51 protein-coding genes, 1 pseudogene and 1 riboswitch (1 of these 53 running past the window's edge) are annotated in these 57,671 nt (G+C 34.9%); of the genes and pseudogenes, 35 read left to right on the top strand and 17 right to left on the bottom strand.

What is annotated here, in order from left to right; all coding sequences use genetic code 11:
* The 5 genes in view from JR050_RS15585 to rfbA are tightly spaced (at most 40 nt apart) and all read right to left on the bottom strand, a layout consistent with a single transcriptional unit that may run on beyond the window.
* Positions 1–94 carry the start of a DegT/DnrJ/EryC1/StrS family aminotransferase gene (locus JR050_RS15585; RefSeq protein ID WP_204204449.1) on the bottom strand. 1,037 nt of this gene lie to the left of the window's left edge, so the window shows 94 of its 1,131 coding nt (coding positions 1–94); its start codon is at positions 92–94; its stop codon lies beyond the left edge, outside the window.
* A 1-nt stretch (position 95) separates the two neighbouring features.
* Positions 96–1,382, bottom strand: coding sequence for an ATP-grasp domain-containing protein (locus tag JR050_RS15580; protein WP_204204448.1), 1,287 nt, complete (start codon positions 1,380–1,382; stop codon positions 96–98).
* A gap of 40 nt (positions 1,383–1,422) precedes the next feature.
* Positions 1,423–3,417 (bottom strand): CDP-glycerol glycerophosphotransferase family protein, encoded by a 1,995-nt coding sequence (locus tag JR050_RS15575; protein ID WP_204204447.1) that lies wholly within the window; start codon positions 3,415–3,417, stop codon positions 1,423–1,425.
* Between the two features lie 14 nt (positions 3,418–3,431).
* Entirely contained in the window at positions 3,432–4,487 is a 1,056-nt protein-coding gene (gene rfbB / locus JR050_RS15570; protein WP_204204446.1) for a dTDP-glucose 4,6-dehydratase, read from the bottom strand.
* Positions 4,488–4,514: 27 nt separating this feature from the next.
* Positions 4,515–5,381 carry a glucose-1-phosphate thymidylyltransferase RfbA gene (gene rfbA, locus JR050_RS15565; protein WP_204204445.1) on the bottom strand — a complete coding sequence of 289 codons (867 nt, stop codon included), beginning with the start codon at positions 5,379–5,381 and terminating at the stop codon, positions 4,515–4,517.
* A 317-nt stretch (positions 5,382–5,698) separates the two neighbouring features.
* Between rfbA and JR050_RS15560 the strand changes: the two genes are divergently transcribed.
* From JR050_RS15560 to JR050_RS15530, 7 genes and pseudogenes are all read left to right on the top strand, one after another.
* Positions 5,699–10,234, top strand: a complete 4,536-nt coding sequence (locus JR050_RS15560; protein WP_204204444.1) for a PA14 domain-containing protein — start codon at positions 5,699–5,701, stop codon at positions 10,232–10,234.
* Between the two features lie 409 nt (positions 10,235–10,643).
* On the top strand, positions 10,644–11,033 hold the full coding sequence (gene tagD, locus JR050_RS15555; RefSeq protein ID WP_204204443.1) for a glycerol-3-phosphate cytidylyltransferase: 390 nt from the start codon (positions 10,644–10,646) through the stop codon (positions 11,031–11,033).
* A gap of 1 nt (position 11,034) precedes the next feature.
* Positions 11,035–12,222, top strand: coding sequence for a CDP-glycerol glycerophosphotransferase family protein (locus tag JR050_RS15550; protein WP_204204442.1), 1,188 nt, complete (start codon positions 11,035–11,037; stop codon positions 12,220–12,222).
* Positions 12,223–12,271: 49 nt separating this feature from the next.
* Positions 12,272–13,459: pseudogene (locus tag JR050_RS15545) on the top strand (CDP-glycerol glycerophosphotransferase family protein); the annotation flags it as partial.
* A 212-nt stretch (positions 13,460–13,671) separates the two neighbouring features.
* Positions 13,672–14,478, top strand: a complete 807-nt coding sequence (locus JR050_RS15540) for an ABC transporter permease (protein ID WP_204204440.1) — start codon at positions 13,672–13,674, stop codon at positions 14,476–14,478.
* A 15-nt stretch (positions 14,479–14,493) separates the two neighbouring features.
* Positions 14,494–15,294: a teichoic acids export ABC transporter ATP-binding subunit TagH gene (gene tagH / locus JR050_RS15535; protein WP_204204439.1), complete on the top strand. Its 801-nt coding sequence runs from the start codon at positions 14,494–14,496 to the stop codon at positions 15,292–15,294.
* A 221-nt stretch (positions 15,295–15,515) separates the two neighbouring features.
* Positions 15,516–15,653, top strand: coding sequence for a hypothetical protein (locus JR050_RS15530; RefSeq protein ID WP_204204438.1), 138 nt, complete (start codon positions 15,516–15,518; stop codon positions 15,651–15,653).
* 124 nt (positions 15,654–15,777) lie between these two features.
* Here the strand turns inward: JR050_RS15530 and JR050_RS15525 are convergent, their stop codons facing one another.
* The gene (locus JR050_RS15525; protein ID WP_239454432.1) at positions 15,778–17,898 is read right to left on the bottom strand and encodes a bifunctional glycosyltransferase/CDP-glycerol:glycerophosphate glycerophosphotransferase; all 2,121 of its coding nucleotides are present in this window, start codon (positions 17,896–17,898) and stop codon (positions 15,778–15,780) included.
* A gap of 174 nt (positions 17,899–18,072) precedes the next feature.
* Between JR050_RS15525 and JR050_RS15520 the strand changes: the two genes are divergently transcribed.
* The 3 genes from JR050_RS15520 to JR050_RS15510 all read left to right on the top strand — a co-directional run bounded on the left by JR050_RS15520 (position 18,073) and on the right by JR050_RS15510 (position 21,515).
* Entirely contained in the window at positions 18,073–19,674 is a 1,602-nt protein-coding gene (locus JR050_RS15520; protein WP_204204436.1) for an FAD-dependent oxidoreductase, read from the top strand.
* Between the two features lie 72 nt (positions 19,675–19,746).
* Positions 19,747–20,892 (top strand): non-hydrolyzing UDP-N-acetylglucosamine 2-epimerase, encoded by a 1,146-nt coding sequence (gene wecB, locus JR050_RS15515; protein ID WP_204204435.1) that lies wholly within the window; start codon positions 19,747–19,749, stop codon positions 20,890–20,892.
* 41 nt (positions 20,893–20,933) lie between these two features.
* Entirely contained in the window at positions 20,934–21,515 is a 582-nt protein-coding gene (locus tag JR050_RS15510; RefSeq protein ID WP_204204434.1) for a hypothetical protein, read from the top strand.
* 131 nt (positions 21,516–21,646) lie between these two features.
* On the opposite strand, the gene csaB is transcribed toward JR050_RS15510, so the two are convergent.
* The 6 genes from csaB to JR050_RS15480 all read right to left on the bottom strand — a co-directional run bounded on the left by csaB (position 21,647) and on the right by JR050_RS15480 (position 29,823).
* On the bottom strand, positions 21,647–22,765 hold the full coding sequence (csaB, locus tag JR050_RS15505) for a polysaccharide pyruvyl transferase CsaB (RefSeq protein ID WP_204204433.1): 1,119 nt from the start codon (positions 22,763–22,765) through the stop codon (positions 21,647–21,649).
* The gene (locus tag JR050_RS15500; RefSeq protein ID WP_204204432.1) at positions 22,762–24,642 is read right to left on the bottom strand and encodes a DUF5693 family protein; all 1,881 of its coding nucleotides are present in this window, start codon (positions 24,640–24,642) and stop codon (positions 22,762–22,764) included. Before JR050_RS15500 ends, csaB begins: the two co-directional genes overlap by 4 nt.
* Before the next feature lie 33 nt (positions 24,643–24,675).
* Entirely contained in the window at positions 24,676–25,722 is a 1,047-nt protein-coding gene (locus JR050_RS15495) for a glycosyltransferase family 4 protein (protein ID WP_204204431.1), read from the bottom strand.
* Between the two features lie 65 nt (positions 25,723–25,787).
* Positions 25,788–27,350 carry a putative polysaccharide biosynthesis protein gene (locus JR050_RS15490; protein ID WP_204204430.1) on the bottom strand — a complete coding sequence of 521 codons (1,563 nt, stop codon included), beginning with the start codon at positions 27,348–27,350 and terminating at the stop codon, positions 25,788–25,790.
* Complete coding sequence (locus JR050_RS15485) at positions 27,343–28,083, bottom strand: WecB/TagA/CpsF family glycosyltransferase (protein WP_204204429.1); 741 nt, start codon at positions 28,081–28,083, stop codon at positions 27,343–27,345. Before JR050_RS15485 ends, JR050_RS15490 begins: the two co-directional genes overlap by 8 nt.
* A gap of 105 nt (positions 28,084–28,188) precedes the next feature.
* A complete protein-coding gene (locus JR050_RS15480; RefSeq protein ID WP_239454441.1) occupies positions 28,189–29,823 on the bottom strand; it encodes a S8 family peptidase in 1,635 nt (544 codons plus the stop codon).
* Between the two features lie 218 nt (positions 29,824–30,041).
* On the opposite strand from JR050_RS15480, the gene JR050_RS15475 reads away from it, so the two are divergent.
* The 4 genes from JR050_RS15475 (at position 30,042) to JR050_RS15460 (ending at position 37,054) form a co-directional block, all read left to right on the top strand.
* On the top strand, positions 30,042–31,829 hold the full coding sequence (locus JR050_RS15475; RefSeq protein ID WP_204204427.1) for a glycosyl hydrolase family 18 protein: 1,788 nt from the start codon (positions 30,042–30,044) through the stop codon (positions 31,827–31,829).
* Between the two features lie 197 nt (positions 31,830–32,026).
* Positions 32,027–33,082, top strand: a complete 1,056-nt coding sequence (locus tag JR050_RS15470) for a glycosyltransferase family 4 protein (RefSeq protein ID WP_204204426.1) — start codon at positions 32,027–32,029, stop codon at positions 33,080–33,082.
* A gap of 175 nt (positions 33,083–33,257) precedes the next feature.
* A complete protein-coding gene (locus JR050_RS15465) occupies positions 33,258–35,120 on the top strand; it encodes an FAD-dependent oxidoreductase (protein ID WP_204204425.1) in 1,863 nt (620 codons plus the stop codon).
* A gap of 14 nt (positions 35,121–35,134) precedes the next feature.
* A complete protein-coding gene (locus JR050_RS15460) occupies positions 35,135–37,054 on the top strand; it encodes an LTA synthase family protein (RefSeq protein ID WP_204204424.1) in 1,920 nt (639 codons plus the stop codon).
* A 68-nt stretch (positions 37,055–37,122) separates the two neighbouring features.
* Here the strand turns inward: JR050_RS15460 and JR050_RS15455 are convergent, their stop codons facing one another.
* Positions 37,123–38,097 (bottom strand): LCP family protein, encoded by a 975-nt coding sequence (locus tag JR050_RS15455; protein ID WP_204204423.1) that lies wholly within the window; start codon positions 38,095–38,097, stop codon positions 37,123–37,125.
* Positions 38,098–38,139: 42 nt separating this feature from the next.
* Positions 38,140–38,772, bottom strand: coding sequence for a YigZ family protein (locus JR050_RS15450; protein WP_204204422.1), 633 nt, complete (start codon positions 38,770–38,772; stop codon positions 38,140–38,142).
* 315 nt (positions 38,773–39,087) lie between these two features.
* Between JR050_RS15450 and JR050_RS15445 the strand changes: the two genes are divergently transcribed.
* The 7 genes from JR050_RS15445 (at position 39,088) to JR050_RS15415 (ending at position 45,128) form a co-directional block, all read left to right on the top strand.
* A complete protein-coding gene (locus tag JR050_RS15445) occupies positions 39,088–40,236 on the top strand; it encodes a sensor histidine kinase (RefSeq protein ID WP_204204421.1) in 1,149 nt (382 codons plus the stop codon).
* 27 nt (positions 40,237–40,263) lie between these two features.
* A complete protein-coding gene (locus tag JR050_RS15440) occupies positions 40,264–40,950 on the top strand; it encodes a response regulator (protein ID WP_204204420.1) in 687 nt (228 codons plus the stop codon).
* Positions 40,951–41,148: 198 nt separating this feature from the next.
* On the top strand, positions 41,149–41,463 hold the full coding sequence (locus JR050_RS15435; RefSeq protein ID WP_204204419.1) for a helix-turn-helix domain-containing protein: 315 nt from the start codon (positions 41,149–41,151) through the stop codon (positions 41,461–41,463).
* A 261-nt stretch (positions 41,464–41,724) separates the two neighbouring features.
* Positions 41,725–42,960: an amyloid fiber anchoring/assembly protein TapA gene (tapA, locus tag JR050_RS15430; protein ID WP_204204418.1), complete on the top strand. Its 1,236-nt coding sequence runs from the start codon at positions 41,725–41,727 to the stop codon at positions 42,958–42,960.
* A 17-nt stretch (positions 42,961–42,977) separates the two neighbouring features.
* Positions 42,978–43,553, top strand: coding sequence for a signal peptidase I SipW (sipW, locus tag JR050_RS15425; protein WP_204204417.1), 576 nt, complete (start codon positions 42,978–42,980; stop codon positions 43,551–43,553).
* An 89-nt stretch (positions 43,554–43,642) separates the two neighbouring features.
* Positions 43,643–44,479: a TasA family protein gene (locus tag JR050_RS15420; protein WP_204204416.1), complete on the top strand. Its 837-nt coding sequence runs from the start codon at positions 43,643–43,645 to the stop codon at positions 44,477–44,479.
* Between the two features lie 70 nt (positions 44,480–44,549).
* Complete coding sequence (locus JR050_RS15415; protein WP_204204415.1) at positions 44,550–45,128, top strand: TasA family protein; 579 nt, start codon at positions 44,550–44,552, stop codon at positions 45,126–45,128.
* Positions 45,129–45,177: 49 nt separating this feature from the next.
* On the opposite strand, the gene JR050_RS15410 is transcribed toward JR050_RS15415, so the two are convergent.
* On the bottom strand, positions 45,178–45,762 hold the full coding sequence (locus JR050_RS15410; RefSeq protein WP_204204414.1) for a class D sortase: 585 nt from the start codon (positions 45,760–45,762) through the stop codon (positions 45,178–45,180).
* Between the two features lie 108 nt (positions 45,763–45,870).
* Between JR050_RS15410 and JR050_RS15405 the strand changes: the two genes are divergently transcribed.
* A complete protein-coding gene (locus JR050_RS15405) occupies positions 45,871–46,050 on the top strand; it encodes a hypothetical protein (RefSeq protein ID WP_204204413.1) in 180 nt (59 codons plus the stop codon).
* Positions 46,051–46,074: 24 nt separating this feature from the next.
* Here the strand turns inward: JR050_RS15405 and JR050_RS15400 are convergent, their stop codons facing one another.
* Complete coding sequence (locus tag JR050_RS15400; protein ID WP_204204412.1) at positions 46,075–46,404, bottom strand: helix-turn-helix domain-containing protein; 330 nt, start codon at positions 46,402–46,404, stop codon at positions 46,075–46,077.
* Positions 46,405–46,490: 86 nt separating this feature from the next.
* Entirely contained in the window at positions 46,491–46,616 is a 126-nt protein-coding gene (locus JR050_RS15395; RefSeq protein WP_239454431.1) for an anti-repressor SinI family protein, read from the bottom strand.
* Between the two features lie 29 nt (positions 46,617–46,645).
* Positions 46,646–46,739: riboswitch (cyclic di-GMP riboswitch) on the bottom strand.
* A gap of 419 nt (positions 46,740–47,158) precedes the next feature.
* Here JR050_RS15395 and JR050_RS15390 point away from each other — a divergent pair.
* The 13 genes from JR050_RS15390 (at position 47,159) to hag (ending at position 57,255) form a co-directional block, all read left to right on the top strand.
* Positions 47,159–48,004 (top strand): DegV family protein, encoded by an 846-nt coding sequence (locus JR050_RS15390; RefSeq protein ID WP_204204411.1) that lies wholly within the window; start codon positions 47,159–47,161, stop codon positions 48,002–48,004.
* A 336-nt stretch (positions 48,005–48,340) separates the two neighbouring features.
* The gene (locus JR050_RS15385; RefSeq protein ID WP_204204410.1) at positions 48,341–48,502 is read left to right on the top strand and encodes a hypothetical protein; all 162 of its coding nucleotides are present in this window, start codon (positions 48,341–48,343) and stop codon (positions 48,500–48,502) included.
* A gap of 13 nt (positions 48,503–48,515) precedes the next feature.
* A complete protein-coding gene (locus tag JR050_RS15380) occupies positions 48,516–50,009 on the top strand; it encodes an ATP-dependent helicase ComFA (RefSeq protein WP_204204409.1) in 1,494 nt (497 codons plus the stop codon).
* A gap of 1 nt (position 50,010) precedes the next feature.
* Positions 50,011–50,697, top strand: coding sequence for a ComFC family protein (locus JR050_RS15375; RefSeq protein ID WP_204204408.1), 687 nt, complete (start codon positions 50,011–50,013; stop codon positions 50,695–50,697).
* Between the two features lie 117 nt (positions 50,698–50,814).
* The gene (locus JR050_RS15370; RefSeq protein ID WP_204204407.1) at positions 50,815–51,207 is read left to right on the top strand and encodes a TIGR03826 family flagellar region protein; all 393 of its coding nucleotides are present in this window, start codon (positions 50,815–50,817) and stop codon (positions 51,205–51,207) included.
* A 93-nt stretch (positions 51,208–51,300) separates the two neighbouring features.
* Entirely contained in the window at positions 51,301–51,585 is a 285-nt protein-coding gene (flgM, locus tag JR050_RS15365) for a flagellar biosynthesis anti-sigma factor FlgM (protein WP_239454430.1), read from the top strand.
* Between the two features lie 74 nt (positions 51,586–51,659).
* A complete protein-coding gene (locus tag JR050_RS15360) occupies positions 51,660–52,157 on the top strand; it encodes a flagellar protein FlgN (protein WP_204204406.1) in 498 nt (165 codons plus the stop codon).
* A gap of 18 nt (positions 52,158–52,175) precedes the next feature.
* A complete protein-coding gene (gene flgK / locus JR050_RS15355; RefSeq protein WP_204204405.1) occupies positions 52,176–53,678 on the top strand; it encodes a flagellar hook-associated protein FlgK in 1,503 nt (500 codons plus the stop codon).
* Between the two features lie 11 nt (positions 53,679–53,689).
* The gene (gene flgL, locus JR050_RS15350; protein WP_204204404.1) at positions 53,690–54,766 is read left to right on the top strand and encodes a flagellar hook-associated protein FlgL; all 1,077 of its coding nucleotides are present in this window, start codon (positions 53,690–53,692) and stop codon (positions 54,764–54,766) included.
* Positions 54,767–54,835: 69 nt separating this feature from the next.
* Complete coding sequence (locus tag JR050_RS15345; RefSeq protein WP_204204403.1) at positions 54,836–55,396, top strand: DUF6470 family protein; 561 nt, start codon at positions 54,836–54,838, stop codon at positions 55,394–55,396.
* A 47-nt stretch (positions 55,397–55,443) separates the two neighbouring features.
* Positions 55,444–55,878 carry a flagellar assembly protein FliW gene (gene fliW / locus JR050_RS15340; RefSeq protein WP_204204535.1) on the top strand — a complete coding sequence of 145 codons (435 nt, stop codon included), beginning with the start codon at positions 55,444–55,446 and terminating at the stop codon, positions 55,876–55,878.
* 11 nt (positions 55,879–55,889) lie between these two features.
* On the top strand, positions 55,890–56,120 hold the full coding sequence (gene csrA, locus JR050_RS15335; RefSeq protein ID WP_204204402.1) for a carbon storage regulator CsrA: 231 nt from the start codon (positions 55,890–55,892) through the stop codon (positions 56,118–56,120).
* Positions 56,121–56,388: 268 nt separating this feature from the next.
* The gene (hag, locus tag JR050_RS15330; protein ID WP_204204401.1) at positions 56,389–57,255 is read left to right on the top strand and encodes a flagellin Hag; all 867 of its coding nucleotides are present in this window, start codon (positions 56,389–56,391) and stop codon (positions 57,253–57,255) included.
* Positions 57,256–57,671 lie beyond the last annotated feature (416 nt).

The raw sequence follows: 57,671 nt of genomic DNA, 5'->3' as shown, positions 1-57,671 counted from the left end.
TATCTTTTAAATGCTTTGTAAATTCATTGAAATCTGGAAGCTTAGGTTGTGTAACATTAATAAGTGAATCAAACTTTGTTGGTTTGTTGGTCATATTAATATCTCCAGTCTATTAGAGATTCAATTGAATCTAAATCAAACACCGGAATATTGGCGTTATCTTTAATTTTCTTTCTCTCAACAAATGAATCGTCAATAAAGATAGAAGGAACATCGTTTTTCAAGTACTTATACTTTTCATCGTCTTTTTTAATTTGAACGATTTCACTAAACATATTTGGGTCAATCTTTAATGACTTTAAAGTTTCTAAAATGACTTTTTCATGTTTCGTAATTAGAATTAGTTCTTTATCATTCGATAAGCATTGATATAGGAACATCATCGTTAGTGGGTTAACCTTCTCTTCTAATGTAACAGTATCATCGAAATCAACATACACACGTTCATATTCAATGTCTAGCTTGAAACGGTTAATTAATGCACGGTCGATTTCAATCGTGAAATCATTTTCGATAATATCAAGATCAAATCCCATTCTGTCTAGAATGCTAAGTTGAGGAAAATTAATTCCAACGTTACGATAAAGGCTCATAGTTCCAGCAATTCTAGGAGCAATCTCTAATAACTTAAACTCACCATTGATGTCTTCTTTAACTTGGAAGAACCAAACTCCTTGGAACTTAAGTTTTTCATTTATCTTTTCAGCAATTTTTTTAACAGGTTCATTGTACTTAGAGTTTACTGAGTTTACACTAATTCCACTCTTCACTCTTATTCGTTCTCTCATTCCAAGGAAGCGTAATTCTCCCTTACGATCTGTAAAGCAATCGATTGTGTATTCTTTACCAGGAAGATATTCTAACGTTAGCAATCCTTCACTTTTGCTTAAAATGAATTCTAGTTCTGTTCGATCTTTTGCTAACGCAATTCCTTTAGAACCTTGTCCGACATCTGGCTTAAGAAACACAGGAAATTCAGTTACTTCATCAGGATTTGTATACATGTGAGCAATGAAATCTTCCTCAGCAAAGTACTCATACGTCTTTTTCTTAGATCTGCATATTTCGCATGTTTCTTTAGCAGAAGTCATGACTTCCGCATGAATATTCTCGCTATGTTGAGCTAGTTTCAACACGGCACTATCGTGTGCTGGAAAGATATAATCAATCTTATATTCAGATACAATATTATTTAATTCCTCAATAAAGTTGTCTTCAGAAATATTTGGGAGACCTTCAATATAGTTTCTGTAAACGAACTTTCCATGATCTGCTACGCTGGATGCACCAAATAATTTCACGTTTTTCACATACTTTAGAGCATTGTGAATTTCTAACCCGATTTCCGAACCACAAGGAAAAACTAGTACATTCTTCTTCAATACAAACTCACACCTTTACGTTCCTTTTTCTAAACTTAAATTAATCAAATACCGTCTCAATTACACGTTTTGAGGCATTACCATCATCTAAATAACAATAAGTATTGTAGAAGTCCTCATACTTAGCCTGATATTGCTTCGAAACATTTTCAATATGGAGAATAGAGTCTAATAGATCTTGACTTGTTTTGATAATCGGACCAGGTAAATCCTGTTCCATATTTAGATAAAAACCTCTTATATTCTCACGATAGAGGTCATAATCATATGCATAAAATAAAATTGGCTTTCTCGAATTTGCATAATCAAAGAAGACTGAAGAATAATCTGTAATTAATATATCCGAGATTACATAAAGTTCCTGAATATCATCATACTTTGATAGTTCATAGACGAATGATTCGTACTTTTCATCTATATGTAGAGATTCTGCAACTAGATGATGCATACGTAAAATTAATACATAATCATCCTTAAGGTGTTGGTAGAATTGCTCTAAATCAAACTTTAAGTTAAATGAATGCTTCCAAGACCCAACCATCTCGTTGTCTCTCCAAGTTGGTGCATAGAGAATGACTTTTTTGTCAGATGGAATATTTAACTTGGACTTAATCGTTTTAATTTTTTCAGAAAGATCGTTTGCATAAAAGATATCATTTAATGGATAACCTTTTTCAATAATTTCTTTATCAAACTTAAAAGCTCTACCGAATATTTCACTAGAATATCGATTAGCAGATATTAAGTAATCCCAATTTCGAGATTCAATATAGAAGTTTTCCCGAGCTAATGTCTCTGGACCCTCAATCTCTATGTCAAATCCTAACTTTTTAAGTGGGGTACCATGCCATGTTTGTAAATACTGATTTCCTTCTCTCTTCCGATGGACAGGGAATAAGATATTGTTAACCCAATACTTTGCTTTTCCTAAATATCGGTAGTACTCCTCTCTTTCGCGATCTACTAGTATAGGGTCTCCAGGAATCTCGTCTGGATTATTCCCTATATATGACCACACGAACGTATAATCTCGAAATTTCTCGTTTCGTAACATTTCTTCATAGATATATTTAGGACTACCCGAATAATTTTTGCCAAAGAAGCTTTCAAAGAATACCATCTTAGAATCTAATGGTTCATCCTCACATGTATCATTGAAAATACTTTTCCCTTTTGCAATGTTATAGGTTTTCTCAAATTGGGCTTTATCGGTATACCATAAAGCTAAACTTTGAATCCCCATTGTTGCATAGAAGGCAAGTACATTTTCTTCATCTTCTATATTAAATAGATATCTTTGCTCTTCTCTTGGGAACTCCCGATATTCATTTAAGTTAACAAGCTCTCTTTGAATAACTGTATGATGTTCATCACGAACTTGTATAACAGTATCCCATCTTGAGTTCATTACTAAATCTTGTCTTATCTTCTTGATAGGAAGAATTCCAAAATATTCGTAGACATTATGTTCTAATGATTTTAAATCAAGTCTGTAACTATGACTTTTCTTGTTATCACGTCGGATAAATATAATCTCAAAGGAGTCTGGGACAATATTTTTGTTTGCGACCAATTGGCCCTGGATGGATACATTACCACCCAAAGCTTTAAGGTCAACAACTTTGTGGTGGAACAGAATTTCATCCACTTTTATTGAGAGGTTATTGTTTTTCGTCTGAATAACCTTTATCTTTAATGACTTATCTTCATAATCATTTTTGATAAGTTTTTTTCTATGTTTAGACCGCTGCTTCAGGTTTGATATCAAGAGAAAAGTCTTTAAGTAAACATCGAATGTTCCCATACTAGATACATCTTGTAGTTCGCTTATTTGTAAAGAAGCCGTTTGACCATTTACTTTTTTCTCAATTCTTCTGCCAGATTGACGATCCTTGAATACTACATACCTATTTATAAGAGGAAAGGGACGTAGTTTCCCAACAGATATGTTAATGTTGGTACTTGTAACGTTAACCTCGTTGATTGTATGTCTTAATAGATAGTTTTTTATTTTACTTTTTAAACCTCTAATCATCGCAATCCCTTCTCTTACTTGTTGTAGGTTTTATTGTAATATTCTTGGTATGTCTCATTTGTGATGTTTTCCATCCATTCTTTATTAGATAGATACCATTCAATCGTTTTGATAATACCATCTTCAAATTTTGTTTCAGGTTCCCAACCTAGTTCATTTGTAATTTTTGTAGGATCAATTCCGTATCTACGGTCATGGCCTTTACGATCTTTTACGTATTTAATAAGATCCTCAGTAATGTTGCCATTAACCTTCTCGTTTAAATAGTTAATAATCGTTTTAATAATTTGGATGTTTGTTCTTTCATTATGTCCACCAATATTATAAACTTCACCAAGTCTACCGTTATTAATGACCATATCAATTGCTTTACAGTGATCCTCTACATATAACCAATCTCTAATGTTTAAACCATCACCGTAAACAGGGATGTCTGTATTATTCAAGCAATTATTGATTACAAGAGGTATTAACTTTTCTGGGAATTGATAAGGTCCATAGTTATTTGAACATCTTGTAATATTAATCGGCATTTTGTATGTATCATGGTAAGCTTTTGCCATTAAGTCTGATGATGCTTTACTTGCTGAGTATGGACTATGAGGATCTAAAGGTGTATCCTCTGTGAAAAAGCCAGTTTCTCCTAGAGAACCGTATACCTCATCGGTAGAAACATGTAAAAATTTCTTTCCTTCTTTAAATTCATCATCACCTATTAGCCAGTTATGCTTTGCGATATTTAGAAGATTTGTCGTTCCAATCACATTTGTTTTTACGAATATCTCAGGGTCTGAGATACTTCTATCAACATGTGACTCAGCTGCAAAGTTTACAACGAAGTCAATTTCCTCTTCAGCAAATATGCGTTCAATAGCATCCTTGTTAGTAATATCCGCATTAACGAATCGGTAATTTGGGTTGTTTTCAACTTCTTTTAGATTTTCTAAATTACCAGCATACGTTAATAAATCAACGTTAATTATTTTTATATCGGAATATTTATTTAGCATATAATGAACGAAGTTTGAGCCGATAAATCCAGCTCCACCAGTAACTAAATATGTTTTCATCTGAACTCCCAACTTTCTTTATAAAATTTAAGAATTAGCAATTCTAGTTAAGTATTGCCCGTAATCTGTCTTTAACAATGGCTCTGCTAATTTTAATAATTGTTCCTTATTTATGTAGCCTTTTCGATAAGCAATTTCCTCGATACAAGAGATATATAGCCCTTGTCTGTTTTGCACGGCTTCTACGTAGTTTCCTGCCTCAAGTAAGCTGCTATGTGTGCCAGTATCTAACCAAGCCATTCCTCTTCCAAATATCTCAACCTTAAGTTGCCCTCTATTTAAATATTCTTCATTGATAGAAGTAATCTCTAATTCTCCGCGTGCAGAAGGCTTCACATTTTTAGCAATCTCAACAACATCATTATTATAGAAATAAAGACCTGGGACTGCATAGTTAGATTTAGGGTTTTCAGGTTTTTCTTCAATAGAAATAACGTTATTATTATCATCGAATTCAACAACACCATATGCATTTGGCTCTTTTACATAATAACCAAAGATCATGGCACCTTCTTTTAAACTGCCGGCTCTATTTAACGTTTCGGTCAATCCTTGCCCGTAAAAGATGTTATCGCCTAATACAAGTGCAACATTATCATCACCAATAAACTCTTCACCTAATATGAATGCTTCAGCAAGTCCTTTTGGTTCTTCTTGTACCTTGTATGTAAAGGAAAGTCCTAAGTCGCTTCCATCTTTTAGTAACTCCTGAAATTGTGGAATATCACGAGGTGTTGAGATGATTAATATTTCTCTAATTCCAGCTAACATTAATACTGAAAGTGGGTAATATACCATCGGTTTATCGTATATCGGTAAAAGCTGTTTGGAAACTGACTTCGTAATGGGATACAGTCTTGTTCCTGAACCGCCTGCTAAGATAATTCCTTTCATAAATACGTTCCCCTCCATTTGTATAAAGATATGCTAATTATAACTATACAACTAACATATTTTACATGAATGAACTAAAGATTACTATATATATTGACCTTTATTCGGTATTTTATGATAAATTGTAACAAATTCTAACACTTTGAAAACAAAATGTAATAAAAAATATTGTTGAACTTTAAGATTTTATAAACAAATATGTAGAAAATGGTTAATTCTTCTCATGAAAATTATGATATTATTACAAGTATACGAGCTTTCTCTACAAAGTAGAGTAAAGCCTAAATGAAAATTAGGGGGGGTATAAAATTAGTAGATTGATAGTTGCTGTTACTTCTGCTTTTTTTGTATTGTTTTTCTCAGAAGTAAGTACATCGGCAGAAACAAAACATTTTAACCAAAAGGCTGAGATTGTGGAATTTAACTGGGGGAATGGGGGGCCTGCCTGGGACTCTAATACAGTTGACAACTTTACTGTTGATTTTGACCAATCACAACATTTGGAAAATGGAAATTACTTTATCCAAACATTCGCGGATGACGGTGTTACGGTTGATGTAAATGGCAAAAGGGTTATTGATCGATGGGCATACTCCTATATTTCGAATATTAATCGAGCTCTTTTACCTAATGTAAGTGCAGGTACTCATAATATTCTTACAAAATATAGAGAGGGAGTAAAAAGTGCTGCCATCTATTCTCACGTAGTCCCTTTTGATAGCTGGCTAGCTTATTACTATCCAAACCTTACAACATCTAGTATTCCAGTTGCCGCTAAAATTATTCAAGGTACTCCAAATGGAGGATTAGAACAAAACTATGGTTCAGGCAGTCCGGTTCCTGAAAGAGTTGCAGCGGATAACTTCTCAGTCTCATTTACAACAGCCAAAAAGCTTGCGCCTGGGGACTATGTAATCCGTGCTGGTGCTGACGATGGAGTCCAAGTATATATTGATGGAAAACTTGTTATAAACAGATTTAACTACAGCGGCAGCTTTAAAGAAGATGCAGTTAAAGTGAAAATTAATAATAATGAGGTAAATGGTGAGAATCACTGGATAGAGGTTAGATACAAGGACGTATATTTTGACAGCAAAATTAACGTAGAAATCCAGCCGTATTCTGAAGTGATGAACATTACTTCAGCAGATGGTTGGGTGGGAGAAGTATTCCCCAAATCTGATTTTACTGGTAACTCCATCATCTTAGGTGGTAAATCTGCGATTATTCCTGTTGGTAATTTAGATTATAACTGGGGAGCAGGATCACCAAGCACTTCTATACCAAACGATTATTTTTCAGCACGTTTTTCAAGAAAATTAGAAATAGCCAATACGGGTATGTATTCCTTGAGCTTATGGGCTGATGATAATGTAAGGTTGTATGTTGATGGTAAAAAGGTAATTGATTCTTGGAAGTATGTACCTGGTGGTTATCGAAATGTTAAGCTTCCATTAACGAAGGGTACTCATGACATAAAAGTGGAGTATTACGAAAATATTCTGAATGCACGTGTTAAATTCGGTATATCGGAAATTCCAACGGACTTCAGTAAAGCCGAAAAATCTCTATATTATAACTGGGGATTAAGTGGACCTGTTTCGGGTAAATATGATAATTTCACTGCGAAATTTGATCAATCTCAAATGCTTGATGGCGGGGATTATTTAATTCAGACACTAGCAGATGATGGAATCATAGTTGAAGTAAACGGGGAAGAAAAGATTAATAGATGGAGTTATTCTCCCAATCTAGTTAATCGAGCATATCTTACTAATCTACAAGAGGGTAACCACAGTATAACAACTCTTTATAGAGAAGGATCGAAGACGGCCAGCTTATTATCTAATATCGTCCCTTTTGGTGATTGGCTTGCTTATTATTATCCGAATGAATCATTTGCTGGCATTCCTGTAGCCTCTAAAGTATTAGAAGGTAATGGCAGTTATAGTGGACTGAAAGAGTTCAACTGGCAGGAAAGTCCTGTACCTGGTGTGGTACCAAAAGACCATTTCACAGCAAAGTATGTCTCTGCAAAAAGAATTCCTGCTGGAGACTATGTGCTGAAAACAGGTGCAGACGATGGCTTGCAGGTGTATATTGATGGAAAACTTGTATTAGATCGCTTTACTCCAGTGGGTTACCGAGAGGACTCTGTTCAAGTGAACATTCGTGATCTTTTTGCGAATAAAACTGGGGAGAAGGATATTCATATTATCGAGGTGAAGTATAAGGAAGGGAAACTCTCTAGTAGAGTAAACGTTGACTTACTACCAGTCTCTGAAGTTAGAAATCTATCTGTCGAGGATGGATGGATAGGAGAAATCTATAATAATACGACCTTCTCCGGAAATCCTGTGTTTATAGGTGGGAAAACAACAGATAGTAAGATTCAGGATTTAAATTTAAATTGGGGGAATAACGCTCCAAGTCCGTTAGTAAGAAATGATTACTTTGCAACACGCTTTACGAGAAAAGTGAATATCACAGAACCTGGCTATTATGTGTTAAATGCGTGGGCTGATGATGGTGTTCGTGTTTATGTGGATGGTGAGAAGAAAATAGATTCATGGGACTATGAGTCTAATAATCTTCGGCAGGCTGGAATTAATTTGACACAGGGTGTACACGAAATAAAAGTAGAGCATTATGATGGAAAACTGGGTTCCCAAATCAAGTTTGCTCTTGAAAAAGGAAAAACAGTTTATAACTCAATCCAAAAAGAGGTTGCTTATAATTGGGGATTAGGAAGTCCACATGTTGAAGTACAACCGGATGATTTTACAGCTACATTTGACCAAAGTCAGTATTTAAATGCTGGAGATTATTTTATTCAGACATTTGCTGATGATGGAGTAACAGTAGATTTTAATAATAGTAGAGTTATAGATAGATGGAATTACTCGAGTGATTCTCTAGTTAATAAAGCTATTGTTAATGTTTCAGCAGGAGAGCAAAAAGTCATTACAAATTATAAAGAGGGCAATCAAAATGCACTAGTGTTCTCCCATGTTGTACCTTTTGGTGATTGGTTAGCCTACTATTACCAAAACCAGACTCTGTCTGGTACACCAATAGCGGCCAAAGTATTAAAGGCTGGAACGAATTACGGTGCATTAGTAGAGAATAACGGTTCAAATAGTCCAGTGCCTGGAAAGGTAGAGCCTGATAATTTCTCAGCAAGATATGTGACTACAAAGCGTATTGCTGCTGGAGATTATGTGCTTCGAACTGGAGCTGACGATGGCGTACAAGTATTCATTGATGGAGAATTGATAGTCGACCGATTCACAAACGGTGGATTTAGAGAAGACTCTGTTAAGGTAAGAATCGATAATATTAATAACAGCAATATCCATACAATCGAAGTGAGATATAAAGAAGCATCACAAGGTAGTAGAGTAGAAGCATTCTTACAACCGTATAGTGAGGCCAAAGATATATCTACAACAGATGGTTGGTATGCTGAATTTTATAACAATCGTACGCTAGATGGTAACCCTGTGATTATGGGTGGGAAACATGCACTAAAGCCTATTCAAACACTTGATTATTATTGGGGACAAGATGCTCCATCTCCTTTTATACAAAAGGATAATTTCAGTGCAAGATTTACGAAGAAAGTCAACATCACAGAACCTGGAGACTATGCGATAACTGTTCATGCAGATGACGGTGTTAGAGTAAAGGTCGATGGCGTACTAAAGATTGACTCTTGGCAATATGTTTCTGGTAAGAAACGTCAAATCACTTTAGATTTAACGTCTGGAGTGCATGAAATTGTTGTAGAGTATTACGATGGGGAATTGGCTGCATCTTTAAAGTTTGAGTTAGATAAAGTAGCTGCTACTTCCTATATTGAAGTAGACCTACGTAAAATATCTAACATCACAGCGCAGGATATCGTCGACTTCTTTAATCGTAAAAAACCTGAGAGTTTATTAAAAAATTATGCTCAAGACTTTATTGATGTTCAAAATAAAACTGGGGTAAATGCACAATATCTAGTTGCCCATGCAATTTGGGAAACTGGGTGGGGATCATCCACACTAACGAAATATAAGCGTAACTTCTTTGGTTATGGTGCATATGATTCTTGTCCATTTACTTGTGCTTATTACTTCCCTACTGGTTTTGACAGCATTAATTATGTAGCATATCAAGTAAAGACTGATTATTTAACTTCAAATGGAAAATATTATAACGGTCCGACTTTAACAGGAATGAATGTCAGATATGCTACTGATCAAAACTGGAAAAATGGTATTGCTAGTTTAATGGAACAAATAAAACCGTTTGATGCTCAATACTATGATAAAAAACCAGTATCAACAATTGCGCCACCTAAGCCACCTGCGTATAGTCGTGATATTCCAAGTGGACAACCTGTACCACCAAATATGTTTATTAACTATCCAGCAGGAATCAAAGCTATTGTGGTTAATACAGAAAACCTTAACTTCCGATCACTGCCTTATGCAACACCAGCAACACTGATTAAACAGATAAGTAAAGGAACAGAGGTTACTGTAATCGGACACAATGCTGACGTTAAGGGTGATTGGTATCGCGTCAACGTTGGTGGGACGTTAGGATGGTTAAGTGGAGATTACTTGGATGTACAAAACTTACTTAAAGTAAGTGTAAGTAGTGGAACCTTAAACATTAGAAGTACCCCTAATGGATCTGTGCTAAAAGCCGTAAATAATGGAACATACTTGAAAATTGTACTGGACAGCAGTAGTAAGTACGTCACAAAAACTGTTGATGGCCAAATTTGGTATAATGTAAATGTTCCAGGTATGAAAGAAACAGGTTGGGTTTCTGGGGAATTTGCATCAATTATTAAATAAATGTACGTAAAACAAAGCAAGCTGTCGAAATATATGATAGCTTGTTTTTTTATTTAATTAACAAATTGTTTAGTAACTTTTTTAAACGAAATTACGTTTAATATGTTGTGATTGGATATTTTAGGTTATGTTTACAATAAAATCATCTTGTTATAAATTATACAGATGCTAAAATGTAAATTGTTGTTCAACAAAATCCTACAGATTTTTACAAAAGAGCAACTATGTAATTGTAATTTTGTAGCATTCGTTTTATAATGAAAGTTGTATTTAATTCGACATGATACTAGATTGCTATTTTCATTGTATCACTAAATGTTAACTTACAGTTGAGACTATATTACACGATATTGAATCTAAACGAGGACTATACAGATTAAGATTATAAATGAAGGGAAGAGAGTATATAATGAAAAAGGTTATTACTTATGGAACTTTTGATTTACTACACTGGGGACACATTAACTTATTAAAAAGAGCTAAAGAGATGGGCGATTACCTAATCGTTGCGATTTCTTCTGATGAGTTCAATGCTCTTAAGAATAAGAAGTCTTATCACAGCTTCGAGAATCGTAAAATGATTTTGGAGTCAATTCGTTATGTAGATGAAGTAATTGCAGAAGATAACTGGGAACAAAAAATCACGGATGTACAAAAGCATGATGTTGATGTATTTGTAATGGGCGACGATTGGAAAGGTCACTTTGATTTCCTAAAAGATTACTGTGAAGTTGTATATTTACCACGTACAATTGGTATTTCTACAACTAAAATTAAGAAAGATTTACTTTCAGTTTAATATGGTGAGAGAATTGATAATTGGACTGTATTTGATTTTTTTCAAACTACAGTTCAATTTTTTTAAATTGTTTCCATTACAGGACAAAGTGACCTTTGTTGTTTCATTCAAACAAAATAACCTTTATATTTATGAGGAACTAAAGAGAAGAGACGTAGCAAGCAAAATAGTGTTTCTTAGTAAAAACCCTCAAAGTATAAAAGGTCAAGTGGATAATGCGACTGTTCTTGCTTTTGAAACAAAGGACATAATTAGCTTTATCCGTTCCATCTATCACCTAGCAACTTCTAGAACAGTATTCGTTGATAATTATTATGGTTTTTTATCAGCAGTCTTATTCAAAGATGATGTAGAATGTATTCAACTTTGGCATGCAGCCGGTGCAATTAAAGCTTTCGGTTTAAAAGATCAATCTAATGCCTCTAGAAGCGCTAGAGCTCAAATGCGTTTTAAAAAAGTATATAATAATTTCCATAAAGTTGTTGTCGGGTCAGATGCATTTGCTAACATATTAATGGAAGCATTTGATTTGTCTGAGGATCGAATATTACGTACAGGAATGCCAAGAACTGACTTCTTTTATGACTTTGAAGCTCATAAAAGTATTCGAGCAAATTTATACCGAACAAATCCTTCTTTAAAAAATAAAAAAGTAATTCTGTATGCACCAACCTATAGAGATGGACAACTCAACCATTTTGATATGAAGTTAGACCTTGAACTACTTCAAAAGCAATTAAAGGATGAATATGTTGTCATTGTTAAGCTTCATCCTGCTATAAGAGCAGATAATGATTTTGATCGTCAGTATCCAAATTTTGTTTATGATTATTCCGATTACTCAGATATTAATCATCTATTATTAATTACGGACTTGTTAATCACAGACTACTCTTCCATCCCATATGAGTTTTCAATATTAGGGAAGCCAATGATTTTCTTTTCATATGACTTAGAGCAGTATAAGACAGATAGAGGAATTTGGAAGGATTATGAAGAGATGCTTCCTGGTCCAGTAGTGTATAATACTGAGGATATCATTGCTTGTATAAACGATGATCATTTTGACCTTAAGAAAATTAGGGATTTTGCGAGAACGTGGAACCGATACTCAACTGGCAAATCAAGCCGAAATCTTGTATCATACCTATATAAACAAGAGGAACAATTTAAGGTTTCACATGGTTAATGGGAGGGGGAACTAATTGAATTAACCCGTTCAATTAGGAATTTCGATGAAAAAGATTCTCCAACAAGTTAAGAAAAGTAAAATCATATTATTGTTATATAAATTGCTATTCATTTTTGTTGGTTTTTTGCCTGCAAATAAAAAATTAGTGGTATTTGAAAGTTTTCTTGGTAAGCAGTATAGTGATAATCCACGTGCAATATATGAATATTTAAAAGAGAATTATCCTAATTACATTATGTATTGGAGTATAGATCCTAGATACATGCTTAATTTTACCGATAAAGATATCCTTACTGTTAATCGATTCTCCGTTAAATGGTTATTTATTTTGGCAAATGCTCGATACTGGGTTACAAATAGCCGTATGCCCATTTGGATTCCAAAACCAAAGCATACGGTTTATTTACAAACTTGGCATGGCACTCCATTAAAGAAATTGGGAATGGATATTGAAGAAGTCCATATGCATGGAACAACTACAGAACAGTATAAAAGAGAGTTTACGAAAGAGGCAGCAAATTGGGATTATCTAGTATCTCCTAACTCTTATTCAACCACTATCTTTAAAAGGGCTTTTCAGTTTGATAAAGAGGTGATTGAGTCAGGTTATCCAAGGAATGATTACCTATATGTCCATAATAATGAAATTTCTATAAAGGAATTAAAGCAGAAATTTAACATTCCTTTAAATAAAAAGGTAATATTGTATGCTCCAACCTGGAGAGATAATCAATATGATCAAGAAGGTAAGTATAAGCTTGATATTAAATTAGAGCTCAATCAAATGAAAGAAAATCTTCAAAATGATTATATTGTTATCTTAAGAATGCACTATCTTGTTGCAAATAATATGGATATAAGCACATACGAAGGGTTTGTTTTAGATTTTTCGAATCATGAAGATATCCGTGAATTATATCTGATGGCTGATATATTAATTACCGATTATTCATCTGTATTTTTCGATTATGCGAATTTAAAACGACCAATGATATTTTATGCTTACGATATAGAAGATTATCGTGATCAGTTACGGGGCTTTTATTTTGACTTTGAACAAAAGGCACCTGGACCCATCGTTCGAACTACTGAAGAAGTCATTAGAGTAATTGATAATATTCAAAATGGAAGCTTAGACCATTCAAACTTAGATGAATTTTATCAGGAGTTTACCTATTTAGAATCCGGCATTTCAACAATGAGAGTAGTGAATAGAGTATTTGCAAATAAATAAAATATCTTCACAACAAAAGGAACCAGAAAGGTAGTCTTTAGGGTTCCTTTTTCATTAGAAATAGTTTAATAAAACTTTTATAGGGGTAATAGTGTATTATAGTTACTACCATGCAGAATGTTGTATCATTTTCTGCAATTTATTATAATATGTGTAGGTTCCAAGTATTTAATTGTCGTAATTATAGAATGCAACCTAGGAAGGACTTTATTATGAGTTTTGCACTTTCAACGTTAAAGGAACAAATTTCTAATATATACTTAATTATTCGTTTATCTATCTACGAATTAAAAAGCACAAACAGTAATAATTATTTAGGTCTTTTATGGGAAATTATAAACCCAATGATTCAAATCAGTATTTACTGGTTTGTATTCGGTTATGGAATAACTGAGGGGAAAGACGTAAATGGAATTCCTTACTTGCAATGGATGCTCTCGGGTATAGCGGTATGGTTTTTTATAAGTCCAGCAGTTATACAAGGTTCAAAGTCCATCTATACACGGATTAAATTAATTGCCAAAATGAACTTTCCTATCAGTGCAATTCCTACATTTGTAATCATATCTAAGTTTTATCATCATGTGGTATTGGTTGGTATTATCCTGGTAATATTACAGTTTTATGATTTTACAATAAGTATCTATTTAGTACAATTATTTTATTTTATGTTTGCTGTTATCGCTTTACTTATTTCCTTGTCACTTATTACTTCAACACTTTCTACGATTGTAAGAGATGTTCAGATGGTGGTACAAGCAATTATGCGTGTCTTGCTTTATTTATCACCAATTCTTTGGACTCCAGATCGCTTGCCAGAATGGGTACAAACAATTATGAAAATTAACCCATTCTATTATATTGTAGAAGGATACAGGGCGTCTTTATTAGGAACATCTTGGTATTTTATTGAAAATATTCAATATACCTTATATTTTTGGGGAATAGTACTGATATTATTTTTATTCGGATCTTATTTGCTATATAAATTTAGAGATCAATTTGTTGATTATCTATAATATGGAAGTGATTGTATGGAATCTGTAGTTTTTCAGAATGTATCAAAGAAATACAAATTATATAAAAAGGCATCTGAAAAGTTATTAGATATTTTCCTGCCTAAAAGTTACGGCGAAAATTTTTATGCAGTGCAAAATATAAGCTTTACTGCCCAACAGGGGGATGTTATCGGAATCGTAGGAGTCAATGGATCAGGTAAATCCACAATATCAAACCTCATTTCTGGGGTTATACCTCCTACATCTGGCAACATTGAGATGAAAGGGGAAGCGTCCTTAATTGCTATATCCTCAGGACTTAATAATCAGCTTTCGGGTAGAGATAATATAGAATTAAAGCTACTAATGCTTGGGTTTACTAAGAAACAGATAAATGAACTTGAAGACGAGATTATCGAGTTCTCTGAGATTGGACACTTTATTGATCAACCAGTTAAGAAGTACTCTAGTGGTATGAAATCAAGATTAGGCTTTGCAATTGCAGTCAATATTGATCCTGATATACTTGTGATTGATGAAGCGCTATCTGTTGGAGACCAAACCTTTGCAGATAAATGTCTAGATAAAATGAATGATTTTAAGAGAAGAGGAAAGACCATTTTCTTCATCAGCCACTCCATTAAACAAGTACAAGAATTTTGTGATAAGGTATTGTGGATTGAATACGGTGAAGTAAAAGACTTCGGAGCTATTAATGAAGTGTTACCGAAATATTCAGCATTTCTTAAGGATTTCAAAGCCATGTCTCCAGAAAAGAAAAAGCAATACCGCGAAGAAGTTCTAAAAAGAAGAAGACAAGGTGTAGCTGCGAATTAATAAAATGCTACCTAAAAAAACCACACTTTTTGAGTGTGGTTTTTGCTTGTTTCCTATAACTGAAAGTTTCATAAAAAGGATATCTATAGCAATCTATGTCCTTCATTATGCCTAATCAAAATATTAATAAATAATTTACCAAGCATTAATATTTATTAAATATAAAAATGTGAAAATTGTAATAAGGTATAGTATCGCAAAAACCTTTGGGAGGGTTTTCTATGTTACTAACAGTAAGAAGAGAATGGCATAAGTTCTGGTACCTAACGTACAACTTTCTTTTAGTTAGTAGGCTTGACGGTGAGAAATACCTATACAAATCAAACTACCATGGTAAGAAGTTGGTACAGCTTTTGTAGCTGTATCTTTTTTATACCTTTAATTGAGAGAAAAATATCAGATGGTGTTGTTTCGCCATGTGAATAATAAAAAGAGCTCAAACTCTATATTTTAATAGAGATTGAGCTTATTTATAAAGTAAAATTAAACATTAAAGACTCGTTTTACTACTTGTTCAGTTGCATTTCCTTTTTCCCATCCGCAAATCTTTTCATAGAACTGATCATATGTGTATTTATACTTTTCTGTGACTTCATTAATATTTTTGATGGAATCAATCACCTCATCTGAAGTCATTAATAACGGGCCGGGTACTTCATTTTCCATATTAATATAGAAGCCTCTTAGAGTATCTCTGTACTTTTCTAAATCGTACGTATAGAAAAGAATAGGTCTTTTTAAGTTAGCGTAATCAAAGAAAACTGAGGAGTAATCTGTTATCAAAATATCTGAAATCAAATATAGGTCAGCTATATCATTATATTTAGATAAATTATAAGCAAAATCCTCAACACCATCAGTTTCAATATTATTAGCAATGAAGTAGTGCATCCTTAATAAGATGATATATTCATCTCCTAGCTCTTCCTTCATCTTTTTAAGGTTTAATCGTAACTTAAACTTATACTTTCCCGCACTGTAAAACTCATCGTCTCTCCAAGTTGGAGCATATAGAACTACTTTTTTAGTAAGTGGAATACCGAGGTTTTGTTTAATCTCTTTTGAAATCTCATCCTTATTTTTTGAATGAAGGGCATCGTTCCTTGGATATCCATATTCTAACATTTCCTTTTCAAACTTAAATGCACTTCTAAAAATGTCAGAAGAATATTGGTTGGCTGAGATCAGGTAATCCCATCTACGTGATTGCTTATAAAAGTGTAATTTATAGTTAGGGTTTGCTGAGTGAATATCATTCATATCAAATACTAACTTTTTTAAAGGAGTGCCGTGCCAAGTTTGGAGATAAACATTGCCTTCACGTTTCGTTAAGTGAAGGGGCAGTCTGGAATTACTTACCCAATACTTAGCCGTTGCCAAATAATAATAATATGAAAAACTAAAACGTTTAATCTGTTTTGCAGGACCAGGTATATTACGTTTTTCATTAAAGATCCAAATATACTTATAATCCGTGTTCTGTTTATACATATATTCATAAATATTTTTCGGACTATCCGAATAATTCTTGCCAAGGAAACTTTCAAACACAATGGTTTTTTCTTTTAATGGTAACTTAATTAAAAAGTTTTGGTATACATAAATTAGTAACTTTGTTCTACCTGATAATGCAGTTTTAAGGCTGCTTAGCCAATTATGTGATTTCAATAAAAATGAAAATCTGCCCTTATTATTCTTTTTAATAGCCTTTAGTTCCTTATTAATAATTGGATTCTGTTTAGGAATATTTTTAAAGTCGAGCTTTTTAGTTGAGATAAAAAGCTGGTTAAAATATCGCTCAATTTTCTCTTGGCTATTCATGATCACAATGATTGAACGACGATAATAATTTAAAAACAAATGATCTAAAAATCTGTCTGCATAAGATTTTTCTTTATAGGTGTTTTTTAAATGGGTGTAAATATTTAAAAAGTCGACCATTTGTTTTTCGTTATCTAATTGCATTAATGAAGGGTTTGTTATTGGATCATTTCTTGTACGCTTATAATAGATGCTATCAGGTACATATGGTATGCTCTTCTTTTCTGCCAATATAGGCAGAATAAATCCTAAATCTGAAAAAAACTGTACCTCTTCGGAAAAGAGTATATTGTTTTCCTTAATAAAATCCCTTTTGATTAAAAGGTGTAATGCTGACATTTTCTTGAATAGGTCAAAACAATTTTCTTCAATAACTGTTTCTTTCTCATTTAGGTTCAAATCATCTGCTGTCATTTTATTTATACTTTTTGTTAATCCAGTAATGATAGAGGATTCCTTTATGTTAGATATTAATAGTTCAAGCGTAGTCTCTGGTATATAGTCATCACTATCCAAAAAGTAGATGTAATCACCAGTTGCTTTATTGATTCCAAGATTTCGTGCTGCCCCGACACCTCGTCTATCAGATAGCTCATATGTAATGATTCTATTATCATTATTAGTCATCTCAGTAATTACTTGTTTGCATGATTGAGTTGATGCGTCATCTATTATCACAATTTCTATATTTTTATATGTTTGGTTGATAACCGAACCAATACTTTCATGAAGAAATTCTTCAGTATTAAATATAGGTATGATTACACTAATCTTCTTATCCATAATTCCCCTCCTGTCAAAATAACTTCGAATGAAGATACCCAACATCTAATATACTCTTATATATTCAATTCATCAATTCATTTAGGGACAAGCTCAACCCTCAAGGTAAATAGATATTAAACCCTATAAAATGGTAAGATTAGTTATAAAACAGAATAACTTAAAGGTGGTTATATGTTGAAAGGAAGAAAATATCTAATTTTAGTATGTTCGATTATTCTACTATCGATTATGATCATTTATTTTTGTATACATAAAATGAGTAAGACTAATGGGGAACATTATGATTTAGTGATATATGGAGGAGGACTTCAAGCAGTAGCAACTGCATTAAATGCCTCGGATGTGACAAAGAGGAATAGCTCAATATTAATCGTGGTTCCTGAAAGGTATTTAGGGAGTATATTAACTGCAGGAGGCCAAAATCTCTTTGATGTGAGAGAGTACAAAGTATCCAAACTCCCAAAAGGGCTTCCAAGCTATTATCCATATCCACAAGGTGGGAATATGTACACGTTTATGAAAGAGCCTTCCATTGTGTTTTCACCAACGTATATGGCTAGTTATTTATTAGAATTAACTAAATTACACCCTAATATCGATATTTTGTTTGAATATGATATTGCCGAAGTTCAAACAAATAGTAGCAAAGATAAAATTAGTTCTATTAAAGTGTTTCCACTTATAAAAGATCAGCATAGCAGATATATTTTTGATGAAGAAAGACCAATAGTAGTACACTCTGAGCACTTTGTTGATGCATCGGAAACAGGAAGATTCATATCCTTATCGGGTTTGTTCAATGGTGTTGTGGGAAGAGGCGATATCGATAAAGATGAGAAACAAATGGCAGCAGGACTTATGATAAAGGTCAAAAATATTAATATGGAGGCTGTTCAAAAGAAGAAAAAAGAAATGGCTCCATTTTTGATTTATTATAGTCACAAAAACAGTCTTGGGATTCTGGGTGGATATGAAATTAATGAAGATAACGAATTTAAAAAATATAGTGACCAAAATCAGTATTTTAGAATAAAGCCCTATAATGGAGGGGAGGATGGTTACACAGGTAAGTGGAAACAATCTGAAGAAACTGAAATGTGGATGAACATGTTATTAATATATGACGTAGATGCAAGGAAATCATGGCGAGATAAGGTTTATAACAATGGGAACTATCCAGAAAATCACTTGTTAGATCCAGAGATTGCACGAGAGATGGCAATCAAGGAAATAAGCAGTGAAGGATTTATTCAGTTGTTAAGAAGGTTGCCTGGGTTATCAAACGTTACTCTAGTCTATGAGGATCATGAGCCCGTTGTCGGGGACATTCTATACATTAGAGAAAGTATCCACTCTACTAATCCTGACGGGTCTTTTGCTTTGAACAAAGAGGCTGTTAGTAAAACAGGTAATGATAGAAGGTATTATGATCGTCGGGTTGGCTTGGGTTACTATAATTTTGATTCAAATTCTTATGAAAAAGGAGAGAGTCTATCAGAAGGAAGACCTAAGGAACCGTGGTATGTACCATATGATGTCTTGTTAAGTCCTAATGTTAGTAATCTTCTTATACCAGGGTATGCAGCAAATATGGATTCCTACACGTTTAGAGCAATGAGAGTGTATCCTAATTTAGTTGTCCTTGGTGATGCTGCAGGTGTAGCAATGGGGCTTTCTTTATTAGGGGAGTTTAACTTAAAACATCCAACAAAAGAACAAATGCAACTGTTACAAACTGAATTAAGTAAGAGAAACGTTATTTTGGATAAATAAATAGAAACTAGTGCTGCTAATATGATAACATAATTATGTTTACATAAGATTCCAATTTTAAGAGGTGGAAGAATGACTAATAAAATTAAAGTGATGACCATTTTCGGTACTAGACCGGAAGCGGTTAAAATGGCGCCATTAGTACTTGAATTAAAAAAACATACAAAAGATATTGAGTCATTCGTAACTGTTACAGCGCAACATAGGGAAATGCTAGACCAAGTCTTAGAAATTTTTAATGTGGAACCTGATTTTGATTTAAATATTATGCAGAATAGACAGACGTTAACTGATATAACGGTAAGAGCTTTAGAAGGCCTTGATAAAATCATGAAAGAAGTTAAACCAGATCTCGTACTGGTTCACGGTGATACGACTACTACATTTGTTGCAAGCTTAGCTGCCTACTATAATCAAATCGCGGTTGGTCATGTGGAAGCGGGTTTACGTACGTGGAATAAATATTCACCTTTCCCTGAAGAGATGAATCGTCAATTAACCGGAATAATAGCTGATTTACATTTTGCTCCTACTGAGAAGGCGGCTCAAAATTTAGTTGCTGAAAATAAATCTGAAGGTTCTATTTATATAACAGGTAATACTGCAATTGATGCATTAAAGACAACCGTATCAGACACTTATCATCACGAAGTGCTTACTAAGCTCGAAAGTGATAGAATGATACTTTTAACGGCTCATCGACGTGAAAATTTGGGTGAACCTATGCGCAATATGTTTAGGGCTATTAAACGACTTGTCCAAGAGTATCATGACATTCAAGTTGTCTACCCTGTTCATTTAAATCCAGCAGTTAGAGAAGTTGCAGAGGAGATACTAGGGGATGACGAAAGAATCCATCTAATCGAACCTCTGGATGTACTAGACTTTCACAACTTTGCCTCAAGAGCTTATTTAATTTTGACTGACTCGGGTGGGGTACAGGAGGAAGCACCATCCCTAGGTGTTCCAGTACTAGTTTTAAGAGATACAACGGAAAGACCAGAAGGGATAGAAGCCGGCACCCTGAAATTAGCAGGTACTGATGAGAATGTGATCTATGATATGGCAAGTACTTTATTAATTGATAAGGATGAATATAACAAAATGGCGAAAGCATCTAATCCTTATGGAGACGGGAAGGCATCAAGTCGGATTGTTCAATCCATTTTACATTACTTTAAGAGAACTGATACTCCTTTGGATCCATTTCGTGTTTAAGGTTAAAGGTATCCCCCAAAAACTAATAGGGGAGAGCAGAGATGAGTAAAAAAATAATATTAGCAGCATTATCTATATGCTTACTGATTGTCTTTTATTTATTTGCATCACGTCCTATCAGTCCTGTTAAACCTACAATTCCTGCTAGTTCTAGCATACCCGCTTTATCCTTGGAAGAAAGAGTCTGTGAAGAAGTTTCAGTGAAATTTGGTGATTGCAAAAAAATCCATTTGTTTGATGCTAATTCAAAGTTAGTTTTTGCCGAGAGTAGTTCGGGAATCATTCCTGTGCTTACCAATGAAGATTTTACTGAATTTAAAAAGATTATTAATTCAACGTTGGATTTCCAAGAGTTTAAAGAGGAGAAAGGCGACAGAGTACCGATAGATTGGCGAGCTAAAAATAATGTTCAAAAGGATTTTTCAGTAATATATGGGTTTGCAGAAGATGAAGCAAAAACCATTGTCATTAATAGTGAAGGCAATATTCAACCCAATAAGTTTTTCGTTCGGGAAAATTTGTGGGTTTGGTATGTTACTTTCCAGAAGGATAAAGTAAAATTACCCGTTGAGGTAACGGTTTATGGTGCCGAGGGTCAAATGATTTATGGGGGAAAAGATTAAACTTACTGCTCATTTGTGGTAAACACCCTATATTTACTCAAAAAAAGCAGTGTGATTTCGGGGGTGAAATCCACTGCTTTTTTTTTGTATTAATAATAGTTCGAAACAGTCATTTAAAGAGAACGACTTCTTTAGTTTTCACTCTTTTTTATCTTATATGGAACTCTTACTGATGGACTAAATAGGTTGATTGCTTCTTTAGCTGTGTAACGGGCATTATTTTTTAATGGAGTCACAGCTGAGTGGAGCTTTTGTTTATATTCTGACTCTTGATTCAGTAACTCAATAATCTGTTGGTATAGTGTATGTTCATTCCAATTATTCTCTCTAACATGGCCAGCTAGTTTTTGATTCGCTTGTTCGGTAAAAGAATCAATTTTAGGGTCATAGGATAGTGAAATAAAAGGTGTGTTTGTAATGGAAGCAAAAATTAATGCATGTAATCGCATTCCAACTAATAATTTTGAGCGTCCAATCATTTCTATTTTTTCATGTATTGATGCATCAAATGGTGCAATGAGGGATGTGGAATGCATCATATTCGCTACTTTTTTTGAAGTGATATCATCATGCTTACCATGCATGGGGATGAAAATGATTTCATACCCTTGTTGAATACATTGGTCTAAAGCCAATGCGATCTTTTTTAAATAGTTGTAATCACTCGTCCAGTTCCTAACAGACACCGTTATGATCTTATTAGATATTTCTTGTTGATTCAACCAAGTGTCTGTTTCCTGTTCGCTTGGTGAAAGTCCGAGGACCGGATCTGGTACAAGGTCTATTTCTTTTCTTACCTTTAGGTTTACTAACAAATCCTTTGAACGTTGGTCTCGAACCGTTATCCGATTAACTCGTTTTAATACCTTTTGAACAACCCACTTATTAACTGATTTGTTTATTGGTCCCATCCCTTGTGCATATACAAAGACGGGTTTTCTTAAAAGGTTCGCTAAATACATTACACTTGTATAATAGGGAACACTTTTCCAGCCTGTCTGATCTTGAAGAAGACTCCCCCCTCCACTAATTAGGCCATCACTCTCGAGAAGGGCAAGGAAAATCTCCTTTACACTCCACCTATTTACTGCCTTTACATCATACTCTTTACTCGTTGAAACAGTATTATTTGATAAAACGGTTATCTCAATAGTAGGGTCATAATATCTTAATGCTTGAATGATAGAATACAGAATGGCTTCGTCACCTATATTATTAAAACCATAATAGCCTGAGAGAAGAATCTTCATCGTTCCACCTTCCTCTTCACTTTAGAATAATAATAAATTCCAGTTCGATATAGTAAGATATATACCCCACCAACTACAAGACCTAACGCAAGACTGTATAGGCTTCGTAATAAAGAAATGTGTAAAGGAATATGTAAATGGGTGAAAGTATTAACGAAAGATAACCATCCAATTGAACCTGGAATTAGTAAGATATATCCTAGTTTCTTACCATGTTGAATAAGATATATACCTACTAAAAATAATGGAAACCCAATAAGAAATTCCTTAGTTCTAGGTCGAACATATAGAAGTTCTTCTAATTTTTGTCTAAAGAAAAGTTCGTAGCTACTAACGGATGCAGCGTTCCCGGTTCTACTTATATAGTACAGGCCAGTAATAGCTAATATACCCAATAGTATTAAGTGCCAATATTTCACGGGTGCTTTAAGCCATAGGATGAACTTACTCAATTTATATCGGTCTTGCTTTGCATATATCGTAAGTACATAGAATATGACAAATAAGATAGGTAACGTGTAGAGCAGCTTTACCCCTCTAAACCCACTGCCGACATGTGATAAATATTCATTTCCATATAGTAATGTTACAAGTAACCAAATACCTATTATGGATAGAAGAATAGATCTCACGTAATTTAGTATCATATTTCGAGCATCTACTTGTGGTATTGATGCATAAATTGCTGTTACGATAGCAACTAAAAGAGCAAGAATTTTAGCTAAGATGCTTATGCCTGAAACTAAATAGAAAATTGAAAGGAAAATTGTAATTCCTACACTTAAGATTCCTAACCTTCTATCCAATATAGATTTAGCAAAGAGAATGATAAAAACTACAATCCCGAATATAACAAAAGTTTTCTCCCAAATAGATTGATTATCTAATTGGAAAGTAGAAGCATTACCTAAGTTGAATTGTGTAGGCATAGATTTTGTTATTTTCGAAAGCAAGAGTGTACTATCTTTAAAATTATTTTCGTTAGAATCATCTGCATACAAATGTAAGAATAAAGCTCGTATATTTCGTTCTTTAACAGCACGAATAGCAGTATCAATGATTTGCGATTCTGTGCGTTCCTCCATTTCTAAACTATGTAACCTAACTACGTTTAGATCCATCATATAGGCATAGGTTGTAAACCCCTTTTGCTCATTAAATTCAGTTGAAAGAATAGTATAACCAATCTTCCGAAACTCATTTGCCCATTTAGACATATTATCCGGATATCCAACTATTTCTTTTCCGGACGGTAGAAGTTTTGTGACTAATGGCCCTTTTATTTCCACAAGTTGTTTAAAGATGAATTCGTTAGAATTAGTAATATACATATTTTCGGGAAAACGAGGTATCAAGTTGAAGTTTGCTCGAGTTATTTCTGTTATTGCCTCACTTGAGTATCCAAGTGGTAACTCTTCTATGTATTCAGGATTGCCAGGTATGAAATAATAATTATGATTATTATGTTCGATAAGTTGGATGTCAGGAAATATTCTAGTAATGGATGGTTCAACATCAAAATATTCTTCTTCATTGATAAAAACATAGGTACCACGTTCTTTTGGTAAGTCGATTTTGGAGTTACTAGCAATTACTAGCTCTAGAAATTGTTCTCGGTTTAGTAATGATACCTTGCCAAATTGCTCTAACAATTTCAATGTTTCTGCTTCTAAGCTGATTGAAGTAAGACCAGAATTTTTTAATTCTTCGAAGACAGTTCTTTTATTCAATCCACCATCAATTAATTCAGCAATTTCATGATAGGGAAGAATTGTCTCGTATAGATTATTGCTTTTCTCTTCGCTATGCCTTTCATAGATAGACGGTAGGGTTATTACTAAAGAAAAACCCAATATAATCCAAAGCCATTTTTTCATAAATTCCTCTCCCAATGCTTCCTTTAATAAATATTATCTTGTATTTAAAACCCTTTGAATTAAGTTGATAATTGGTCGGTAGTTTTTATCGACTAGGCCAACAAACTCGACAATCAGCTCGATAAATACCAATAATATGCCAATAACCAAGAAGGATCCCCAAAGGGTTGTCCGTTCAAAAATAATAGCCGCCACACCGAAAATTCCACTTAGTAAATATATTAATAAAACGGTTTTTTTATGCGAAAAACCTAATTCAATAAAGCAGTGATGGATGTGGGATTTGTCAGGAGTTGATAATGGTTTCTTATTTACGATTCTACGAACAACCGCAAAGAAGGTGTCTGATAAAGGAACACCTAGTATAATGATTGGTATGATTAATGAAACAGTAGTTATGTTCTTAAAGCCAAGTAATGAAATAACTGAAATAATAAAGCCTAAATATAAGGCACCAGTATCACCCATAAAAATTTTGGCAGGATGAAAGTTATACGGTAAAAACCCGAGAGTACTTGCCAATACAATTAAACTTATGATAAACACCAGATTATTGAGATTAAGATAAGCCATGACAGCAATTGTTAAAAGTACAATGCTTGAGACACCGGCGGCCAATCCATCCAGTCCATCAATAAGATTAATGGAGTTAGTAACTAGAATAATCCAAACAATTGTAACTGGAATACTTAGGATACCAAGATGCCATACGATATCAAAGGGTAGGTTGATTAATTTAACGTATATCCCCCCTGATATTACAATACCGGCTGCAATTAATTGACCTAAAAGCTTAATTTTTGCAGACAATTCGTATAAATCATCTAGGATACCAGTTATAACAATAACTGAACTACCTAAAAGAATAGGTACGATATCCCGATTATCCGGTTGGAGTAATAAAACGCCAAATAGTGTACTAAGGAAAATTGAAAGTCCACCTAATCGAGGCATCACCTTAGTGTGAACCTTTCTAGAGTTAGGCTGATCAGTGGCTCCAATTTTTATAGCAAGCTTCCGTATCAAAGGAGTTAAGAGCAAGGAGGAGAGAAAGCAGAAAGCCATTGTCAAAAATAACATAAAGTACACCCCTAAAATCGCAGATTTATACTGCTATTTTTAACAGTATAGGCTTATTTCACTCTTTAAAAACCTCGTTTCCTAAATAAAGATTTTCTTCCAATTGCTTCCTTTAATTCATTCCCGTTTATCCCTTTAAGTAAGAGTAAGAGTCCAACATAAACAATTAGTCCAGCTATGCTCGAAATCGTAATATATGACAGTGATAAAAACCTACTCCAATCTTTAAAATCAATAAATGATGTAGGGACCCCGATTAAAAGTCCTGTTAGTATAGATGATACGATGAAAATGTAAATTCTCTTATGGTAAAGTTGTAAATTTATTTCTTTCTTAATGAAGTAGGAATTAACAAATGTAATAAGAATGTAAACAAATAAGGTAGAAAGTGCTGCACCCATAATACCTATGTAATTGACTAGAAAAATGTTAAGAATGATTTTGCATACAAATGCAATGAGAATAATATATGCTGCATGCTTGGCTTTCCCAAGTCCTTGAAGTACCCCAGTACTTAAAACGGCTAAAGAAGTAAATACGGAACTAAAACATACAACAGCCAAGACATCACTTCCTTGAAGGTCAAGGAAAAGGGCTAGATTTATTGGAACCGAGAGTGACAATAAACCGAAAGCGATAGGCCAAGAAATAAGATGTGTTAAGGTATAAGAACGTTCAATTGCATTTTTGGAGCTTTGTAAGTCATTACTCGCTATACTCATCCCAATTAGAGGGATGAGAGGTATGATGATTGAGCTTGAGAATACTGTAGCAATTTGAACAAGAGATAGACCTCTTCCATATATTCCGAATAAATGAGTTACTTGACCTTGATGGATATTCCAACTTTTCAAAGCTAAAGGAACTGAAATCGAATCTGCAAGATTAAGAAGTGCCATTGAAATAGAACCAATGGCAATAGGTACTGAAATTATTAAGATTTGTTTGCTTGTTTGGAGGAATGTTCTTTTTTCATAATGTGATACTTTTGGAATTGATGTTCTTTTTGTAAATAGATGTCTTAAATAGAATAACGATATCATTGCACCAATTGAGGAACCAATCATGATACCACCGGAAACATGTTCTGCAGCAAAGCCTTGTCGTACTGTGAAATAAGCTATTATGAGAATAAGAAATACACGAGTTAACTGTTCAAGTACTTGAGAGATTGCTGTCGGCTGCATGTCTCCATATCCTTGAAAGTAACCTCTGTAAACAGCCATGTATGGGGCTATTAAGAGAGTTATGGATACTATAATGATAGATAGTCTTGTGTTTTGTCCACCTAGAACTTCAGCGAGTATGTTTGAAAATAATAGTATAAAAAGAAAACTAGTTACACCGAACAAAACTGATAGGATGCTAGCTGATTTGAAAATATCATGTACTTTTTGATTTTCATTTTTTGCAAGTGCATCTGATATTAATTTGGATATAGCTATTGGTATACCGGCAACTGATAATATGAGAGCTACCATGTAAAGTGGATAAACCAACGTAAAGATTCCTAATACCTCATCCCCGGCAAGGTTTTGGAGGGGGATTCGGAATGCACTTCCAACTATTTTAGAAATGAGTGTGGCAACAGTTAATATTAAAGTACCTTTTAATAATCGTTTACTCATTTTTTCTTGTTACCTTTTCTCGAATTACTTCATATGCAAATTTAGGTAAAGCTACCATTCTTTTTGCGCGAGATGGTTGCTTCATTAATCGATATAACCATTCAAGATTTAACTTTTGCCATACTAAAGGAGCTCTTTTTATCGTTCCAGAAAGAACATCAAAGCTTCCACCAACCCCCATAAATATGCCCTTATCAAATTTATGAAAATGATAAGAAATCCATTTTTCTTGTCTAGGCATTCCGAGTGCAACAAAAATAAAATCCGGTTGTCGCTTTATAATTTCGTTAGGAATGGATGGATCGTTCCAGTCAAAATAACCATTGTGTGATCCAACAATTTTAACGTTAGGGTATTGTGTTTCTATTGTATGTATGGCGCCTTTCAGAATTTCCTCCATGGCACCAAGCAAGTAAATACTATAGTTATGTTTATTGGCCAATTCTAGAAAACGAATCATCGTATCATATCCGGCCACTCTTTCAGGAAGCGGGTCGCCCAAAATTTCAGAGGCTTTAACAATTCCGATTCCATCAGGGGTTACATAAGTAGCCTTTATTAGAAGATCTTTATAATAGGAATCCTCTTTTGCCTTCATTACTATTTCAGGATTAGCTGTAATAATTTGTATTTTTTCGTTTTTCTCTACGTGTTCATTAATTGTTTCCACAAATTGGTCCATTGTAATATGTAAAAATGGAACTCCGAATATCATAACTTTTTTTAAGTCCATTGTATAAACTCCTCATTAGAAAAATGTTAAAATTCCCCTATTAATATAACACAGGGGAAAGCACGTTAAAAAGTAAGTGCTTTCCCCATTATATTTGACTTATGTTTATATATTTAATGCCCTAACTAAAAAAGCTGCTAACTCGGCACGTGTAATCTTATTATTTGGCTTGTAGGTTCCATCTGGATAACCACCTGTAACTCCTGCCTTTTTTAGACTATTTACACCACTAAATCCATAGTATTCTGGTTTAACATCTCTAAACGAAGGTTCATCTGTTGGTGGAAATTGGAAACCACGGACGAAAAACTGTGCAGCATCGCCACGAGTAATTGGAGCATTCGGGTAAAAATAGCCATTTGGAAAACCTGAAGCAATTTTTTGTTCAAATGCAGATTGAATATATCCTGATGCAAAAGAACTTGGAGATACATCAATGAAACTAGTTTCACGAGTTCCCCCTGTAAGGCCAATGGCATTCCCGATCATAGATAATGCTTCCGCTCTAGTTATATATTCATTTGGGCGAAATGTTCCATCAGGATAACCGTTTACGATATGTTTTTCTCTCAAAGATTTAACATCATTAGCGAACCAATCTGTTGCCTTTACATCCTTAAAAGTATTACTGCTAGTAGGTTCTGATACTATTGGCATTTGAACCAAACCGTAGCCGTAATATATATCTTTTCCAGTCTGACCTAAATCCTTTGCACTTTCTCTAAGCATACCTCTAATATCTACATTTGTTTTAGACGGATAAGCTTCTTTGTATAATGCAAGAACCCCTGCAACATAAGGACTAGCCATTGAAGTACCACTACTATATATATATTTGTTATCTAAGTAGGGACTATAAATTTGATCACCTGGAGCAACAAATTCTAAGGAGACTCCATACATCGTGAAGCTTGTTAGTTTATTATGAATGTCGGTAGCTCCCACTGCTATGACAGAACTATATCTTGCAGGGTATTGAACATTGTCTTTTTCAGGTAATTGGGGAGAATCTGTATTTCCGGATGCTCCAACGATTAAAATCCCTTTACTATATGCTTTGTCTAAAATCGATTTCAACGCAGAAGAGCCATTAGGGCTCCCCAAGCTCATATTAATAATGTCAATATTATTGTTGATTGCCCATTCAATTCCGGCAATGATGCTAGAATGACTACCTTCGCCATTCTTATCTAATACTTTAACGGCAAAGATTTCTGCGCCAGGAGCAACTCCATTCGTCCCGTAATTATTATCTAATGCGGCAATAATTCCTGCTACATGTGTTCCATGTCCATTCAAATCATCATAACTTGGTTCAGTTGAGATAAATGAAATGCCATTTTGAATCTTTAGGTCTTTGTGTTCTGTATCTATACCTGTATCTAAAACAGCTATTTTAACGCCTTTTCCAGTTAAATTTGTGGCTTTATAGTTTTCAGGCTTAATCTTGTCCATTCCCCAATCGGTTACTTGTGAATCAAGAGTAATCGAAAGGTCTTGTTCAACCTTCTCGACTAATGGATGGCTATTAAGAACTTCAATTGATGAAGAAGGTACATCTGCTGATATAGCATTAATACTATTAAAAGTATCTATTATTGTTCCGCCTACATCCTGAATAATTTGAGGTTCAATTTCATCTGTGAATGTGATAATAGCTGGGAAGGAATGATTTGGCTCAGCTGCATGAATTGCTAGTGGATTTATAACTATTAGTAGATGAAACATGCATATTATCATTTTTTTCAAATGAATCACTCCCTAATTAATGAGCTCAGAGGTGATGGTTGCAAGTAAAAGCTCTGTATAGTGGAGTATATCAAATCATTCTTAGCTAGTGTATGGCAATGTTTGCATATCTTTTTAACTCTTATACAGCTATGAATATTCTTATTTTGAATAAAAAAAACCTCATACTGAAACTATAAAGGATACAAATAATTATAAGGAATGAGAGTATGGAAGAGATTTTCTTAACGCATAGATTAATTAGGAAAGATAATGGGCATATACTTGTAGTTTATATAAATAATAACTCCACTGAGGTTTCAACGGAATTTGGTTTAAAAACGAAAGAAGGAATTGAAAATTTAAGAGAGTATGTTAGTGACTATATTTACAAACACCTTCCAAATAAGAAGATTATTGGAGTAAATATCATGTTAGGGTCTCTTCTTTTTGCTTCCTTACCCTATCATAAAGCAAAGGCCCATGAAGTCGATTTCAATATGACATATTTATATTATGGAAGTACTAACACCTTTATAAGTAATGTTGAAAAAGCGAAAGGGAATCTTAACACGGTTTCACCAAGTTATTTTGATTTAAATTCAAATGGTTCCCTGCAATTAACCTATCAAGTGGATTCTAAATTCATTAATGATATGCATGCAAAAGGGATAAAGGTTGTACCCTTTATAAGTAACCACTGGGATCGTGAGTTGGGGAGGACTGCATTAAATAATAGAGAACAGTTAGCGCAGCAAATTGCAGATGCAATTATCATCCACAACCTAGATGGTGTGAATGTTGACATAGAAAATGTAACAGATGTTGATCGGCAGCAATACACAGATTTCGTCCGATTATTACGCTCGAAAATCCCAAAAGATAGAACAATATCGGTAGCGGTTTCAGCAAATCCGAATGGTTGGACGAAAGGATGGCACGGTTCCTATGATTATAAGATGCTTGCTAATTATTCTGATTATTTGGTAATTATGGCATATGATGAAAGTTATTCAGGTGGCCCAGAAGGTCCTGTTGCCAGCTTGCCTTGGGTAGAAAAATCAGTCCAATATGCACTTAATCAAGGGGTACCAGATAATAAAATTGTTTTGGGCATACCCTTTTTTGGTAGATACTGGATTGAAGGGAAATCATATGGTGGTTATGGTATCTCGCAAGTACAGGTAAAAAAAATGTTGGATACATATGGCGGAAAAGTAATTTTTGACGAGAAGTATAAATCTCCTAAAGCAACAATAACTATTGATAGTACTGACTCGACTATGGTAGTAGGAGGTAGAACATTGGGTCCGGGTACGTATCATGTTTGGTATGAGAATAATGATTCTATTCAGGCTAAGGTTGATCTTATACACAAATATAACCTAAAAGGAACGGGCAGTTGGAGCTTAGGACAGGAAGATACAGCGGTTTGGAATGAATATGGAATATGGTTATCAGGACATTATGGAGAGATGCAAGGACCGAATGATATAGTTGGACATTGGGCAGAAGAGGATATCAAAGTTATTTATGAAAAAGGGTGGATGAAAGGGAAAACCCTTACTGGTTTTTTTCCAGATGACCCTCTAACTAGAGCAGAGGCAGCAGTCATTTTAGTACGTGCATTAAGTTTAGAACCAAAATCTACAATAGGAAATTCTTTTAGTGATGTATCAACCACTTATTGGGCAAAAAAGGAGATTGAAATTGCTAGTCAACATGGATTATTTGTAGGAGAAGAACTTGGAAAGTTTAAACCGGGAGAGGAGTTAACAAGGGAACAGATGGCTGTTGTATTGAGAAGAGCTCTTAATTTAAATGAGGAAAAGGTAGCAATTTCTCCATTTAAAGACATAGTTAATACAAGGTGGTCATACAATGATATCGCGACAATGAACAAAAATGGAATCTTTTCAGGCTTTAATGATGGAACATTTCGTCCCATTGAAGGCATTACAAGAGCTCAGATGGCTGCACTTTTAAATAGAATAACTGGTTACTTGCCTTCCCAATAATTTTAATTAATAACGAAGAATATAATTATTCATAATAATATAACTTTTTAATCATCTAATTCGTCAAATTATGGAATATAATTCTCTGGAAAAATTACTGTGCTTCATGTTATCATATTGTGTTATAATCCTTTGGTAAGCTTTCATACTAATGGATAATAATGATTGTCCAATTGTATCTTAATAGGAGGGTCTATATGATTTACTTGACCTGTATTATCTGTCTTATCATTTCATTTATCATAACGCCTTTTATAAAAAAATTAGCCTTTAAAATTGGAGCTACAGACCAACCCAATAATCGAAAAGTACATCAAAAGATTATGCCACGACTTGGTGGTTTAGCTATTTATATAAGCTTTATAGTAGGGATCTTAATATTACGTCCAGAAGGTTCACTTTTGCTTCCTATCCTATTAGGAAGTTTGGTTATGGTGATTACAGGTATTCTAGACGACATAAAGGACCTACCAGCGAAGGTTAAGTTAATTGGCCAGGTAATTGCGGCAATTATTGTTGTTACGGGAGGGATTCAAGTTGAATATATTAACCTACCATTTGATGGGAGACTTGAGTTTGGTATTTTCAGTATCCCTTTGACAATCATTTGGATTGTAGGTGTAACTAATGCAATCAACTTAATTGATGGATTAGATGGTCTTGCTGCTGGGGTCTCGTCTATCGCACTTATCTCCGTTTCTATCATGGCAATCATTATGGGTAATTTATTTGTTGCCAGCTTAGGTTTTATTCTTTTATTTAGCACATTGGGATTCTTGTATTATAACTTTCACCCAGCTAAAATCTTTATGGGTGATACCGGTGCATTATTTCTTGGATATATGATATCAGTCCTATCTTTATTAGGTTTTAAAAATGTAACATTTATTTCCCTAATAGTACCAATTATTATATTGGGGGTTCCTATTTCTGATACGTTTTTTGCTATTATTAGACGTTTCGTCAATAAGCAGCCAATATCTGCCCCCGATAAATCACACTTACACCATTGCTTACTAAAAGTGGGATATAGTCATAGAAAGACGGTTCTTGTGATTTATGGAATCAGTGCATTATTTGGTATTGTTGCTATTCTACTCTCTAAAACAACTATGTGGGAATCGTTCCTAGTTATCCTGGTGTTAATGCTAGCTATTGAAATCACAGTTGAAAAGATTGGACTAATAGGTAATGACTACCGGCCGATTATGAAAATTGTTAAAGGTATTCAAAATATGACAATGAAATTATAGGTAAAAAAGAGTTATTTCCAACTGGAAATAACTCTTTTTTTGCTTTATATCAGGATAATTTTAGGAGATTATGAATGATTAATATAGTAAACACATTAAAACAAGCCTTTAAGGAATATAGGTTATTGATTAGATGATATAAGGGAATAATAGAAGAAAAACAGGAGAAATATTTATGAAACGTTATTATTTTCCATCAATCTTAACAATGGTCGCACTCATAATATTAAGTATATTTATTGGGGAAGCTCATACAAACCTATTGACAATCCCTGTAAAGGAATATAGGAAGGATATAAAAGAAACGAATTTTGATGTGATAGTAGTCGGTGGAGAACCTGAAGGCGTCGCCGCAGCTGTTGCATCTGCTAGAAATGGTGCAAAGACATTATTAATTGAAAAGAGAGACGGCCTAGGCGGAGTTATGACGTATGGAATGCTGAATTTTATTGATTTTAGCTTCGATATGAACGGGGAAATTGCGAATGCTGGGATATTTGAAGAATGGCATAAGCTTGTTGGTGGTGAGGTATCATTTGATATAAAGAGTGGAAAAGATGCTTTTCTTTACCTCATTCAAAAAGAAAAAAACATCTCATTATCCCTAACAACGGAATTAGATGGAGTAATTTTAGATAATGATGGCAAATCAGTATTAGGTGTCAAGGTTGTTGATGAAAATGGCCACCACACTTATTACGCTAAAAGATTTATAGATTCTACACAAGATGCAGAATTAGCTGTGGAAGCGGGTGTTCCTTACTTTGTTGGTGGGGAGGATATCGGTGAAAAGGAAAAGAATATGGCTGTAACACTCATGATCCATTTAAAGAATATAGATTGGGATCAAATTAAAGAAACTGCAAAAAAGAAAACATTTGGAGAAGCCGAAGTTACTAGTTCCGTAGCATGGGGATTCAGTACACTTCACCATTTTTATAAACCTTCTAACCCAAATACAAGGCTAAGAGGATTGAACATTGCAAAACAAAACGATGGAACAATATACATAAATGCCTTGCAGATATTTGGTATTAATGGATTAGATGAAAAATCAAAACAATATGCAATAGATATAGGGAAGAAAGAGACTAAGAATATTGTTGATTATTTAAGAAGAGAATTTCCAGGTTTTGAAAAGGCAAAGATTTCAAGTTTTCCAAAAGAGCTATATGTGAGAGAAACCATTCATGTTAAATCCGAGTATCAATTACCCATAACAGATGTATGGGGTAATAAAGATCATTGGGACCGTATCGGTTTTGGGTCTTATCCCGTAGATGTACAGGCAACTTCGGTTAATGATTATGGCTATGTGATCACAAAGCCAACACAATACTCGATTCCATTTCGCTCATTAATTCCTTTGGGAATTGAAAATATTTTAGTTGCAAGTAAAGCATCAGGTTATTCTTCTTTGGCTGCAGGTAGTGCACGAATTATTCCAACTGGAATGACTTCTGCACAAGCCGCAGGAACAGCAGCAGCTCTATCAGTAAAAAGTGATTTATCTTTTAGGGAAATGTCGAAGAGTAAAAATATAATAAGCGAGTTACAAGCTAAACTAGTAGATCAAGGGGCAAGACTTTATCCCTTTGAATTGGAATTTCCCTACAAAGGTGAATGGTATTATACAGCTTTATCAAAATTATTAACTTACGGGCTACTAGTAGGTGGCTATGAGAACAATTTAAAGGAAAACGAGAGATTTGAAAAACAAAGTTTATTTAACATGGTCCAAGGAGGAATTAAGAGGATTAGTAACGACAGATACGAAGAAATACAACCAATTTTGGATGCAAAACGTGAAGAGCTTTCTTCGAAGGCGACAATGCGCAGAGATGAAGTGTTAGGCCTTTTTCTTGAGATACTTGGTCATTCTTCAGATGGGGATGTTTGGAGAAAGTCAAAGGAAATTGGATTAGTGGATGAGGAGATTGTTAGTAGGATTGACACGGATAGGGAAATCCTTCGTTCAGAAGGTTTTTATATGGTTTCTCACCTAATCTCCATTATTGAGGAAAAAAATAATAAATAAAGGTTGGAGAATAAATGGGTTCTACTATATCAGAGGGGAAATTTAAAAAAGTTGTAAGAGATTTTATCCTTTTTATTCTAAGAAATCTTGATTACGGAATATTTATTGCTTTGTTCATGGTCAAAGTTTATATATTTGCAAAGTATACCGGGTTAGTTTTTGTAAAGCCAACTATGATTATGGTAAGTATCGGAAGCGCTTTATTATTGTCTTTTTGGATATTACTCTTGCCTCGAACATACAAGCTGATTTTTCTTATGGTATTAAATGTATTTATTACAATTGTAGTAATTTCTGATGTTATTTACTTTAGATATTTTTATGACATAATTACCGTTCCAGTATTATTTCAGGCTGGTCAAGCATCAGATTTATGGGATAGCATTTTTAATCTCTTTAGAATAGGGGACTTATTAATTTTTGTGGACTTGCTTATTACAATCCCACTCGGAATTTACATCGTATATAAAGTAAGAAATAGTAAGGTAAGATCAAAGTTCACTCCAAGACTGGTATTATCAGCTTTAGCTTTCGTAATAGGATACATTGCCTTTACTACACCTGTTAACCATTATGTGACTCAATATGGAAAAAACTTATTTATTAATAACTGGTCAAATGTATCTGTATATAATGTTGTGGGACTATTAGGCTTTCATGCTCACGACTCATATAAGTATCTTCAAGACAATGTATTAAATAAGAAAGTGATTACGGCAGCCCAAGAAGAGTTTGTTGAAAAATGGTTTCAAAAACATCAAGAACTACAAAAACAAAAAACAGACTATTTTGGAGTAGCAAAGGATAAAAATGTATTTATCTTTCAAGCAGAAGCATTTCAAAATTTTGTAATCGGTAAAAGTGTTAATGGTCAGGAAATTACACCTAATCTTAACGATTTAATGAAAGAAAGCATGTACTTTGAGAATTTCCATCACCAAGTAGCACAGGGAAGGACATCTGATGCGGAATTTTTATCGAATGTATCACTGTATCCAGTCTCGACAGGGTCAGTTTATATCCGTTTTGCTGGAAATGAATTCAATTCCTTACCTATGGTGTTAAAAAATCATGATTACACTTCAATCGCTTTTCATTCATATGAGCCAAGTTTTTGGAATCGTTATGCAATGTATAAAAACATTGGGATAGATGAATTTGTTAGTAAAGAGGATTTTACTCCCGGAGAAGTAGTAGGATGGACCTTGGGAGATGAAGGTCTGTTATCACAGGCTATTGATAAATTGGTTAAAGTAGATGGTAACTTTTATGCCTTTGTGGTTGGGTTATCTAGTCATCATCCCTTTACGATTGCTGAAAAATATAAAACATTAAAATTAGGTTCTTATGAGGGGACAGACTTTGGTAACTATCTTCAGTCACTTCACTATGTTGATTATGCTATCGGTCAAACAATTAAAAAGTTAAAACAAGAAGGCCTCTGGAATGAGACCGTATTCGTTATTTATGGTGATCATGATAGTGGGACATTAAAGAGTACCGAAGGAATGACTGAACTGCTTGGAATTAATGAAGGTGAACTTAGTTATGCACAAATTACAAGAGAGGTACCATTGTTCATACATCTTCCAGATAATCAAGGAGCAGGTGTTTATTCTCAAGTAGGTGGACAAATAGATTTAACCCCTACGCTCATGCATTTCTTGGGAATAGAAGTTAATGGGGAATATTTTATGGGGGAGAACTTACTCAATGAAAAAAATAGGCTTACTGTATTTCGTGATCTCTCTTTTACTGATGGTGAAGTCTATTATGATTCATCACTAGATGGAATCTTTGAAAATGGTGTTTGTTATGATGTTAATCGCAATAATAAGATAGATGTAAAACAGTGTGAAAAAAAATATGAACAAGCAATGCAACAATTAGAAATCTCGGATAATGTGATTTTTGGAAACCTTATAAAAAAATAATGGTCACTTTCTTAACAGAAAAATATAAAAATAACCATTCCTTAATGAAAATAGGAATGGTTATTTTATTAGTAATTTATATTTAGGTGCTGCTTGAATTGAGAGGAAATATCTTCAACAGATTCATCTTTCAATTCATAGTAATAGATTCTATTAATATTATTGTCATAACCCTCTAATTTTAATGAATCTATGGAGTTAAGAGCTTTTGAATACGTTTGAAGTGCAATTAAGTTACCAAAGCTAAAATTAGTATTCAAATTATCCCCAATACTATCGATAACATTATCGTATTTAGATACTGATGAAATGGAGGCGCTTTTCTCAATGATTGCTGTAATCAACTGTTTTTGTCTTTCACCTCTACCAATATCACCAAGTGGATCTTTTTTCCTCATACGAACAAATGCCAAAGCTTCTTCACCATTTAAAGTTTGTACGCCTTCATATAAGGTGATAGCATTTTTTTCATCCTTACTATTCTGTTCAGAGAAAGTTTTTGGTACTTCTACAGTTACCCCGCCTAGTGCATCTATTATTTCAATAAAGGCATCGAAATTTAATTTAACATAATAATCAACAGGAACATCAAAAAGATTCTCAACTGTCTCTATAGTTAAATCAGCCCCACCTATAGCATGAGCATGGGTAATTTTATCTTTTCTTTCTTTACCTGGAATGGTTACCCTTGAGTCTCTTGGAATACTTACCATCTTAACTGTTTTCTCTGTTTTGTTGAAAGTAGCTAAAATTAAAGCATCAGATCGGCTATTTGTTTCGCCTTCACGTTCATCTACCCCAATGAATAATACTGAAAAGTTATCCTTTGCCGGATCGATCGGCGTTTCACGTTTTTCAGATTTCTCTCCACGTTCTAATGGTTTTTGAGCATCAGCTGTAGCGTTTGCTAACTTATATGTTAGATATGAGCCATATCCAGTTACAACGAGTACAATGAGTAATAAAGGAATAAGTATAAATTTTAATTTTTTACGGGACTTTTTATTTTGTTTTTTTTGTATTCTGTACGAAGTTCTGTCCATAGTTTCTCCTTTTTTGCTTTGTAAAAGGTCATTAAAGCAAATTTATATTTCTTTCTCAAGATATTCTGAAGTGCCTTGAATAATTTCACCCTGCCCATTCGTCAACTCAATCATCCACGCACAAAACGACTCTGTTCTGTTTTCTTCCACATATATCTCAAATTCCACATTCTCAGTATAATTCACGCTCTTCACTTGATACTCAGAGGACCGCAATTCATTTTCAATCTTACCAACCCATGTGTAATCCACGACTACACTCATAATCCTCATAAGCTTACGTTCAACAATTCCAGTGTGAATTATTCCTTCTGATGTAGCTTTTCCGTACGCGCGGATAAGTCCCCCGGCACCTAATTTTATGCCACCAAAGTACCTTGAAATGACAACAACTGTGCCTTTTAGCCCTTTTTTCTTTAATACTTCTAATATGGGCACACCTGCAGTACCACTTGGCTCCCCGTCATCATTTGCCTTTTGGATTTGGTCGTGCTCTCCTATTAGATAGGCTGAGCAATTATGGTTCGCATTTGCGTTTGCTTTTTTTATTCTAGAGATAAATGCTTGTGCTTCCTCTTCTGTTGTTGCACGGTCTATATAACAAATAAAACGAGATTTCTCAATAATGATCTCGTGCTCGCCATTGCCTTTTATTGTTTTGTAGCTTAGCAGCATGCTTTCCTCCCTTTCTATTTAGAGGGTGGACAGGTTGTTTTTTATGTCGAAAAAGGACATACTGTATACATTATAAATCGACATCGTTCTACCTTCAATTAATTAATTTTCCTAAAGCAGGATATATTTTCAAATCATAACCATTAGACGACATAAAAGTGCTGACAGTTACGAATATTTTGTTACAAGAATTTAAAATAAAAAGCATGGTTTATATGAAACCTTTGTCCTATAATAAGAGTACAGAGAAATGGGTACGAAGTTGCTAGTAATATTAACGTTCTTTTTGTACTGTTAATGTGGAGGAATATATACATGTCTACAAAAAAGACGAAGTTCGATAGTAAAATGCTCGATAACATCTTAGAGAAGATGATGAGTACCGTAGAAACAAGTAAAGATGAAATTTTTCGAATTGGTGAGCAGTCACGAAAGGAATTTGAATCACTTGCTGATGAGTTGAAATCGATCAAGCCTAAAGTACTCGAGACCATTGAGGAAGGCGATCGCCTAGAGGGACATGCTAAATTTGCAAGGAAAAGGCTTTCAGAGGTTAGCAAGCACTTTAAAAACTATTCGGAAGATGAAATACGTGAGGCCTATGAAAAGGCTCACAGCATTCAAATGGAGCTTACTGTCATTCGTCAAAGAGAAAAGCAACTTCGAAACAGACGCGATGAAATTGAAAGACGTTTAGTTGGTCTGCAAGAGACGATTGAACGTGCTGAGGCATTAGTTGGGCAGATTTCGGTTGTGTTAAACTATTTAGATACAGACTTGCGTGCTGTTGGGGATTTAATTGAAGATGCAAAACAAAAACAAGACTTTGGGTTACGCATTATTGAAGCACAGGAAGATGAACGTCGTCGTCTTTCACGTGAAATTCACGATGGACCTGCTCAAATGCTTGCAAATGTGATGATGAGATCTGACTTAGTAGAGCGGGTATACCGTGAACGTGGCGGAGAAGAAGCGATGGAAGAAATTCGTAGCTTACGTAAAATGGTTCGAAATGCTTTATATGAAGTTCGTCGTATTATTTACGACTTACGACCAATGGCGTTAGATGACTTAGGGTTGGTTCCAACTTTGGCAAAATACTTAGACACAATTGAGGATTATCATAAGCAAGCAGAGATAAAGTTTGTCCATTTTGGAATAGACAAGCGTTTGCCTTCGCGATTGGAAGTTGCACTGTTTAGGTTGATACAGGAAGCTGTTCAAAATGCGACCAAGCATGCAGACGCATCTGAGATATCGGTAAAATTAGAAATACAAAGAAACCAAATTATCGCAATTATTAAGGATAATGGAAAAGGCTTTGATATAGAACAAACAAAAGAAAAAAGCTTCGGTTTGATTGGAATGAGAGAACGGGTTGAGCTATTAGAGGGTCAGTTAACTGTAGACTCTAAAGTGGGTTCAGGAACGATTATTATCATTTCAGTACCGTTAAACGTATAAAGGAAAATGCTTGGGAGGGCGAAACAGATGAAGAAAACAAGAATCGTAATTATTGATGATCATCAGCTATTCCGTGAAGGCGTAAAGCGTATTTTAGATTTTGAAACGAACTTTGAAGTAGTTGCAGAAGGGGAAGATGGCTCAGAAGCACTTGCCATTGTAGAAAAGCATCAACCTGACGTTGTGATCATGGATATTAATATGCCAACATTAAATGGTGTAGAGGCAACGGCACAACTGATTGCAGAATTTCCAGATACGAAGGTTATCATCTTATCCATTCATGATGATGAGAACTATGTCACACATGCATTAAAAACTGGTGCTCAAGGTTACCTATTAAAAGAAATGGATGCAGAGCAGCTGGTGGATGCCGTAAACATCGTAGCAGAAGGCGGTTCTTACCTACATCCAAAAGTAACACATAACCTAGTGAAGGAATATCGTCGTTTAGCAACAACTGCAAATTCAAAAACATCTGGTAGAAAAGAAATTGAAATCAGACGTCCACTTCACTTGTTAACTCGTCGTGAGTGTGAAGTTCTTCAGTTACTTGCAGATGGACAAAGTAACCGTACGATTGGAGAATCACTATTCATTAGTGAAAAGACGGTTAAAAACCATGTAAGTAACATTTTAACGAAAATGAACGTAAATGACCGTACGCAGGCTGTAGTTGTGGCAATTAAGAACGGTTGGGTGGAAGTGAAATAATATTGAAATGAGAGAGCTATCAGCGAGTGCTGGTGGTTCTTTTTTTATTTTCAGTAGGTTAGTCCTATTTATTGGTAACCTATTCGGGACAATTGACTGCTTTACATTTGAGTTTTGTATAACGTATACTGTATTAAATATTAGTTCTTTATAGAGAACAACTTCAGAGAACGAAATAAATGGAAATGAGGAGACAACGTGAATGGGAAAAAGATACAGGATCTTCGAACGAAAAAAGGAATGACATTAAGTGAGCTTTCGAAAGTCTCTGGCGTATCTAAATCGTATTTAAGCTTTATTGAAAGAGGGATACAGAAAAATCCCAGTATTGATGTCATTGAGAGACTAGCGGCAGCATTGGAAGTACAACCACATGTTATCTATTCAAAGATAACGAAGCCACAACTCTCACTAAAGGAATTAGATCAGGAAGTAATCGAGCTTGCCATTGAAATGAGTAAAGCAAATATCAATAAAGAAAAGCTTAAACAATTAATCGAGATATTGAAGTAAAGAGGACTGTTAACTCATAGGAGTTAGCATTTTTTTTGGTTTGTGGTGTTCTTTATATAAAACATAATGTTCTTTATAAAAAACAAAATAATGAGATATTTGGAGGAAATAGGAGATAAATAGAGATGGTGTGTTCTTTTTAACGAAAATGAGTGAATTTGGGGGTTTTCTTTTCTTTTTTACGGGGCTATACTCAGATTGTAAAGTTCGTTAAAGAGAACAATTCGGTTCTAAATAAAGAATAAAAGGAAGTTGAAGTATATGAAAATAAAGTTTTCGAACTTCTTTCCTTCTTTCCTACATAAGAAAGCAAGGTCTCTACTAGGCAGAGGTGAGGGAGGGATACTTATTAGATACACGAGGATGAGGAGATTTAGAAGGAAAGGTAAAAAGCTACTAATACTCTTTCGGGTTTTAGCGATTTGGTATGTATCAATCCTGACGTTATCTTATGCAACATCAGATACTGGAGCTTACTTTAATGACATTGAGCGAATTAAAAACCATTTGCATGTAAGTTGGGATCCAGGAGCACCGCCTGATAATGATGAATGGGATAAGAGTTCCTTAAGCTTTGATAGCTCAGTAGTTGAAGTAAATGGTTGCGAGGTTATGACGACTATCTTTAATAGCGGAGAAACAATGTCATTCTCGACATGGAAATATTACTTGTACAAAGTTGACAACAATGGGATCCAAATTGGAGAACCGGTAGCAACCGGAAATGTACCTAATATTAGTGAAAAAAGTTGGGGAGTTATTAAAGAAAATGTAACAGAAAATGGATTATATAAATTTTTCGTAAGAAGACCTTTAGGTCACGAAGCGAAAAATAATCCAGACGAAAATGGATACACGTATATTAAAAGTGACCATAAAATTTCTGTAACATCTTGCGCTAATACTGAGCCAATTACTCCTACTCCAAGCGTTGAAGTATCGGAAGTAACAGGATTAACAGAATCACACACTCACGATTCTATTACATTAAGTTGGACATTACCAACAGGAGATAACTTCAGTCACATAAATATTTATAAAAATAATGCAGCAGCACCAATTGCAAAAGATGTAAAAGCTACAACCTTTACAGATGTAAATCTAACTTCGGATACTGAATATACTTACATTCTTAAATCTGTAGGTAAAGATGGAAGAGAATCTGAAGGGGTACAAATAAAAGTTAAAACTACGAAGTTGGAAGAGGATAAAACACCTCCAGGAGATGTTGAAGACTTAGCGCTAGATACAAAAGGTAATAGTGCGAAAGGAACAATTAGTTGGAAGAACCCAACAGACCCTGACTTTAGCAACGTAAAAGTTTACCTAGTGAACAGTGATTCCTCAGTAGTGCAATTAATAGAAGGAACTACGGATTTAACCAGTTATTCTTTGGATGAATATAAGGGAAAGATATCCACCTTCAAAGTTACAACGATAGACCGTTCTGGGAATGAATCTCCTGGTAAAACGATTCTAGTAGATTTATTAAAGTAAATAATAAGGGTGATAAAATGACTGCAAAAAAGATCTTGAAAATTACGAGTAATGTTACGACAGGAATCCTGTTTGTACTACTAATCTTTATGATTTTTCTAGTAATCTCATCAAAGGCATCCGGTGGAGAACCAAAGGTATTTGGTTACGAGTTAAAGACAGTACTTTCTGGTTCAATGGAGCCAACATTTAAAACAGGTTCAATTATTGCGATAAAACCTGTGGATGATACTAGTAAGTTGAAAAAGGATGATGTTATCACATTCCTTCAATCAGATGGAAATGTTGTTACACATAGAATTACAGATAAATTTGCACAAGGAGAACAAGTAATGTTTCAAACGAAAGGCGATAACAACGAAGATTTAGATAGTCAGCCAATTCTATCACAAAATGTAATTGGTAAATATACTGGTTTCACTATCCCATTCATTGGATATTTCATAGATTTTGCAAAATCAAGCAAAGGCACAGCGATTCTACTAATCATACCAGGAGTTTTGCTTCTAGCTTATTCGGTAGTAAGTATCATGAGTGCGTTAAGAGAGTTAGATCCTAAGAAAACAGATAGTCAAGCAGAAAAAACAGCTTAATTATGGTTGATCTCCTTATGTAAAACATAAGGGTTCTAATAAAAAATTACATACCTCTGTAAGAGGGAGAAAACGGGAGGAAACAAATCATGACGATTAAGAAAAAATTAGGTCTTGGAGTAGCGTCAGCAGCACTAGGTTTATCATTAGTAGGTGGGGGAACTTGGGCAGCATTTAACGATACTGCAACTGTAAACAACCATTTTGCAGCTGGTACGTTAGATCTTGAAGTTGGTAGAAGTGGTTCTAAACCAATTAGCTTTGATTTATCAAACATGAAGCCTGGGGATAATGTACAAAGAATCTTTAAGTTAAACAATAAGGGAACTTTAGCGATTAAGGAAGTACTACTAAATACTACAGCTGCAAACTTTATTGACGATACTACTGCTGTAAATGGTGGCACGAATACTGACTTAGAGTTTTTATCTCAATTTGTCGTTAATTTCGCATCAGTAGATGGGGAATCAACAAAGTGGGAGCCAAGAAATAACATTGTTATCTCGGGTCAGGAGTTAACTCTTGCGGATTTAGTATCAGGTAATTATTCTGGTAAAGTTCATAGTGATTATCTAGGAGCAGATGGGCGTATTAATCTAGCATCATTAGTTGTTGCAGATGCTTCCAAGAGAGGTATTCCTGTAACTCCTCCTGATAGTGATGATGTATTTATCCAAATCACATTCAAGAATGACAAAACAAATAAAAATGCTGATGGTACTTACGTTCAAAACAAATATCAAGGTGACAAAATTGACTTCTTCTTTAACCTAGAAGCAACTCAATGGGATGGCGTACATGTTGATACTAGCCATGGTAATGGTGCTGTAAATAACGGTGTTCAAGGTTCTGCAGATGGAAATTCAATGCCTAACCCAAGAACTACTGGTGATGGAAAATATGAAAATGATGAAGTTAATGACTAATCAATAGGTAACTAGAAAAGGTGGGTATCCCACCTTTTCTCTTAGATTGATTTAAAGGGGCACTCAATTTATGAGAATTATGACTTTGTTATTAATACTTCTTTTTCTAGTTAAACCGCTTTCGGTGTTAGGTGAGACAAACACCAATATACCACAGGTTGATCTAGCAACCGAACCACATAAAGTATTATTTGACTTGACTAACATGAAACCAGGTGATTCTGTTACTCGTAACTTAACAATCAGTAACAACGGGAAAAATAGTTTTAATTACTTAACAACAAGTAAGTATCTATCAGGATCAGAAATCTTCTATAAACAGTTAGATCTTACTGTAAAGGATTCCAAAGGAATTATTTATGAAGGGAAATTATACAATTTTTCAAAGCTAGCACCTAGATTGCTAGAAAGTAAACAAAAAGAAACCCTGACATTTCATGTAACAATTCCAATGGAACTGGGAAATGAGTATCAGGGATTAACATGTGATTTTCAAATTTACTTATATGTGGAAGGCGATGTGCCGGTTGGTGTAATGTTACCCGATACCGCAACTAACACGTTCAATTGGTTATTAATCGGTGCATGTTTACTCGCAACTGGAACCATATTAGGACTTTCTTATAAAAGAGTCAGACAAAAAGATTAGTAGACCTTTGATTGGATGAAAAGATGATAATCAAAGGTCTATTTTTTATTTATTCATTGATTGGATAAGCAGTCACGACAAACCGATCTGGTGCATTGCCGACAAAGTTAAACGGATAACACGTCGTTAACAGTAACTCCTCATTCGGGGCTGTGGATTTAATGATCGTTCTGTCATCTGCCCCTACTACTTGTGTATGAGCGATCTTGTAGGAGAAATCTCCATGAGGCAGCTTTACAGTAATGATATCTCCAATTTCAATATCCTTCATTTTACGAAAAACGGTGTCCCGATGACCAGATAATACAACTTGATCATTTTGTCTAGGATATGCACTAGTAGCGAAATGTCCAACACCTTTTTCTAATTCGTCTGGGTCTGTTCCTTCAACGATCGGCGTTTCGATTCCGATTCTTGGAATGAAGAGAATGCCGACAACATCTCCTTCTTGAGGTGAGAATGACTGAATATCCTTTTCAGTAGGTTTTTTGCTAGCCTGTTTTTGGCTAATTACTTCTTTTGCTTCCTCTAAATTGTTTTGAACGGAAAGCTCTGTTTTCAATAATTGATATCCACCATAACCAATTGCTCCAAGACCCGTAACAATGAATAACACCGTAAATACTCGTAACATTGTCCACTTCCTTCGTAATTAATTCCTTCAATTATAAAAGATCTGTTCTGTTTTACTATTTTGTTCAATAAAGTGTAAATAAGCTAATACATGTTAGGGGGATAAATTATGTACAAGAAAATATGTGATCGATGTATGAGACCATCCTATAGCAGTAGTGAGTATGGAGTTTGGCTATGTCCGACATGTAACAAAGATATTTCCTACATTAAAAAACAAGAGGCAGAAAAACATATCGTGAATCCTTTTATAAAAGCAAAAGCCAAACGTACAGTAAGTTTTACGTAAAAAAGCGTTCCGTATTCGGGACGCTTAACTTTGTTTGTTTTTCCATTTATTAAATTCAAGAAACTCTTTAAATTGTTCTTTAGAAATCCCGGAATTCATGGCTTCTTTCACAAGGTTTGCCCAATCAGAATCTAAATCCTTTGTTGGAGTAGCCTCGTCTTCACCATTAATGAGTATATTGACAGGTACATTTAGTACAGCTGATACCTTTTCTAAAAATTGAATAGAAGGATTCGATTGGAGATTGCGTTCAATAGAGCTTAAGTAAGATTTAGCGATGCCTGCCCTTTCTGCTAACTCAGATAAAGACATTTTTTTCTCTAGTCGGTATTCTTTAATTCGTTGACCAATCATTGTAGTCACCCTCCTTCGTTATTAATTATATCATATAACGAAAGAGCTGTTCCATTTTAAGAACGTTAATCGTCAAATAAATTCCATTAACTTTGAGAAGTATGTAGGAATTCTCTAATCTCCTGTACACTCATTCCCATTTCTAACGCCGCTAAAATTAAGTCCACCCAATCTTGATCAAGACTTTCTGCCTTCATTGATACATTGTTCATCGATACCCTCCTAAAATACTCATAGTATTTCAGGCAGACCAGCCGTCATCATTGAAATAAACATCCAACCTTAGACCTGTGACTTTGCGTCCTTATTTTTCAATAAGTTTGCCTTTATCTGATCAGAATGTGACATGCATGCTGTTCTTACAACTTTCTGACTAAAACTCTATAACTTTAGTACTACTAGATTATAAAATATGGAAATTATTTCTTCTGCCGAATACTGTCGAGGTGATTATAGAAAGGTACACCAAATTTTTACATTGTATTCGGAGATGTGGCAGAAAATGAAAGTTTAATATGTCAAAGCTGCTTATTTCATTAATCTACGTTGTTTTAATTGTAGAATAATCTCAAAATTCATATAAATTGTCGATTGAATTATGTTTAAAAGTCACACAAAAAGTTAAATCACTTCGAAATATATGGTTTCGAAGTAATGCAATCTATACCGTTTTCATGTAATATGGTATTAGAAGATGTCAAGTGACAAATATAATGACTTTGTAAGTATTTTTATATAAGGAAGGTACATACCTATGAAAACTGCTGTTGTTACAGATAGTACAGCTTACATACCTAAGGAACTGCGCGAGAAATGGAACATTCATATGATTCCTCTAAATGTTGTGTTTGGAGATGAATCGTATCGTGAGGAGATCGAGTTATCTGCAGGAGATTTTTACGAGCAAGTACGTGAAAGCCATCAAGAGTTGCCGAAAACCTCTCAGCCTGCAATTGGAGAGTATGTTGAACTATTCGAAAAACTATCAAATGAGTATGATGCAGTGATTTGTGTCCATTTATCAAGTGGAATTAGCGGTACATTCCAAGGTGCGGTTACAGCGGGGAATATGGTTGATCACATTCAGGTGCATGCATATGATTCGGAAATTAGCTGCATGGTTCAAGGTTTTTATGCGTTAGAAGCAGCTAAGTTAGCACTTGAGGGAAAAGCTGCAAACGAAATTATGGATCGACTTAACGAAATGAAGCAATCTATGCGTGCCTACTTTATGGTCGATGATTTATCTCATTTGCAACGTGGTGGGCGATTAAGCAGTGCTCAAGCTTTCGTCGGAAGTTTGCTACAGGTAAAACCTTTGCTTCACTTTGTGGATAAGAAGATTGTCCCATTTGAAAAAATTCGTACTCGTAAGAAAGCGGTAAATCGTTTAGTTGAATTGTTAAAAGAAGATGCAGAAAAAGGAATGCCAATTCAAGCAACAGTCATTCATGCTAATCGCCATGAAGACGCAGAACAGTTAAAACAAAGTATTGAAAGTGAATTTCCTAATGTCGAAGTAATCATCAGTTACTTCGGTCCAGTCATTGGAACACACTTAGGCGAAGGATCACTTGGTTTGGGCTGGTATCAAAAGTAAAATAAAACTAATTAGGCGCTCTACATATGTAGGGCGCTATTTATGTGAAAGGAGGACGATTTTTTGCCTAATAGGGAATTTGTGAAGATTCGTGAAGCGTCTTTACTTAAGGCTCTTTTCGTAAACATTGTTTTTTAGCAATTCTTACTTTATTAATGACGTGCAACCATTAGAGTTTCTCATCTGTTGGCGAAAATAACCTTTCTTAACTCCCCCTGTTGGTATTTCTATACCCCGATTTCGAAGGTGTTTAAACCACTAAATTTTAATTTTTACGATTGTTTTTTTATTTATTGGTTGTGGTAAAATACGGATAAAAAACTGGAGGTGTGAATAATGACAGTTGATGAGAAATTGGATTTGTTGATAAAGAAACTTCAAGACTTGCACTGTTATATGGAGAGGCGCTTTGATAGGTTAGAGGATATCTTTGACCGAAGGGATAGGCCAGGTGAATGTGGAAAAACTAGTGACACAAGTGCAAAAACTATAGATTAGGTAGGGGGTTTACATGCTTTTCTTCAATTATAAAGATACGATTGTCCCTGTTAAGTATTGCATTGGCCCATCTTTATTTAGAATTAATGAAATCAACATTCCACAACTCCCAATCAATTCAACGTATCAACCTTCGTTAGACCTTCAACAATATCTTCAAGGTAGAAAACTTCTTCTTGATGAGATTCCTTTCGAATTAGAAATCATGCATGAGCATTTTGAGAATGGATACGTACGGTACGAATCAGGTGTTACGTTAAACAAAGGCTTATATGTTTGTGGCCGCTGTGGAAACAAAGACCCTAAGTTGATGGGCTCATTTTCTTGTGCAAGATGTTTTAAGGCATGCCGGTATTGCAGAAAATGTGTCACGATGGGACGTGTTTCAGAGTGTACGCCATTGGTTTCTTGGGCAGGTTCCTTTGTTCCTTTTCAGTACAATGATCCTTTAGTGTGGGATGGGGTGTTGTCGGAAGGACAGTCGTTGGCTTCTAATCAAGTGGTTAAAGCAATAGAAACACAGTCTGAGCACTTGCTTGTTTGGGCGGTGTGTGGCGCTGGAAAGACAGAGGTGCTTTTTGAAGGGATATGTACTGCCTTGAAGAGCGGGAAGTACATCTGCATTGCCACACCAAGGACGGATGTAGTAATTGAATTAGCCCCGAGAATAAAACAAGTGTTTCCTGACATAGAAATGACTGCTCTGTATGGTGGCAGTGAAGATAACAGAGAACTGAAACCGTTGACGCTTGCAACGACACATCAGTTGTTGCGGTTCGAAAAGGCATTTGATGTGATGATTATTGATGAAGTAGATGCATACCCATACTCATATGATGAGATGCTTCAGCGGGCTGTTCGCACAGCTAAAAAGGCTATGTGTACAACGATCTACTTAACAGCAACACCGAATAAACAATGGCAAAAGGAAGTCGAAAGAGGAAAGCTTCAATGTGTAAAGATTCCAGCCCGATATCACGGCCATCCATTACCAGTGCCTGCCTTTAAATGGTGTGGCAATTGGAAAAAACAATTAGCAAAAAAGAAAATTCCTACTCCAATCAAAGCTTGGTTCCGCGAGAAACTTTCTCAAGATAAACAATCCTTCTTATTTGTTCCTTCTATAGAATTACTCGAATCCTTAATTCCTCTATTAGAAGAAATCCATCCCGAAATAGAAACTGTACATTCCCAAGACCCATTACGAAAAGAAAAGGTGTCGCGCTTCAGAAAAGGGGAGATTCCAATACTTGTAACCACGACAATTTTAGAACGAGGTGTAACAGTCCCAAATACTGATGTTGCAGTATTCGGTGCAGATGATCATGTATTTACGGAAAGTGCACTCGTTCAAATCTCGGGTAGAGTAGGAAGAAGCGCAAAGTTTCCAGCTGGAGAAACTATCTTTTTTCACTTTGGAAAAACAAGCGCGATGGAAGCAGCGAAAGTACAAATTGAGAAAATGAATAAGCTCGCCATGGAACAAGGATTGATCAAGGAGGTGTAACATGCCAAGCTGTTTAGTTTGTCATTCAGCATTTGAGCCCTCTCATAGCTGGCATGATGTTTTATTGCTGAAAGAAAAGAATAACTTATGTTATCGCTGTGAGAACTCACTTGCGAAGATTATAGGTCCCATTTGTGTAATTTGCGGTCGTTCAATGGATGAAGAGATGACTTGCGCCGATTGCTTAGCCTGGGAAAGTTCTGAAAAGAAAGGTTTCTTAATAAAAAATCGCTCTGTCTTCCACTATAATGACCACATGAAAGACATCATGAATCAATTTAAATTTAGAGGGGATATTGAAGTTATCCAAGCTTTTTCCAGTGATTTTAATGGATTATATAAGAAAGAATTCATAAAAACAGATGTAATTGTCCCAATTCCCCTTAGTATGGAGAGGTTGTATGAACGTGGATTTAATCAAGCAGAGGCAATAGCAAGTGTACTTCAAAGACCCTTAACCAATATTTTGCTTAAGTCTCACCAAGAAAAGCAAAGTAAAAAAGGTAAATTACACCGCTTGAAGGAACAAAATTCATTTTCAATTTATGGTGATAGTTGTATAAGAGGTAAACACATTTTATTGGTTGATGACATTTATACAACTGGAACGACGCTTCGTAATTGTGCAGCAGTATTATTAAGCGCAGGAGCATGTAGTTGCAGCTCTTTAACGTTAATAAGAAGCTAAACAAACGTTTGATTAAATCTTTCCTTACATTACTAATATTTTTCTCTTTAAATTCGATTATGCATGACGATATAATGTGAGTAGGAAATTATGTCGGATTATGTCGCTGGAGGATGTATGGGAGAGTTATCAAATTGTCCAAAATGTAATACGTTATTTGTGAAAACAGAGATTCATGACGTTTGTCGTGAATGTTATAAAGAAGAAGATGCAAAGTTTCAAAAGGTTTATGAATTTATTCGTAAGCGTGAAAATCGTACGGCAACTATGCCAGAGGTTGAACAGGCAACAGGAGTAGAGCAAGACCTTATTATGAAGTGGATAAAGATCGGTAAACTCAAGGTTGCAAGCATGCCAAATATTGGTTACAAATGTGAGCGTTGTGGTAGCTTAATTAAAACTGGAAAGCTTTGTGAACCATGTAAAAAGGGAATTACTAACGAGTTAACAAGTCTGAAAAAAGAAGAAGAAAGACAACTAGCACAGAAACGTGCGACTTATTTCTCATAAAAAATATCTAAAATAATACAAAAGTAATGTAAACTTTTCCTCTTTTATTCCGATACTAAAGGTAAGTAGAGGATTCACCTATGTGAATCGGAAATGAAAGAGGTGTACGATTTTATGAAAATCAATAACTTAGGTCCTATAAATGTAAATCCTTATAAAAAGAATATGTCAAAGGTTGATAACTTACCTAAAACATCAACTAAAACTGATAAAGTTGAAATTTCAACTGCTGCATTAGAGCTTCGTCAGAATTCAAAAGTTGTGTTGGAACGTGCTGAACGTGTTGAAGCCCTGCGCCATCAAGTTGAAGCAGGCACTTATTCAGTAGATGCTGAATCTGTTGCGAAAAGCGTTATTCAATATTTCAAAAGTAACTAATTTAAAGTTTAGGATTTGAAAACACTCAGATCCTAAACTTTTTCATGAATATACTAGAAAGAGGTGAGCCCAATATGTCAGCTCAGGCATTAACCGATGTATTAACGAAAATGTACAAGCTTCATCAAAGTCTATTCGAGGTTGCTACAAGAAAAACAGAAATCGTTAAGAAAAGCGATATTGAGGCGTTATCCTCGATTATGAAAGAAGAAAACAAACATGTCATGGCGATAAACCAACTTGAAGAGGAAAGAAAGCAAATCGTTGCAAAGATGATGAGTGGACACCCCATTCAAGGAAATGAGCCGACATTAACTGAATGTATCGAAACATTGCCTAATGAAGAGAGAAACTCTCTTTTAACTATAAAAGATAAGTTAGCTAATAAAGTAAATGAATTAAAAAAGTTAAATCTTTTAAACCAAGAATTAATTTATTCATCCTTACAATTTGTGAATCTATCATTAGATCTAATCATGCCAAAACAACCTGAGAGTTTAAATTATAATAAACCACAAGTTAAGGGACAGACGGGTACGAAGAATCGTTCCATGTTTGACTCGAAGGCTTAGGAACGGAGGAATTATATAATGCGTTCAACATTTGCCGGATTAGAAACAGCAAGAAGAGGAATGACAGCACAACAATCTGCACTATTCGTGACAGGTCATAATATTGCAAACGCAAATACTCCAGGCTATTCGCGTCAACGTGTGAACTTTAACCAAACTGAACCCTATCCTGCACCAGCAATGAACCGTCCTGCTATTCCTGGACAAATTGGAACAGGGGTTGAAGGCGGAACAATTGAGAGAATTCGCAACTCGTTTTTAGACACGCAATATCGTGGAGAAAACACGAAAATGGGTTACTGGTCATCACGTAGTGAAGCGCTGGGGAAAATGGAAGAAATCATGAATGAACCATCTGAAAACGGACTATCCGTAACATTAGACCGTTTTTGGCAAGGACTTCAAGATTTATCAGTACAACCAGAAGATCCAGGTGCTCGTTCTGTAGTTCTTGAACGTGGTCGTGCAGTTTCGGAGACGTTTAACTATCTTTCTAACTCTCTATCAGCAATACAAAAGGATTTTAAAGATCAAGTCAATATCTCAGTTGAACAAATCAATTCTATTGCTCGTCAAATTAACAATGTTAACAATCAAATCGCTTCAATAGAACCACACGGTTATTTACCAAATGACCTTTATGATGAGCGTGACCGTTTAATAGATCAACTATCAGAAATGGTAGATATAAAGGTTACAAGAGTTGACAGTGGTGGAAATCCAAATGAAATTGCAGAAGGATTAATGAGAATAGACATCATGGATGCTAGCGGTAATCCAATTGGATTACTGGTCGATGCCAGAAACAAATCTGTAAATGAACTTGGTGTGAAATATGGTGAGAACGAAAATAAAGAACTAGTTGAAACTCTAACGGTTGGTTCTAAGGAAATTAATGTAAACCAATTTACTGTAAATGGAAAGTTCCGTAGTTTAATAGATAGCGCTGGTTATGTTGATAAAAATGGTGAACCGGCCGGCCTTTACCCAGATATGATTGAAGAGTTAGATGCATTAGCGCAAAGCTACGTAATGGCATTTAATACTGCTCATAAACAAGGTAAAGATCTATACGGTAATGACGGGATTGATTTCTTTGATGCATCAACACCACCAATCACTGCTGCAACGATGAAGCTAAATCCATTAATGACGAAAGAGCGCATCGCTGCTTCTGAAGATGGTACAACAGGTAATGGAGCAAATGCTCAAGCGCTTGCTAATGTTCGTGATAACGTAGTAATGAACGGTGTAGCTACAAGTGTAAATGCTTATTATGAGGGTATTATTGGTGAAATGGCTGTTAAGAGTCAGGAAGCGGTAAGACTTGCAGGAAATAGTGATATTCTTAGAAGTTCAGTTGAACAGAAGAGACAATCTGAAAGTGCAGTATCAATCGATGAAGAAATGACTAATATGATCAAATTCCAGCATGCATACAATGCAGCTGCAAGAAACATCACATTAGTTGATGAGATGTTAGACAAAATCATAAACGGCATGGGAACAGGCGGAAGGTAGGTGGATAATTTATGCGCGTAACTCAATCAATGTTATCAAATAATATGTTAAGAAACTTATCAACGAGCTATGATCGTCTTGGTAAGTATCAAGACCAATTAGCAACAGGTAAGAAAATTAACCGTCCTTCAGATGATCCGGTTGTTGCGATGAAGGGTATGAATTATCGTACTGATCTTACTGAGGTTGAGCAATTTCAACGTAACGTTTCGGAAGCGTATAGCTGGATGGAAAATACCGATTCGGCTTATGATAAGGCAACTTCAGCACTTCAACGTATTCGTGAGTTAGTGATACAGGCAAGTAATGATACGTATGAAGGAAGTCAACGAGAATCGATTGCAGTTGAGATCAAGGAATTAACTGAGCATATTGAAACTATTGCTAATACGAAGATGGGTAATAAATACATCTTCAATGGTTCCAACACAACTAGTGCACCAATTAGTCTTGAGAATATTAATTTACCTGTATCTAGTCTGAATCCGGATGGTACTGGTTTCAACGTTACCTATCAAGGTAAGACTTTTACTCACACAGGTGGTACAACATTTGTAAACGGCACTGACACAATTGAAATTACAGATCCAACTGGTGCAGCTACCGCAACTAACAACGGTAATGCGGTTAATGTTGAGGACCTGATTATATCAAAACAGGGTGCCGTTCCAACAGAAATCAAGGATGTTAAAATTGAATTATCAAAAGGTATCAATATTACTGTAAATAGTAACTCTTCAAATTCATTTAATGCTACTTTCTTTGGGGATTTGAAGAAAATAATTGCCAAGCTTGAAAATGGGACTTCGGGTAAAGATATTGGAAATTCCTTAACAGAATTAGATAATCATCTTACAAATCTTACTTCTGAACGTGCGGAAATGGGTGCCAGATATAATCGAATTGAATTAATCGAAGATCGTTTAAGTTCACAGGAGCTTGTAACTAGCCGTATGCTCTCAGAAAATGAAGATGCGGATATTGAAAAAGTTATTACCCAACTAACGGTGCAAGAAAGTGTACATCGTGCAGCTCTTGGTGTAGGAGCTAAGATTATTCAACCGACACTTCTTGACTTCTTGAGATAAAAAATGAGTAGCTATCTTTCATCACAGAAAGGTAGCTCTTTTAACATACATAGTAAGGAGGGGAAAAGAGTGCAAGTCCCACAGATTCGAATTGAATCATCTTATGCTAGGTTGGGAATGAAAACAAATGATGCACAGGTAGCAATTGAGCAGCCGCAAGATTATTTATCCATTGAACAACCTCTTGCAGAGATGAATCTTTCTATAACTCCGAGCAAACTGACGATTGATCAGTCAAAGGCTAGGGAGGATATGGATTTAAAAAGTATACTAAAGAGAACAGAGGAAGCTGCACAGTTAGGGAAGACTGCAGTGCTAGAAGGAATTGCAAGGCGAGCCTCTGAAGGAAACCAATTAATGAAAATTGAAAATGGTGGAAATGCAATTGCGATGATTGCAAAAGAAAACAGTAAGGGTAGAGAATTCAAATTTAATATTGGATGGATTCCATCTCCAGGCAGTGTGAAAGTCGAATATACCCCAAGTAAAGTAGATGTAAAAATAGATCCTCAAAAACCGATTATTAATGTCGAACCAAATAAACCAATACTCTCCTACTCTCCAGGTAAAGTTGAGTATATGATGGAACAATATCCAAGCTTGAAAATTGACTTTGTTAATCTTCCTTAACTTGGGTAAACTAGGTGAAAATAACAAAACATAAGGTTGTGATGAAACTGAAGTTAGCAACAAAATATCATGGTGAGATTGAAATAGAAGAAAAAGAAATCATTCGATTCGAAAAAGGGATACCAGGCTTTGACGAAGAACAGAGTTTTGTCATTCTACCTTTTTCGGATGACTCTATCTTTATGATTTTACAATCCGTAACAACTCCAGCGCTAGCGTTTGTCATTGCCGATCCATTTCAATTTTATAAAGAGTATGATTTTACTCTCGAAGACCAAACAGTAGAAGCTCTTGAACTGACGTCAGAAAAAGATGTTTCAATATATGTTATATTGACTGTACAGGACCCTTTTCAAAAGACAACAGCAAATTTACAGGCCCCTATTGTGATTAATAATGTGAAAAAGCTAGGTAAGCAAGTAATTCTAACAGGCACAGACTATGGAACAAGACATTCAATCTTTCAACAAATGGTGAAATAGGAGGTGGAGAGTTGCTTGTATTAACGAGAAAAACCAATGAGGCTATTCAAATAGGAAATGATATTGAAATTACCATTCTAGCTATTAGCGGGGATCAAGTTAAATTAGGAATAAATGCACCAAAAAATGTGGAGATTCACCGAAAAGAAGTTTATCTCTCTATCCAAGTTGAGAATAATGAAGCTTCTATTTCTTCATTTGATCTCTTGAAGAATCTTAATGATACGTTTAAAAAATTGTGAAACAATATATTTAAGCAAGCTATGAATATAAATAGCTTGCTTTTTTGTTTCTCTAGGGTACATACACTATATTCTATAATGAGATTAAAGATGATAAAAAAAATTATAAAAAATACTAAAATACTATTAAACATTGTTAAGTGATGTCGATATATAGTATGTAAGGCAAACAGCTACTAAGGCGGCCGACTTTGGAAACTGTTTAACTAAAAACTACTATAAATATTCCACAAGGATGTGGAATCCAAATTCAAGGAGGAAAAGTAAAATGAGAATTAATCACAATATCGCAGCTCTTAACACACACCGTCAATTATCAACTGCTTCTAACGCACAAGCTAAGTCAATGGAGAAGTTATCTTCTGGTCTTCGTATCAACCGTGCAGGTGACGATGCAGCAGGTCTAGCAATCTCTGAAAAAATGCGTGGACAAATCCGCGGATTAGATCAAGCTTCTCGTAACGCACAAGATGGTATCTCTTTAATTCAAACGGCTGAAGGTGCATTAAACGAAACACACTCTATCCTTCAACGTATGCGCGAATTAGCGGTTCAATCTTCTAACGATACAAATACTGCTACTGATCGTGCAGCTTTACAAGGTGAAGTTGACGAACTAGCAAAAGAAATTACACGTATTTCTAACACGACAGAATTCAATACGAAGAAACTTCTTGATGGTCAAGGAGCATCTGCATTAACATTCCAAATTGGTGCTAACGAAGGCCAAACAATGAACTTAGCTATTAATGCAATGGACGCTTCTACTTTATTAGTTGGAACAGGTACTGCAGCAACAACAGCTGGTGGCGATGCAACAGTTACAGCTGGAATTGATATCTCTACAACTGCAGCAGCAGCAACAGGAGCTATTACAACAATCAATGATGCAATTGAAACTGTTTCTGCAGAGCGTTCAAAGCTTGGTGCAAACCAAAATCGTCTAGAGCACACAATCAACAACTTAGGTACTTCTTCTGAAAACCTAACAGCTGCTGAGTCTCGTGTACGTGACGTTGACATGGCGAAAGAGATGATGGAATCTACTAAAAACGGAATCCTTTCTCAAGCTGCACAAGCAATGTTAGCTCAATCTAATCAAATGCCTCAAGGAGTATTACAACTTCTGAGATAATGATTACAGGGCGTCTAGTTTGGTAACGAACTAGAGTATAACTGGGTGAATTGCTGGAACTTCCTAAAGCTTCTTCAACCACAACATAACCGGAAACGGTCAGTGTGATGGTTCGAAAATGGAGAAGATACTACAATGGATAATCAGCAGCCAAGCTCCTGTCCCGAAAGGGTGGAGAAGGTTCAACGACTAGGATATTCGGTCTAAGGCAATGGCTATGACTATGAAATCCGTAGGATGACAAACTGTCATTCGAAGTGCCCAGCCCCTATATAAAACTAGGGTGAAGATATAGTCTATTCTATGATCGAAAGACATAGTCGCAAAGCAAGCGAACCAACAACCACAAGGAGTTCTTCAACTTCTTCGTTAATTATCATTAATTAAAAATGGTCTTCCTTTTATAAAAGGAGACC

Origin of the sequence: Bacillus suaedaesalsae, assembly GCF_016890225.1 — a bacterium.
Lineage (GTDB): Bacteria > Bacillota > Bacilli > Bacillales > SA4 > Bacillus_BS > Bacillus_BS suaedaesalsae.
Note: the sequence above shows the minus strand (reverse complement) of the source record. Positions and strands in the feature narration are given on the sequence as shown.

Coding starts and splice junctions, on each gene's coding strand:
- JR050_RS15470 (WP_204204426.1), top strand. CDS start 32,027: ATGATTTACTTGACCTGTATTATCTGTCTTATCATTTCATTTATCATA.
- sipW (WP_204204417.1), top strand. CDS start 42,978: ATGACTGCAAAAAAGATCTTGAAAATTACGAGTAATGTTACGACAGGA.
- tagD (WP_204204443.1), top strand. CDS start 10,644: ATGAAAAAGGTTATTACTTATGGAACTTTTGATTTACTACACTGGGGA.
- JR050_RS15380 (WP_204204409.1), top strand. CDS start 48,516: ATGCTTTTCTTCAATTATAAAGATACGATTGTCCCTGTTAAGTATTGC.
- JR050_RS15480 (WP_239454441.1), bottom strand. CDS start 29,823: ATGATAATATGCATGTTTCATCTACTAATAGTTATAAATCCACTAGCA.
- flgM (WP_239454430.1), top strand. CDS start 51,301: ATGAAAGAGGTGTACGATTTTATGAAAATCAATAACTTAGGTCCTATA.
- JR050_RS15485 (WP_204204429.1), bottom strand. CDS start 28,083: ATGGACTTAAAAAAAGTTATGATATTCGGAGTTCCATTTTTACATATT.
- JR050_RS15400 (WP_204204412.1), bottom strand. CDS start 46,404: ATGATTGGTCAACGAATTAAAGAATACCGACTAGAGAAAAAAATGTCT.
- JR050_RS15460 (WP_204204424.1), top strand. CDS start 35,135: ATGGGTTCTACTATATCAGAGGGGAAATTTAAAAAAGTTGTAAGAGAT.
- csaB (WP_204204433.1), bottom strand. CDS start 22,765: ATGAAGATTCTTCTCTCAGGCTATTATGGTTTTAATAATATAGGTGAC.
- JR050_RS15465 (WP_204204425.1), top strand. CDS start 33,258: ATGAAACGTTATTATTTTCCATCAATCTTAACAATGGTCGCACTCATA.
- JR050_RS15550 (WP_204204442.1), top strand. CDS start 11,035: ATGGTGAGAGAATTGATAATTGGACTGTATTTGATTTTTTTCAAACTA.
- JR050_RS15525 (WP_239454432.1), bottom strand. CDS start 17,898: ATGGATAAGAAGATTAGTGTAATCATACCTATATTTAATACTGAAGAA.
- JR050_RS15540 (WP_204204440.1), top strand. CDS start 13,672: ATGAGTTTTGCACTTTCAACGTTAAAGGAACAAATTTCTAATATATAC.
- JR050_RS15475 (WP_204204427.1), top strand. CDS start 30,042: ATGGAAGAGATTTTCTTAACGCATAGATTAATTAGGAAAGATAATGGG.
- JR050_RS15500 (WP_204204432.1), bottom strand. CDS start 24,642: ATGAAAAAATGGCTTTGGATTATATTGGGTTTTTCTTTAGTAATAACC.
- JR050_RS15390 (WP_204204411.1), top strand. CDS start 47,159: ATGAAAACTGCTGTTGTTACAGATAGTACAGCTTACATACCTAAGGAA.
- JR050_RS15490 (WP_204204430.1), bottom strand. CDS start 27,350: ATGAGTAAACGATTATTAAAAGGTACTTTAATATTAACTGTTGCCACA.
- rfbA (WP_204204445.1), bottom strand. CDS start 5,381: ATGAAAGGAATTATCTTAGCAGGCGGTTCAGGAACAAGACTGTATCCC.
- flgK (WP_204204405.1), top strand. CDS start 52,176: ATGCGTTCAACATTTGCCGGATTAGAAACAGCAAGAAGAGGAATGACA.
- JR050_RS15395 (WP_239454431.1), bottom strand. CDS start 46,616: ATGAACAATGTATCAATGAAGGCAGAAAGTCTTGATCAAGATTGGGTG.
- rfbB (WP_204204446.1), bottom strand. CDS start 4,487: ATGAAAACATATTTAGTTACTGGTGGAGCTGGATTTATCGGCTCAAAC.
- flgL (WP_204204404.1), top strand. CDS start 53,690: ATGCGCGTAACTCAATCAATGTTATCAAATAATATGTTAAGAAACTTA.
- JR050_RS15495 (WP_204204431.1), bottom strand. CDS start 25,722: ATGTTATTTTTGACAATGGCTTTCTGCTTTCTCTCCTCCTTGCTCTTA.
- JR050_RS15520 (WP_204204436.1), top strand. CDS start 18,073: ATGTTGAAAGGAAGAAAATATCTAATTTTAGTATGTTCGATTATTCTA.
- JR050_RS15450 (WP_204204422.1), bottom strand. CDS start 38,772: ATGCTGCTAAGCTACAAAACAATAAAAGGCAATGGCGAGCACGAGATC.
- JR050_RS15420 (WP_204204416.1), top strand. CDS start 43,643: ATGACGATTAAGAAAAAATTAGGTCTTGGAGTAGCGTCAGCAGCACTA.
- JR050_RS15440 (WP_204204420.1), top strand. CDS start 40,264: ATGAAGAAAACAAGAATCGTAATTATTGATGATCATCAGCTATTCCGT.
- JR050_RS15375 (WP_204204408.1), top strand. CDS start 50,011: ATGCCAAGCTGTTTAGTTTGTCATTCAGCATTTGAGCCCTCTCATAGC.
- JR050_RS15405 (WP_204204413.1), top strand. CDS start 45,871: ATGTACAAGAAAATATGTGATCGATGTATGAGACCATCCTATAGCAGT.
- JR050_RS15360 (WP_204204406.1), top strand. CDS start 51,660: ATGTCAGCTCAGGCATTAACCGATGTATTAACGAAAATGTACAAGCTT.
- JR050_RS15415 (WP_204204415.1), top strand. CDS start 44,550: ATGAGAATTATGACTTTGTTATTAATACTTCTTTTTCTAGTTAAACCG.
- JR050_RS15510 (WP_204204434.1), top strand. CDS start 20,934: ATGAGTAAAAAAATAATATTAGCAGCATTATCTATATGCTTACTGATT.
- hag (WP_204204401.1), top strand. CDS start 56,389: ATGAGAATTAATCACAATATCGCAGCTCTTAACACACACCGTCAATTA.
- JR050_RS15385 (WP_204204410.1), top strand. CDS start 48,341: ATGACAGTTGATGAGAAATTGGATTTGTTGATAAAGAAACTTCAAGAC.
- JR050_RS15575 (WP_204204447.1), bottom strand. CDS start 3,417: ATGATTAGAGGTTTAAAAAGTAAAATAAAAAACTATCTATTAAGACAT.
- JR050_RS15370 (WP_204204407.1), top strand. CDS start 50,815: ATGGGAGAGTTATCAAATTGTCCAAAATGTAATACGTTATTTGTGAAA.
- JR050_RS15445 (WP_204204421.1), top strand. CDS start 39,088: ATGTCTACAAAAAAGACGAAGTTCGATAGTAAAATGCTCGATAACATC.
- wecB (WP_204204435.1), top strand. CDS start 19,747: ATGACTAATAAAATTAAAGTGATGACCATTTTCGGTACTAGACCGGAA.
- tapA (WP_204204418.1), top strand. CDS start 41,725: ATGAAAATAAAGTTTTCGAACTTCTTTCCTTCTTTCCTACATAAGAAA.
- JR050_RS15410 (WP_204204414.1), bottom strand. CDS start 45,762: ATGTTACGAGTATTTACGGTGTTATTCATTGTTACGGGTCTTGGAGCA.
- tagH (WP_204204439.1), top strand. CDS start 14,494: ATGGAATCTGTAGTTTTTCAGAATGTATCAAAGAAATACAAATTATAT.
- JR050_RS15455 (WP_204204423.1), bottom strand. CDS start 38,097: ATGGACAGAACTTCGTACAGAATACAAAAAAAACAAAATAAAAAGTCC.
- JR050_RS15530 (WP_204204438.1), top strand. CDS start 15,516: ATGTTACTAACAGTAAGAAGAGAATGGCATAAGTTCTGGTACCTAACG.